The following is a 55,637-nucleotide window of genomic DNA, read 5'->3' as shown; positions in this document are numbered from 1 at the left end:
AAATGCAAAAACTATAAACTCCATACCTTTAAAGATAAATTATAAAGGACTTATTGAAATACGGGGGGAAGTTTTAATAAAAAAAGAAGATTTTGATAAATTAAATGAAGAGAGAGTTAAAAAAGGCGAAAGCACTTTTGCAAATCCGAGAAATGCGGCGGCAGGAAGTCTAAGACAGCTTGACCCTAAAATTACGGCAAGCAGACATCTGTTGTTTCAACCCTGGGGTGTGGGATATCCTGTTGAAATATTAAATTCCACGGAGGTGGAAAACGACAGATATGAAAAAGATAAAAAAATGTTTTTTGATAAATTTAAAACATATAAAAATTTAATGGATTTTGTTTATTCCCTCGGATTTAGGGAACCCCCTAAAAGAGGGGAGTGCAAAAAAGACGAAATTGAATGCATTCAGAAAAAATATAACGAATTTGTTAAAATCAGGGATGATTTGCCTGTAATGCTTGATGGTATGGTTGTTAAGATGAATGAGCTTAATTTACTTGAAAAATTAGGTTATACTCAAAAATATCCAAGATGGATGGTCGCGTATAAATTTCCTGCCGTTGAAAAAGAGACAATTTTAAAAGATGTTGTTATTCAGGTGGGAAGAACCGGCGTTTTAACTCCGGTTGCCGTTTTGGAACCTGTTGAAATAGGCGGGGTTATAGTAGAGAGGGCCACTCTTCATAATTTTGATGAAATTGAAAGAATGGATATCAGAATAGGTGATCATGTAATAGTAATCAGAAGCGGGGATGTTATCCCTAAAATTACTAAAGTTTTGGCATGGAAAAGAAGCGGAAATGAAAAGAAAATAAGTAGACCCACACATTGTCCCGTATGCGGAAGCGAGGTACTTGATGAAGGGGCTCTGATTAAATGTCAAAATCTTTCCTGCCCGGCAAGGGTCGTAAATACTATAATTTATTTTGCGAGTAAAAACTGTATGGACATAGAGGGTCTTGGTGAAAGCGTGGCAAAACTTTTATATGAAAAAGGGCTTGTAAAAGATATAAGGGATTTATATAAACTTAAAGTTGAAGAGCTTGAAAGGCTCCCCGGTTTTGCAAGAAAAAAAGCCGAGAATTTGATAAACGCAATTAAAAAAACAAAAGGAACTGAATGCTGGAGATTTGTAAATGCTCTCGGAATTGAACATATAGGAGAAGTCGCAAGCAAAAAAATTTGCGAAAAATTCGGGGTCGGTTTTTATAAACACGACCCTTTAGAATTTATGCACATAGAGGGTTTTGGGCCTGAGATGGTAAAATCTATTGAAGAATATGTAAAAGTAAATAAAGAAAAAATTGAAGAGCTTATAGAATTAATTCAGCCTAAAAGCCCTGAAGCTAAAGAGATTAAAGAATCTCCTTTTCTTGGCAAAACAGTAGTTTTAACAGGAGCTATGAAAAAACCGAGAGATGAGATAAAAGAACTTCTTGAATCTCTTGGGGCACATGTAAGCAGCAGTGTAAGCAAAAGAACAGATTATGTAATTTACGGGGAAGATGCGGGAAGCAAATTTGATAAAGCTAAAAAGCTTGGCGTTACCCTTCTTCCCGAAGATGAAATGTGGAAATTGATAGGAGAGCAAAATGCCGACTAAAGTTTTGGTAGAAGATGATTTGGAGATTATTACCCCAAAACTTTATAAAGTAATATTGCTTAATGACGATTACACAACTTTTGATTTTGTAATAGAAATATTACGTTCAGTTTTTAATAAAAGTGAAGACGAAGCTATAAACATTACGCTCAAAGTGGATAGGGAAGGCAGTGCTGTTGTGGGTATTTATCCTTATGAGATAGCCCAGATGAAAGTAGATAAAGTTCATACCCTTGCGCGTTCATCCGGCTATCCATTGAGGGCAAAAATAGAGGAGGTATAAATGCAAATAACTGAAAATTTAAAAAATATATTTAACGAAATAATAAATGAAGCTAAAAGAAGACAAAACGAATATATAACAATAGACCATGCTTTTTATATTTTATTGAAAGATAAAAACATAAGAAATTTACTTGAAGATGTCGGGGTTGATGTTGATTATATAAGAAGGGGGCTTGATTATTATCTTGACAGATATATTGAAAAAGCCCCTGTGGTTGTAACGCCTACAGAAACCCTTTCTTTTCACAAAGCAACCGAAAGAATGATAAAACATATTCAGGGAATTAAAAAAACCGTTGCCGATGAAATCGACTTTTTTATTGCACTTCTTGAAGATGAAACAAGTTATGCAAATCAGCTTTTAAAAGAATTTGGAATAGAAAGAGTCGAAATAGTCGAATATGTAACAGAAACAAAAGAGGAAAAGAATGAGCCGAAAGTATTGGGGGAATTCACAACCGAACTTGTAAAAGAAGCTAAAGAATTTGATGATGTAATAGGCAGGGAAAAAGAAATAAACAGGATTATGCAAATCTTGGTTAGACGTAAAAAAAATAATCCTGTTTTAGTAGGAGAGCCCGGAGTGGGTAAAACTGCAATTGTTGAGGGTCTCGCCAAAAAGATAGCTTTTAACCAGGTTCCAAAAGAGCTTAAAAATAAAAAAATTTATTCTCTCGATATGGGGAGTTTGATAGCGGGTACCAAATACAGAGGTGAATTTGAAAAAAGAATGAAACTTATTTTAAACGAACTTAAAAAAGAAAAAGAGCCTATTTTGTTTATAGATGAAATACATATGATTGTAGGTGCGGGTGCTGCTGGCGGCAGCAATATGGATGTTGCAAATCTTCTTAAACCGGCACTTGCAAGAGGTGAAATAAGATGCATTGGGGCTACTACTTACGAAGAATTTAAAAACCATTTTGAAAAAGATAGAGCCTTAAACAGAAGATTTCAAAAGATAGATATAAAAGAGCCGTCTGTTGAAGATACAATAAAAATACTTGAAGGTTTAAAATCAAGATATGAGGAGTTTCATAAAGTCAGATATTCAAAAGAAGCAATAAAAAGTGCAGCAATTTTAGCTAAAAAATATTTAAGAGAAAAATATCTGCCCGACAGTGCAATAGATTTAATAGATGAAGCCGGTGCAAAATATAAATTAAAAGGCAAAAAATTAATTACAAAAAACGATATCGAAACAATAATCGCCAGTATCGCCAATATTCCAAAAGAGAGTGCAACGAGTAATGAAATAGAAAAACTTAAAAATCTCGAAAACAGTTTAAAATCAAAAGTTTTCGGACAAGAGACGGCTATAAAAGAGCTTGTTAAGGTAATTAAAAGGAAAAAAGCAGGATTAACCCGTGAAGATAAACCGATAGGAAGCTTTCTGTTTGTAGGACCTACAGGTGTTGGTAAAACAGAAGTTGCAAAACAGCTTGCAAATATACTCGGTATTAATTTTATAAGATTTGATATGAGCGAATATCAGGAACAACATTCAGTTGCAAAACTAATCGGTTCACCTCCCGGATATGTAGGTTATGAAAAAGGAGGAATACTTACAGAAACCATAAGAAAACACCCTCACAGTGTATTACTTTTGGATGAAATAGAAAAAGCGCATCCTGATATAGTGCAGATTCTTTTGCAGGTTATGGATAATGCGACTTTGAGCGATAATGATGGCAGAAAAGCTGATTTTAGAAATGTTGTTTTGATAATGACAAGCAATTTGGGTGTTGGTGAGGGAAATAATCTTGGATTTATGCAGGAATTCAGTGAATTTAAAGAAGAGGCTGTGAACAGATTTTTTGCGCCTGAATTTTTAAACAGACTTGATGCCATAGTGAGATTTAAACCTTTAAGCAAAGAAAATGTATTAATGGTGGTAGATAAGTTTATTAATGAGCTTCAGGATAAATTAAATGCCAAAAAAGTAAAATTAACTCTTACAAAAAGGGCTAAAGCCGCACTTGCTAAAAAAGGATATTCCCCTAAAATGGGGGCAAGGCCTCTTGCAAGGGTGATTGAGGAAAATATAGTAGAGCCTTTGAGCGAAGAGATTTTATTTGGTGAGCTTAAAAGTGGAGGAGTGGCAAGATTTGATTATATAAAAGATAAATTCAGTTTAAAATTTAAAAAATAGTGAATTGTGAATTGTGAATTGTGAATTATAAATTATAAATTGTGAGTAGTGTAAAAAATGATAAAGGTTAAAAATATATGATTAAAGTTAGGAAATGTCCTCCTTTATATCTTCTTGATGATTTCACTTTTCCTTCCCCCTATGAAAAATTTGATGAAGGATTTGTAGGGGCAAGTTATGATTTACACCCCAAAAGACTGCTTGAAGGTTATTCAAGAGGTTTTTTCCCATGGTATCAGGATGAAGACGGGCTTTTTCACTGGTATGTATTAAATAAAAGGCTTATTTTAAAAGTCGATGAGGTAAAAATTACTAAAAAATTAGCTCAAAAACTCAGGAGCTCAAAATGGGAATTTAAAATAAATTCAAAATTTGAGGATGTAATCAGAAATTGTGCAAATGTAAAAAGAAAGCAAAGCGGAACCTGGATAAATGATCCATTTATAGAAGCTTATACCAAATTACACGAACTCGGATTTGCCCTTTCAGTTGAGAGTTATTATGAGGGGGAACTTGTAGGCGGGTTTTATGGAGTTGCAATAAACAAATATTTCAGCGGTGAGAGTATGTTTCATATAAAACCCGATGCAAGTAAGTTAGCTTTAATCTATTTTTGTAATGTTTTAAAAGATAACGGAATTGAATTTATTGACTGCCAGGTCCCAAGTGCCCATCTTCAACGAATGGGGGCAAAAATATATGAAAAAAAAGATTTTATCCCAATGATTCAAAAAGCAAGCGGGTTTTTAAATCTCTAATTTTCCTATCACTTTTCCTATTATATTTATTTCATTTGGGCTAACTATTTCTTTTGGATAGATTTTATTATCTGAAATTATTTCAATTTCCCCTGTGCTTTTTAAATTTATTCTTTTTACAAAAACTCCGGCATTTGTGGAAATTACGAAAATTCCCCCGTTTATGATGTTTTTGTCGTTTCTGTCTATAAATATTATGTTTCCGTCTTTTAAAGTAGGCTCCATTGAATCACCGATTACGTTTATTGCATCTAAATTTTTATTTAATATTTTTTTGTCAATATATAAAATTTCATAATTTTCATTAAAGTTTATTGCACCGCCGCCCGCACTTGCGTTTATATCTTTAAAATACCTGATTTGGGAGAATTTTTCAGTTTCAGTAGCTATTGAATCGATGCTCTGGTCAAACAAAAGCCAGTTTATTGAAATTTTTCTTTTAGCACAAAAAAGGGCTATTTCTTTAAAAGGGATTTTATTTCTTTTTTTAAGTATGGATAAATTTTCAGGTGTAATGCCAAGAGCCTTTGCCACATCTTTATTTAAAACTTTTCTCTCTCCCACTTCATTTGAAATTATATCTTTAATTTTTTCTATTATTTTTTCAAAATCCATTTCAGTCCTTAACAATTTGTTAATTTATTGAAGTATATTTTATCAAAATGTTAATATTTTGTAAATAAATTAAAGGATTAAAGATGAAAATTCACCTTGATTTAGACGCTTTTTTTGTATCGGCCCACAGAAGTGTTGATTCAACTTTATTGAATAAACCCTGCGTTGTAGTAAAAAGAAATGACAAAGAAATTTTCAGTGAAAAAGCAAATGTTTATAATTTAAATAAAGGTGCTTTTACATCAGAAATTATAGTAAGCGAAAAAAAACCTGATAAAAGCTATTTTTTAGAAAACGGAAAAATCAGGGGAATTGTGGTTACTGCAAGTTATGAAGCAAGAAAATTTGGTATAAAAACAGGTATGACCTTAATGGAAGCTTTAAATATTTATCCTGATTTAGAAGTTATATTGCCGAATTATAAACTTTATCATCTGCTTTCATATAAACTCAAACTTTTTTTAAAAAGAAAAATCCCGGTTGTTGAGCAGTACAGTATTGATGAATTTTTTGGAGATTTGGAAGGATGGGTTGATGAGGATAATTTAGAAAAATTTTTAAAAAGTCTTCAAAAAGAAGTTTATGAAAAATTTAAACTTCCGATTTCCATAGGTGCTGCTAAAAGCAAATGGATTGCAAAGCTCGCTACAAATTATGCAAAACCCTATGGTATAAAAACAGTAAAAAGCATTGATGAATTTATTAAAAATATTCCAATAGAAAAATTTCCGGGAATCGGCAAAAAAATAGAAAAAAGACTGAAAGAAAAAGGAATTATAACTTTAGGTGATGTAAAAAATAATAAAGAATATTTTTATTCGTGGGGAAAAAACGGGGTTGTTTTATATAACAGAGTATGTGGAACGGATAATGAGGAAGTAAAAGAAAGAGAAAAAAGAAAAAGTATCGGGATTTCAAGAAGGTTTGATCCTGTTTATGACAGAAATGAAATTGTAAGACGGGTAGAAATTTTATGCAGGTATCTTTCGTTTTTAATAACAAAAAGCAAATTAAATCCTACTTTTTATTATTTAAAAATAAAATATAAATATTCAAAGCCCCAAAAAGCCCATATGAATATTGAAAGGATTTTTAATGAACTTTTGCTAAAGGAAATTATGACTACTCTTTTTTATACGGCCGATAATAAAGAAGATTATATTGTTTCTATTGTCCTAAGTGTCGGAAAATTTAAAAAAACAAGCAATTTGTTTGATTATGAAGAAGATAAAAAAATGGAAAAATTAAACAGGGCGGTTTATAAATTAAGAAGTAAATTCGGGCTCTCAGCCGTTGTGACGGCGGGAGAAAAAATTATTTAAAAAATTAACGTTTGAGATTATTTACAGTCTGGAGCATTTCATCACTTGTGACGATTGCTTTACTTGCGGCGTCATAAGCTCTCTGCCCTGTAATTAAATCTGTCATTTCATCGACCAGCTGGACATTGCTCATTTCCAAAAATCCTTGTCTAATCTCACCCGTGCCGTCCTCCCCGGGAGTTGTAACAATAGGGTCTCCTGAAGCAGAGGTGTTTATATATAAATTGCTTCCCAGCGAATGAAGACCTGCAGGATTTATAAATTTTGCAAGTTGTATTTGTCCGATTTGCTGCATTTGCGTCTGTCCCGCTTCGAGTATGCTTACTGTTCCGTCTGTCCCCACAGAAACCTGAACGGTGTCGGCCGGCAGTGTAATACCGGGAATTAATTTATATCCGTCGCTTGTTACGATATTTCCGTCTTTGTCGAGTTTAAAAGCTCCGTCTCTTGTATATGCAATTCTTCCGTCAGGCAGTTGAATTTGGAAAAAACCGTCTCCCTGGATTGCCAAATCCAGATTATTTCCTGTTTCTTTAAAATTTCCCTGTGTAAAAATCTTACTGATGGCTGTAGGTCTGACCCCAAGGCCTACACTTATTCCGGTTGGTGACTGGGTGTCGGTTGAAGTTGCGGTGCCCGCGTATTCCATTGTCTGATAAAACAGATCTGCAAATTCGGCCCGTTGTTTTTTATATCCTATTGTATTAACATTTGAAATATTGTTTGAAACAACATCTATTTGTGTTTGTTGCGCCAACATCCCAGTAGCTGCCGAATAAAGACTTCTTAGCATATTAATTCCTTAAAGTTTTTTATTAAAAAGCAAAAATCATTCCATTTTCACTACTCACAACTCACTACTCACTATTCACAACTCACTATTCTTATGCTCTGACATTTGCAAGTTTTTCAATAGCATCACGGTTAAGGTCGTCCATAAATGTTGTCATTACTTTTTGATAGCTTTCAACCATTCTATTTGTATCAATTAAATCTGTCATTTCTTTAACCGGATTTACATTTGATTTTTCCAAAAATCCCTGTAAAACACTGTTTTTGGAATCTATTATTGCAGTATCAGGGATAAAATCGAATAAATTGTTTCCTATTTTTTTGAGTGTGTTTAAATTATCAATTTTTACTATTTTTAATGTTGCGATTAACTGTTTGTTTTGGTAAATATTGCCGTTTTGGCCTATTTTAATCGGATATGATGTATTAAGCTGTATAGGCTTATTTTTATTGTTTAATACTTTAAATCCGTCTTTTGTAACTAAATAGCCGTTATTATCAATAGAAAAATTTCCGGCACGGGTCAGTTTTTCCCTATCAGGCGTATTTACTGAAAAAAAAGCATTTTTTTCTTTGAGAGCCAAATCAAGAGGATTTCCCGTCTTTTGAAGATTGCCTATATTGAATTTGATATATTTTTCCACAACAACAGGAACTTTATTAAGCGCCCTGTTTAAAAATTTTGCCGCTTCTTTTGTATTATTTTCAAGGGGAAGATTGTCCCTTTTTTCATTAAATATTCTTTCATAATCGCCGATTATAATATCGTCTTGTTTAAAACCAGCAGTATTTACATTTGCCAGATTGTTTGATATTACATTAAGACGATTAAATTGTGTAACCATACCGCCGGTTGTGCCGTAATAACCGTTAATCATTGATTAACCTTTTTTTTGTATAATGAAAGCAAATAGCGTTCCGTTCAAATATTATATAATTACAGATTATTATTCAAGGAGAAAATTAATGGCATTACCTAAAGAGCTTGAAAAGTTATTTAAAGAAAACAAAAAAGGCATTATTACTTATGAAAAGATAGTCAGTATTTTACCAAAAACTCCTACAAAATCTCAAACTAAAGAAATTCTGACAAAAACGAAAGAAAACAATATTAAATTAATGACCGCTGCAGAAGTTGCCAAACTTAAAAATCTTGAAGATGTTGTAAAAAATGAAGAAGAGAGAGAAAGAAAAAAAGAAGAGCTGGCGGAGGATATCTTAAAAGATAAAGAGCTTCTCGAATGGAGCCGTTCCGATTCTCCCGTCAGGATGTATCTGAGAGAAATGGGTCATATTCCGCTTCTTGACAAAGATGAAGAAGTGGAAATTTTCAGAAGAATCCAGCTCGGGGAAGAGATAATTCTTGATGCGATATGTTCAATCCCTTTTTTGATTGATTTGGTGTTAAAATATAAAGAGCCTTTACTTAACAGGGAAAGAAGGGTAAAAGAACTTTTTAAAAATTTTGTTGACGAAGAAGAGGTTGAAGATGAAGATACAAAAGAGGGAAAAAGAAATAAAAAAATATCCATCAGGGAAAAAAGAATAAACGAACTTTTTAAAAATCTGGAAAAAGCAAAAAAAGAGTGGGAAAAAGTTTTAGACGAATACGACCAGGTAATAAACGCCACCAATATGGATGAGCTTGAAAGGCTTCATAAAATTTTGACGCTTACGTTTAAAAAGAAAAAAGTAAAACTCGCATTAAACGAACTTGGATATACTTCCAAACTTATTAATGAAATAGTAAAAACTGTTGAAACTGCCTTAAAAGGCGATAAAGATTTTGAAAAAGAACTTAAGAAAAAAGAATACAGACTTCCTCTTTTTAACGAGCAGCTGAGAAAACTCCATAGGGAAATATTAAGTAAAATCACTTCTCTTAGCAAAGAGGATATTGCGGCTATGGTTCCGGAACACACAATGGTTAATATTTATATGGATATAAAAAAATTAGTAGAAGCGAAAAAGGCAAGCGACAATACGTTCGGAATGGAACCTGAAAAACTTGAAGTAATACTTGAACAGTTAAAAAGAGGTAAAAAAATTGCCATAGAAGCAAAAGAAAAAATGGCCAGGGCTAATTTAAGATTAGTTGTCAGTATTGCTAAAAAATATACCAACAGAGGGCTTCCTTTTCTTGATTTAATCCAGGAAGGAAATATAGGGCTTATGAAAGCCATTGATAAATTTGAATTTGAAAAAGGGTATAAATTTTCGACATATGCAACCTGGTGGATAAGGCAGGCAATTTCACGTGCCATTGCCGATCAGGCCAGAACTGTGAGAATTCCTATCCATATGATAGAAAACATCAATCAAATTAATAAAATAATCAGAAAACATGTCCAGGAAAACGGAAAAGAGCCTACCCTTGAAATTATTTCTAAAGATATGAAAATGCCGATAGAAAAGGTAAAACAGATTCTAAAAATTTCAAAAGAACCGATTTCCCTTGAAGCTCCTGTGGGAGAAGAAGAAGACGGAAAGTTCGGAGATTTTATAGAAGACAAAACCTTTATTAACCCTTATGAAGAAGTGGTTCATGAAGATTTGAGGAAACATATTGATGAAATTCTTTCTCAGCTTAATGACAGGGAAAGGGAAGTTATAAAAATGAGGTTCGGTCTTATGCCCGATAAAAGTGAAAGAACGCTTGAAGAAATTGGAAAAGCGCTTAATGTAACCCGTGAAAGGGTAAGGCAGATTGAAAGCAGCGCTATTAAAAAACTGCGCCATCCAAATATTGGTAAACTTCTTAAAAATTATATTGAAAGCTAAATAAATGGTGAAAATGGTGAATAGTGAAAAATCTGCCCGGCCGCTTGCAAAGCGGCGGGGTGGTGAGTAGTGAGAATGGAGAATGTAAAATGGAAAACAGTAAATGGAAATTGATTGAAAAATTCTTAGTTAAATTTATTTATGAAGAAATAACGAAAACAGGACTGAAAAAAGGAATCTGCGGCATTAGCGGCGGGATTGATTCGGCAGTGGCGGCGGTGCTTGCAAAAAAAGCGTTAGGTAATAATTTCAAAGCTTTTATGCTTCCAAGCCAGTTTTCTTCCCCTTCAAGTATAGAAGATGCAAAAACATTATGTAAAAAATTTGATATAGAATATGAAATAATATCTATTGCTCCACTTCTTGATGCTTATCCTATAAATGATAAAATAAGACTTGGAAATTTTTCTGCAAGAATGAGAATGGCTGTTTTATATGACAAAAGTGCCGAACTTAAAGCATTAGTAATCGGTACAAGCAACAAAAGCGAAATAATGCTGGGTTATGGAACATTGTACGGAGATTTGGCTAGTGCACTTAACCCGATAGGGGATTTGTATAAAACGGAAATTTTTGAGTTTGCAAAATATTTAGGCGTACCTGAAGCTATTATAAATAAACCTCCGAGTGCGGATTTGTGGAAAGGCCAGAGCGACGAAAAAGAACTTGGGTATTCATATGCTGAAATTGACCCCGTTTTAATGGAGTTTGTGGATAACAGGGCTACGAAAGAAGAGCTTTTGGAAAAATTTGACAAAGATTTGGTGGAATTTGTAATAAATAAAATTTATAAAAACCAGTTTAAAAGAAAAATGCCTATTATTGCAAAACTTAAATCAAGAACTGTGGGCCATGATTTTTTATATGAAAGAGATGTCAGATTATAAATTTATGTTATAATTTGTAAAAAAGGTTAAAAATGGCATATAAATTGGAAAATGGCAAAATAAAAAGGGTTTCTCTTCCTAAAAAATTATCTAAAAAAAATGAAGAATTATTAGAAAAATATTGGGAAAAAACTCCAGCTTTTGAAAATAAAATTCTAAAAAAATTTAATATAAAAACAATAAATGGTAATTAAATTTATTAAATATCAAAAAATAAATAAATCTTTTATAAGTTTTTTTAAAGATGAAATTTTTAATAATAGGGAATATGAGTTTTTAAAAAAACTAATTAATGATACTAATAAAAATAAAAGTACAATTTATGTGTTAGAAATTGAAAATAAAAAAGTAGGTTTAATAGGTTTAACATTTGATAGGGTAGCTAATTCACCTGTTATAAGTATTGATTATATTTTTGTGGCAAAATCTTATAGAGGTAAAAAAATAAAGAAATTAAGTAATAAAAAAATATCTGAAATATTAATTTATTATGCTATTGAATTAGGTAAAAAAATTAAAGATTATGTTAGTGTAAGATATTTAGCCTTATATCCTGATATGCAAAATATTAATTTAACCAAATATTATTTATCTATTTTTCCAAATACTTTTAAATTAAAAGAAAATAAAGAAATATGGATTTTATTAAAAATATGAGGATTTTTACTTTTTTTGAAGAAATGTATTATGAACCAAAATGGTATCATTGGCCGGTAATCGTTTCTCTTTTACCAATTTCATTTTTTTGTATGATAATAGCGCATTTTAAATTTCCCAGAAAATATACAGATATGGGTATACCTGTTATTTCGGTGGGTAATATAATTGTGGGAGGCAGCGGAAAAACCCCGATAACGATAGCAATAGCAAATTATTTGAAAGAAAAAAAAGTCGCTGTGATTTTAAGGGGATATAAAAGACTCTCAAGCGGATTGGTTATAGTTAAAGATTTTAATGAAATACTTGTTCCTGTTGAAATTAGCGGAGATGAGGCAATGGAAATAGCCACTTCCACAAAAGCCGCCGTTATAGTGAGTGAAGAGAGGAAAAAGGCGATTGAAAAAGCCAAAAAAATAGGGGCCGAAGTTGTAATTCTGGATGACGGATTTGACAAACCTTTTGAAAAATTAAATATTGTAATAGATAAAAAATTAAAAAATCCTTTTGTTCTGCCGGCAGGAGGATACAGATATCCAAGAGTTGCACTTAAATTTGCGGATATTATTTTAAAAGAAAATATCGATTTTAAAAGAAATGTTGAAAAAGTGAACGGAGATGTTCTAATTTCAGCTATATCAAATCCAAAAAGACTTTTAAAATATGCTGATGTAAAAGAATACAAATTTTTTCCCGACCATTACTGTTTTAAGAAAAAAGATATAAACGAGTTTAAAGATAAAAAAATAGTTACTACAAAAAAAGATTATGTAAAATTGAAACAATTCGGTCTTAATCTGAAAGTTATTCAAATGAATTTGGAATTAAACCAAAATATTTTAAAGCAAATAGACGAATATTTGTTAAAATTTCATAAAAAAGGTAAATAATGGAAATAAAAGAGCAGTTAAAACAGGACGAGCAGTTATTGGTTCAGGTTTTTAAACTTGAAAAATTTATAAACAAATATAAAAAACATTTAATTATTGCTGCGGTAATTTTAATTGTTTATGTAATCTGGCAGGCTTCTTACAGTTATATCAAGACCCAGGAGCTTATTAAAACAAACAATGCTTTTGATGAACTTATTGTTAATCCTAATAATAAAAAAGCACTTGAAACATTGAAGGAAAATAAAAAACTCTATGAACTTTATCTTTTAAGGGAAAGTAAAAATCTTAATAAAATTTCAACTCCGGAACTTAAAGAATTTGCTGCATATAAAATGGCCATGCAAAAAGGGGATATTAAAACTTTGGAGAATTATTTGCTAAATCCGGATTATAAAGTTTTAAAAGATGCCGTAAGGGTTGCTTTAATCAGGGCATATATAGCAAAGGGAAACAGAAAAAGAGCGCTTGAAATAAGCAATGATATCAAACCAAATTCAAAATTTGCTGATATTGCAAAATATCTTTTACATTACGGGATAATAAAATGAAAAAATATTTACTGTTAGCGGCGTTAATTTTTGCAGGCTGTTCAACAAAACATTTTGAACCCGAAAAAGTATATAATAAAAATTTAAATATAAATACCCAGGATAAAAAATTAGCCGAATACACATATAAACATTTAACGTTTGTAAAAACAAAAGGTTTTTTTAAAGAAAAAAAAGAATATTTTGATGAAAATAATAAAAGTTTGGGACGTTTTGTAAAAATAAACGACGATTTGGCCGTAAACGGGGATAAACTGTTAATAATTTCTCAAAAAAGAGTAATTAAAATGCCTCAGCTTATATATTCAGCCACTAAAAAAGGCGCTCTAATAGCGGTAGTGTTTGAAGATAACGAATATGGTATTTATGATTTGTATAAAAAGGCTCTTGTATTTAAAAATTCTGATGATGGAATGATTGAAGCTAGATACATACATGCAAGTCCGATTTTTTATAATGATTTGGTTTTGTTCCCGCTTCTCAGCGGAAATGTGGCTGTTGTGGATTTGACTAAAAAACGTTTTATTAGAAACTTGATTGTTTCACAAAAAAATATTAACGATAATGTAATTTATCTTAAAATAGTAAATGACAAACTATTTATGGCTACCCCTCATAATTTAACTTTATTTAATCCAAATTTTTTAATTCATTACAACGACGATATAAAATATGTAATAAATTTGGGAAATTATCTATATGTTTTTACAATAGACGGCAGAATAGTAAAATTGGATTTAAATCTTAAAAAAATAAAAGAGATTAAACTGCCTTACGCTTCTTTTTCACTTCCAAGCGTATGTAGGAATAAAATATATACGGTTGAGCATGAAGATTATTTAATCGAAATAGATGAAAATTTAAATTATAAAGTGTATGAAGGTGATTTTGATACAGATTCTCCTTTAAAAATTCAAAATTGTAAGATTTATAATAAAAACAAGGTGTTTTTTATTGAGTAGATATCTTGAAGCTTTTTTGGAATATCTTTTGATAAATAAAGGTGTAAGTAAAAACACCTATGATGCTTATAAAAGAGATTTAATGCAGTTTGAAGAGTTTATTAAAAAGCCAATTATTGAGGCTGAAAGCGGCGATGTAATTAGATTTTTATCTGAAATTGAAAATAAAAGAAGTTTAAACAGAAAATTAAGTTCTATTAACTCTTTTTTTGATTTTGCCTATAAAAGAAATTTTGTTGATGAAAAATTTAAAATAAAACAGGCCAAACTCCCAAAAACCCTGCCTAAATTTTTGAATAAAGAAGAAATTTTAAATTCGATATCTCATATAAATTCCAAATCTTCATGGTTTGAACTCAGAGACAGGGCTTTGATTTTGTTTTTATACGCCACTGGGCTTAGAATAAGCGAAGCTTTAAATATAAAAACAGGTGACATAGAAGGCGGCTGGGTAAAAGTTGAAATGGCAAAAGGTGAAAAACAAAGAATAGTGCCAATAGCGGATGTTGCTTTAAATGCAATAAATGAATATTTACATAAAAGACCCTGCGTAAATGAATTTGTTTTTGTAAATAAAAACTGTGAAAAACTTAGCAGAATTTCAGCATTTAACATTACCAAAAAATATCTGAATGTATCTCCTCATGTACTCAGACATTCATTTGCTACAGCGCTTGTGTTGGGCGGGGCCGATTTAAGGGTTGTTCAGGAACTGCTCGGTCACGCCTCTCTTAATACCACCCAGATATACACACATATTCAAAAAGAAAATCTTAAAGATACAGTGTTAAAATATCATCCGTTGGAAGAAATTGAATAAATTGAGTTGTGAATGAAAAACATTGTGGATATTTTGAGAAAAAATGGTATTCTTTGTAAGAAACTTGAAAAATTAAATTTAAATACAAGAAAAAAAATTAATGCTTATTTCGGGGTCAATATAAAAAATGATTATTGTGTAATTTTTGAAATAATGAAAAAAAGCAGGTTTTTAAATAAAGATTATGAAGAGTTAATAAAATTTTTGCCGGAAATTAATTTTAGATATAAAAAAAAGATTTTAATTTTACATTCTCCGATTTGTTCTAAAGTAAAAGAAAGAATGGAAGAGTGGAAAATAATTAATAGTGAGTAGTGAGTTGTGAGTTGTGAAATGAATAATGGAAAATGGAAAATGAAAAATGATAAATTAGTTTTAGTAGATATTGGAAACACGCATTATCACATATGGGAAAATGGGAAAATATATGATTTAAAAGAGTCTAAAAAATTTGATGGTAAAATCTATTATATAAGTGTAAATGAGACAAAAGAAAAAGAATTTTTAAATTTAAATCCAAAAGCCGTAAATCTAAAAAATTATGTAAAATTTGACACTGATTATAAAAATCTGGGAATTGACAGGATAATGGCGTGTAAAACAGTTAAAACCGGAACTGTAATAGATGCCGGAAGTGCTGTAACAGTTGATTTTATGAAAAATGGCAGACACTTGGGGGGAGTGATTTTTCCGGGAATTTTTGCATATAAAAAAGCTTTTGTTACAATTTCAGATAAGTTAAATAAAAATTTGATAAAACCTGCGAATTTTCCTTCTTCCACCGAAGAAGCCTTATGGTGCGGGAGTGTGGGAAGTATTAAATGCATTGTGGAAAAATATAATATAAACCCGGTTTATTTAACAGGAGGAGACGGTAAATATTTATCCGAATTCATAAACGGAATTTATATTAAGGATTTGGTTTTTAGAGGAATGAAAAAAGTAATAATTGAAAATGGAAAAGAAAAATGAAAAATAAAGGTAATAAATGAAAATAGCATTGCCAAAAGGCAGAATTGCCGAGGAAGTTTTGGATATTTTTGAAAAAATTTTTAATGAAAAATTTGAATTTGAAAACAGAAAATTAGTTTTTGAAAAAAGCGGATTTAAATTTATGAATGTAAGAAACTGGGATGTTGCAACATATGTTGAAAAACAGGCCGCTGATATAGGAGTGGTCGGTTTTGATGTAATAACAGAATTAGATTCGGATGTATTGGAACTTTTTGATTTGGGGCTTGGAAAATGTAGGGTTTCAGTTGCCGGAATAAAAGGGGATGAGAGTTATAAAAATAAAACACAAATTATTGTGGCAAGTAAACTTGTAAATATTGCAAGAAATTATTTTAACCAAAAAGGAATTCCCGCAAAAATTATTAAACTTAACGGCTCAATCGAGCTTGCCCCTTTGGTGGGTCTTAGTGATGTAATAGTCGATATTGTCCAAACCGGTGGGACTTTAAGAGAAAACGGAATGGAGGAAAAAGAAATTATAATGCATTCATCCGCAAGACTTATTGCCAATAAAAATTCTTTTATCGAAAAGAAAAAAGAGATTTTGGATTTGGTTGAAAGAGTAAAGGAAATATATGGCGCTTGAACTTTATTCCAAAGTTGAAGAGCTGTTTTTAGATAAAGAAGCGGCACTGATTTTGTGGAATAAATTTATTGATATTTTTAAAGATCTCGGAATAAATGAAATTTTGGATATAGGATGCGGGGGAGGGGATTTTTGCTTATTGGCCAAAGAAAACGGCATTAATGCAAAAGGAATTGATTTAAGTAAAGCCCAGGTTAAAAAGGCGGTAAAAAAAGGGTGTGAGTGTGAGGCGGTTGATATCTGTAAATTAGATAAAACTTATCATTCAGCTTCAGCCGTTTTTGATGTTGTCAATTATTTAAAAGAAGATGAATTAAAAAGATTTTTTGAATGTGTCGAAAAAAAAATAGAAAAATATTTCATTTTTGATGTCAATACATTTTACGCCATGGAGGATTTGGCTGTCGGTACTTTAAAAGCTGAAAGTGATGATAAATTCGGTGTTTTATATTCTGAATTTGAAAAAAATAAATTAATTACAGAAATTACATTTTTTGAGAAAAAAGAAAACTGTTATAAAAAAGAACAAAATTATATAACCCAATATTATTACTGTGTGGAAGATTTGGAAAAAAATACAAATTTAAAATTAAAAGATATAATTCCGATTTCGCTTTACGGAAGCGAAGAGGCGGAAAAACTGATTTTGGTTTTTGAAAAATAGGCATTAACTAAATGCTAAAAATAACTACAAAGATAAAAATATTACAGCTCAGAGCTCCATTTTGCTAACGCACCGCTCAAATTTTGCTAAAAATTGCAAACAGCTACGCAGGCCCTAAGGGCTCGGTGCAATTTTTTTAACGTAAAATTTTTGCTAAATTCCACTACGCTGTCATATTTTTACTTTTCCGTTATTGAGTCAGTGCCCAAAAATAATCATCTTGCTTTAAAATTGTCTTTACTGACACAAAAATCTGTTACAAAACATTTTTCACATTTTGGGTTTTTTGCCGTGCATAAATACCTTCCGAATAATACAAAAGCCTGATGAAGTTCGTTTAAATCGGTTTTAAAAGCTTCGACTAAATCTTTTTCTGTCTCTTTTACCGTTTTTGCATCTGTAATTCCTAACCTGTGTACAACTCTGAAAACATGGGTATCCACCGCCATTCTGTTTTCATTGTCAAGTTCTATTAAAAAAACATTTGCCGTTTTGTTTCCGACTCCCGGTAGTTTTATCAATTTGGAGTGGTCATGCGGAATAACCCCTCCGTATTCTTCTTTTACTTTTTTTGCCATTGCTATTAAATTTTTGGCTTTGTTATTAAAAAACGAGCAGGATTTTATTATTTCTTTTACGTCTTCAAGTTTGGCATCGGCAAGGCTTTTTATATCGGGGTATTTTTTAAATAAAGCGGGTGTTATCATGTTGACTCTTTTATCTGTACATTGTGCGGAAAGGATAATGTCAACCAGCAGCTCGTAATCGTTATGATAAACAAGCTCTGTTTTGCTTCCTTTATATTTTTTTAAAAATCTTTTTTTTATCTCTTCAAGCTCTTCAGGTGTTCTCAGTACCATATAATCCCTTTTTTTTATAGTATAATAACAAATATTTTAGTAAAGGAGTATAATGGCTGGACATAACAAATGGTCAAAAGTAAAACATGTTAAAGCAAAAGAAGATGCTAAAAAAAGCAAAATTTTTACTAAACACGTAAGAGCGATTATGACAGCGGCAAGAAGCGGAGGAGGTAATCCTGAGCATAATCCCGCTTTAAGACTGGCGATAGACAGGGCGAGGGCGGACGCTATGCCTATGAGCAATATTCAAAGGGCTATTGACAAAGCCACAGGTAATCTTGACGGAGTAACTTTAAGCGAAGTTACTTATGAAGGTTACGGACCGGGCGGTGTGGCCATTATGGTTGAATGTCTTACAGATAATAAAAACAGAACCGTGGCTGCAATCAGACATGCTTTTAAAAAAGCCGGAGGAACGCTTGGAACCAGCGGAAGCGTTGCATGGATGTTTGAAAAAAAAGGTGTAATTGTGGTTAACAGAAGTGACAGGGATGATGAAGTTATGGAAAAGGCAATCGAATCAGGGGCAGAAGATATTAAAGAAATGGAAGATATTTTAGTTATAGAAACTGCTCCTGAAGATTTTAACGCTGTTTTGGAGGCAGTAAATGAAATAGACGGAATTGAAATACTTGAAAGTAATGTCCAACTTGTTGCAACAAATGAAAGCGATGTAGATGACGAAACAGCCGAAAAAGTGGAAAATCTTATTGATGCTTTGGAAGAACTTGATGATGTGCAGGATGTTATACACAATATGGCATAAGATAGTATAATAATTATAAATGTTAAATATTAAATAAAAAATTAAGGAGAATTTATTATGAAAAAATTAATTAGTATTGGTTTGGTTGCAGGTGCATTAATGGCATTTCCTGGAATGCAGGGTAAAGGTATGATGGGTGCAGGACTTCAAGGAGCTCCAATCAAAGGTCTTAAAGATTCAACCGTATTGGCAACTCTTAACGGTAAGAAAATAACAGTAAAAGATATAAACATTTATTTGCAGGGAATTACAGGGGATAAAAGAATAAGGCTTCAAGACCTTCCGGCTCAGCATGTTAAACAGTTTGTTAATCAGTATATTGAGACTCTTGAATTATATCCTAAAGCTAAAAAAGTTGAGAAACTGCCTCAGTTTAAAGCACTTGAAAAGAAAATGGCAATAGAATTCTGGCTAAAAAGTAAATTGGATGCTATAAAAATAAGTGATTCGGAAGCTAAAAATTTTTATGAAAAAAATAAAGATATTTATTTTAAAACGACACCAAAAGTTAAAGCAAGACATATTTTGGTAAAAGATGAAAAAACAGCAGAGAAACTTATAAATGAGCTAAAAGGACTAAAAGGAAAAGCTCTTGAAGAAAAATTTGCCAGCTTAGCCAAAAAATACTCAACCGGGCCTACCAAAGTAAACGGTGGTGAGCTTGGATGGTTTAATCCAAAACAGATGGTTGCTCCTTTTGCCGAAGCTGTAAAGAATATGAAACCAGGTCAAATCACTTTAAAACCGGTTCATACAAGATTTGGATGGCATGTGATTTTAGTGGAAGATAAAAATAATAATGCTTATATTCCTTTTGATAACGTTAAAGCCCAAATAATCGGCTATTTAAAAAGAGTTAAACTTCAAAAAGAACTTCAAAAATTAAAAGCAAGTTATAAAGTTAAATATTCAATTCCACAAAAATAAAGGAGGGATTATGTTTAGTGAATTTAAACCTGGTGTTTTAAGTGGAAGCGAAGCTGCAAAATTGCTTGATATATGCAAGGATAAAGGTTTTGCACTTCCAGCTATTAATGTTGTAGGGACAAATTCTGTTAATGCGGTAATGGAAGCGGCAAAAGACGTCAATATGCCTGTAATTATTCAGTTCAGTAACGGCGGTGCGCATTTTTTTGCAGGTAAAGGGCTTGATAACGAAGGGCAAAAAGCCGCAGTGCTTGGAGCAATAGCAGGTGCAAAACATATTCACACTCTTGCAGAAGCTTATGGAATCAGAGTAATTTTACATACAGACCACGCTGCAAGAAAGCTTCTTCCTTGGATTGACGGACTAATAGAAGCAAATGCTAAACATAAAGAAAAATACGGAAGAGCGCTTTTTAGTTCTCATATGCTAGATCTTAGCGAAGAACCACTTGAAGAAAATGTTGCAACATCTAAAGAATATCTAAAAAAATTAAGTGCACTTGATATTATGCTTGAAATTGAGCTCGGTGTGACAGGCGGGGAAGAAGACGGGGTTGATAATAGCGGAATTGAAAATTCCAGACTCTACACTCAGCCTGAAGATGTTGCCTATGCTTATAAAGAATTAAGTGAAGTAAGTAACCTGTTTACAATTGCGGCAAGTTTTGGAAATGTTCACGGGGTTTATAAACCTGGTCATGTTAAGTTAGAGCCGGTTATTCTTAAAAATTCTCAGAAATATGTAAAAGAAAAATTTAATCTTGATGCAGATAAACCAATCAGGTTTGTGTTTCACGGAGGAAGTGGAAGTGAGCTTTCTAAAATTCACGAAGCCATTGATTACGGTGTTGTTAAAATGAATATAGATACAGATACCCAATGGGCATTCTGGAGTGGTATAAAAGGATATATTGAAAAATATCATGATTATCTGCAGTCTCAAGTGGGTAATCCTGAAGGTGAAGATAAACCGAATAAAAAATATTATGACCCTAGAAAATGGCTAAGAGAAGGCGAAAAAAGTATGAAAGAAAGGGTAATTAAAGCTTATAAAGATTTAAGGGCTATTTAAGCCTTTACAATCTTTCTCCACTATATTTTTATACATTTCATCAAATATGTATTTATGCACAAAGAAGAAAAAATACCAGTAAATATATGAATAAATGCTTCTCGGCAGGAAATAAGCCGTAAGAGAAAAATTATAATACCTTTTATCTGTTTTTTTTATTTCCCCTTGAAGCCATCCGACTCCCGGCATTTTCATTGTTGATTTAAATCTTATCAGTTTATGGTTTGGAGTGTCTTTTAATGCAGTTACAACCCAAAAATCAAATTTATCACCTACTTTTAACCTCTCAGGTTTTATCATTCTGACACCAAGACCCCTTCCGCCAAGAAGTCTGTCAATAAAAGCCCTAACTTTCCACATCCACTGGGGAGAAAAATATCCGCAGTTTTTGTAACTGAGGCTTTTTAAATTATAAAAGACTTTTTCAACTTTTTCTTTAGAAATTATATTGCTTACAACTTCTGTTAGAAGTTTATGGTTTTTAAGTGCGGTTGAAAACTGTTTCATTTTGAATATGTTGAATACCGAATATTCATAAGGGGTGTTCCACATACATTCAAGCTCGCCTTTGTTTCTTCTTTCACTTGCAAGTCTTATTGCAGAAGAAAAGTCGGTAGGATTTGATATAATATCAGATTTTTCTTTTACCAAAGCATTTGAATAGAGACTTTCAACCAGGGGTTTTATAAAATGCTTTTCAATTCCGCTTATTCTTGAGAGAATAAATGAAATTAATTCAAAATTTTTAAGCAGTTTGTCTTCTAAGAATGTAGGAAGTTTTATTGTTTTTATATTTTTATTTAAAATCTCTTTGGCGTATCTTTTTACCATTTGTGAATAGGATAAAATTTCATCCGAAGCAACCTCTATTATTTTATTGTAATACTTGGAATTATCCAAAACTTTTATTAAAGCCTCAATTACGTCATCCGCAAATGTAATTTGACATTTTCCTTCGTTTTTAAAATATGGAATTACCGGTAAAATTTCGGCAGCGCTTCTTATAAGCTCAAAACTCATAGACCCCGCCCCTACAATAATTCCGGCTCTGATTTCCGTAACGTTTGGGTGATATTTTCTTAAAAAATCACCGGTATCCTGTCTTGAAATTAGATGTTTTGAAGTGTTTGGATTGTCTCTTTCTCCGAAGCCCCCGAGATATATAATCTGTTTTACACCTGCTTCTTTTGCCGCACATGCAACAATTGAAGCTAAATCATTATCTTTTTTTCTGTAATCCTGTTTTGTCTCACTCAAAGAGTGGATTAAATAATAGGCAATATCAACGCCTTTTAAATTTTCAACCAGTTCTTTGTAATAAGATGCCGAAATAATCTGTTCTACAATGCAGATATTTGGTTTATATTCGTTAAATACAGGGGAGTGGTTTATATATTCTAAATTTCTTTTGTTTCTTGAAAAAAGAACTAACTGATAATCAAGGTTATACAAAGCTCTTGTTAATTTTTTACCAATATATCCATTGCTTCCAAATATAGCTATTCTTGGTTTCATATTCATCTTTTTGTAAAATTGTATCAAAAAGGATATTTTATGCGAAACTCTCCAATTACCCCTTTTGAATTTAGAGGTAAATTTTTTCATATAAAAAGGGACGATTTACTTAGGCCGTTTGAAGGTAATAAGGCAAGAAAATTTTATTATTTTTATAAAAATGAGTTTCCTGAAATTAAAAGGGTAATATCTTTCGGTTCTAATCAGTCAAACGCTTTTGCCTCTCTTAGCCGTTTATGCAAAATCAAAGGCTGGGAATTTATCTATTTTACAAATCATATTCCAACATATTTAAAGCAAAATCCTGAAGGAAACTATTTGGAAAGTCTGAAAAACGACGCAAAAATAATTGAAATAAATTTAAGGGGTGATGCGTTAAGAGAATACGTTTTGAATTTAAAAGATAAAAACACGTTGATTATAGAAGAGGGCGGAAGAATCAGGGAAAGCGAAGAGGGTATTAAAATACTGGCTGATGAAATAAACGAATACGTAAAAAAAAATAATTTAAGAGTTTTTTTGCCAAGCGGTACAGGAACCACGGCATATTTTTTGGCAAAGCATCTGGATGTAGAAGTTTTAACTCTGCCGTGTGTCGGAGATGAAAAATATTTAAAAAAACAGTTTTGTATGCTGGGAGGAGGAAAAATACCTACAATTTTATCTCCGAGGAAAAAATACCATTTTGGAAAACTTTATAAAAACTTATTTGAAATATGGAATGAGCTTAAAAATGCGGGGATTGAATTTGATTTGTTATACGACCCGATAGGATGGGAGAGTGTTGAATATTATAATTTAAACAATATTTTATATATTCATCAGGGGGGATTAAAAGGAAATATAAGTATGCTTAGCCGTTACAAAAGGAAATATAAAATATAAAATTTTTTTATATTTCTTGTAAATGAGTATTCATTTAGATATAATTTATTTTAATTTAATTTCAAGGAGCTATAATGGGTTGGATAGTCTTTTTTAATATAGTTACTCCCTGGATTCTGGCGTTTTTTATTTTTTATGCCAAAAATGACAAAGTAACAAATTTTTTAACATTTCTGACATTACCTATGCTTATTATATTTGCATTTCTTGCTTATATCAACCATTCATATCCTCTGATTTCAACCCCCGAATTCCTGGATTATCTTATCGGTGTATATGATTTCGGACTTTTGGGATATTTTTTATACCAGGGGATTATTAAAAAATCTTTTTTGGTAACATCTTTGGCAATAATTCAAATTCTTTTTTTAATAATTGTATTATTAATGAAAAACTATTCAGACACTCCTGATATTTTTGTGGATAATTTAACAAAATTATTTTATTTTATTGTTGCTTTGGTCGGTGTTCCTATTGCTATATATGCCACAAAATATATGGAATATGACGAAAAAGAAAAACACAGATTTGTGGCTATTATAATATGGTTTTTGGGTGTTATGAATTTTGCTGTAAGCGTTAATAATATTGAATGGTTTTTTGCCCTGTTTGAAACAACCACCCTTGCTTCATTTATTTTAATAGGTTTCAGAAAAGATGAGGAAGCCACTAATAATGCTGTTTTGGCTTTATGGATGAACCAAATAGGGGGGGTTGCCATTTTAATTTCTTTGATGATTTTTATTCATGTAAACGGAATTTATCATTTTAGTGATTTGTTAAATCATCCTGCATCTGTCTCTTTGGCGGGTCTTGGATTCTTGTCTCTCAGTGCGCTTGTCAAAGGTGCCCAGATGCCGTTTCATAAATGGCTTCTCGGTGCAATGGTGGCGCCAACTCCTGTAAGTGCAATACTTCATTCCGCTACAATGGTAAAAATCGCCCCTTTTTTAATTTTAAGAATTTCTCCCATTATCAAAGGGACACTTTTGGCAAAACTGTTAATAATAGCCACAGGATATGTTTTTGTGGTGGCTGCGATAATTGCTCTGACACAGAATAATTTTAAGAGAATACTTGCTTATTCAACAATATCCCTGCTTGGTCTTATGATGCTCTCAGCTGCAGTAGGTACTCCGGTTGCAGTGGTTGCAAGTATCATTCTTATTATTTTTCATGCGTTTGCAAAAGGATTTTTATTCATTGAAGCCGGTATTCTTGAGAAAGCGTTTCAGATAAAATATATAGAACAGATGAAAAGACTGATTGAAAAAGCCCCCCTTACACTTATGTTTTTATTTTTCGGATTTTTAAATATGACATTTGTTCCGTTTGGTACTTTTATAGGTAAATGGTTAATGATTGAGGAAGCAAGTAATTTTTTAAGTCACGGGAGTTATATGATATTGATTTTATATGTAGGTGCAGGAAGTGCTTTTTTAAGCGTATTATATATGAAAGTTCTTGGAGTCAGCGTTAGAAAAACTCACGGAATTTCAAATATTAAATTTATTCCGCTTCCTAAAAGATTTAATTTTGTATCAATTTGGTATTATTTATGGCTTCTTGCCCTCGGACTTTTTATTGCGCCTTTTATAGCCGATTTTGTCGTTCCCGTGGCAAACAGCATAACAGGGGCGTATGCCGCTGTTACTTCCGATCATTTAACTTTATATGTGGGTAATTCCACGCTTTATTTTTGGCAGATTTTAGGAGCTATGGTAATACTTACACTGATTCACGCCCTGCCTTATCTTGTTAAATTTAAGGTAGACACAGTTCATCCTTATAACTGCGGTGAAGTTTTTCCAAAGTATATAGGTACATTTAATTTTGAATGTATTAAAAAATATGAAAATATTCTTATAGCATTTTCGATAGCTTTATTTATTTTAGTTGTAGTTCTCGGAGGAGGTTTGTTATGATTTGGTTAATATTTGCCATTTTGGCTCCTGTTATCGGAGGATTTGTTTTTGGAATTGAAAGGAAAGTTAAAGCCAGAATACAGGGAAGAATGGGGCCTCCGCTTATGCAGCCGTTTTATGATTTTGCAAAACTTATGGATAAAAGACCTATGATGATACATTCTCTTCACGCTTTAATGGGAATAATGTATTTTGTGGCGGAATGGTTTGCTTTATTTGTATTGTTTTTGGGAAATGATTTATTAATAGCTGTATTTTTCCATGTTTTGGCTGTTTTGGCTCTCGTAATAGGTGCAAGCAGTGTAAGAAGTTCTTATTCTGCATTGGGAGCGTTAAGGGAGCTTATGCATATGATAAGTTATGAGCCATTTATGGTGTTAATGGTGGTGGCTTTTTATTTAGTAAGCGGAAGTTTTAATTTTAAAGATATTTTAAATTCTCAAGCCCCTATTTATCAGTTGCCTCTTGTTTTTCTATCATTTTTATTAATTATTCCTATGATGCTTCAAAAATCACCGTTTGATATTGCGGAAGCCCATCAGGAAATTATAGGGGGTCCGGAAATAGAATATAGTGGCCCTTTTTACGAAGCAATATATACAGGTAAGTGGATAGAATATATTTATGTCTTTTTCTTTGTATTTTTATTTGGAGGAAGTAATTATATTTTAGGATCAATTTTGGTTATTTTTGCTTTTTTATTTGTAAATATACTTGATAATTCCACTGCAAGACTTGATTTTAGAAAAATGGTTAAATTTTCATGGGTTGTTTTAATTCCTCTTGCCGCACTCAATATTATATTACTCGCTTTATGGAGGTAGTTATGGGTTTATTTGGTAAATACAGAAAAAAATCACCGTGGATTTTGCATTACAATACCGGCGGATGTAATGGTTGCGATATAGAAATTTTGGCGGCACTTGCTCCAAAATATGATATTGAAAGATTTGGTGCATTGAATAAAGGAAATCCTAAACAGGCTGATATTTTACTGGTGACAGGTCCTGTTACAAAAAACTGCAAAGATGTTTTAAGAAGGCTGTATCTTGAAATGCCAGAACCCAAGGTAGTTGTGGCGATGGGCGCATGTGCGCACGGAGGCGGAATTTTTAGAAATTTTTACCATGTTGAAAACGGGGTGGATAATATTATTCCCGTTGATGTATGGATTCCTGGATGCGCACCGAGAGTTGAGGCATTAATAGATGGAATTGCAGAAGCTATTGAAATCTGGCAGACTAAATCAAAAGAAAAGGAATATATGAGAAATCATGGGGAAATTTATGAGAAATTAGGAGTTAATAATGACGATTAATCCACAAATTACAATAAAAGAAGTTACACTTGAAAATGTAACAGAAGAGATTAAAAATTTTTATGACGAAAATATCTGGCATTATATAACCGTAAATGCCACAGATTTAGGCGGAAAACTTCAAATCGACTGGCTTTTTTCAAAATATAAAGAAAAAAATATTATTCAAATTTTCAGAATTCCGGAAGTTAGTTATGATGCAAAAATACCAAGTATTGTAAATATTATTCCGTCAGCCTGGCTTAGCGAATGGGAACTTGCAGATTTATTCGGACTTGATGTGGAAAATGCGGCGAAGGGTGTATTTATTGCACCTGATGCGCCTAAAGCACCTCTTAGAAAGGACAGCTCATGGGAAAAATAGTAATTCCTTTTGGTTCTCAACATGTAGCTTTGCCAGAGCCGATTAGTTTTTTATTTGAAACCCAAAATGAAATTATTACGAAAGTAGAAGCCCATATAGGATATGTTCACAGAGGTATAGAAAAAGCCGCCATTACAAAATTTGAATATAATCAATTACCTTATCTTACGGCAAGGGTATGCGGTCTTTGTTCTATTACCCATGCAGGGGCGGTTGTTCATGGATTGGAAAAGTTGATGAATGTGGAAGTTAATAAAAGAATAGATTATTTAAGAATGCTTGTAGTTGAACTCGACAGAATTCATTCACATATGCTTGCAAACGGACATGTGGCCGAGGTAGTGGGTTATGAAAATCTCTTTATGCAGACATTTAGGGCAAGAGAAGATGTTATGGATATTCTCGAGAGAATCACCGGAAACAGGGTTCAGTACGATTATCAGGTAATAGGTGGCGTCAGCAGGGATATTGATTTAGAAATAGTTGAATTTGCAAAGAAAAAACTAAAAAAATTAAAAGAAAATGTTTTAAAAGTAATGGATTTTAACGACAGCGATTATACATTTGGTCTTAAAACAAAAGGGGTAGGGGTCATTTCCAAAGAAATGGCTGCCAAATATAATGTTGCGGGTCCTATTGCAAGGGCCAGCGGGCTTGAAACCGATGCAAGGGTTGAATTTGATTATCTTCCTTTTGAAGAAGTCGGGTATAAAATGCAGTTAAGAAGAGAGGGTGATGTGTGGGCCAGAAATATGGTGAGGTTTGATGAGGTTTTAAATTCAATTGAAATGTGTGAAAACATATTGGATAACCTACCTGAAGGTGAATATAAAGTCAAAGTAAAAGGCAGACCGAACGGAGAAACTGTGGTGAGGGTTGAGGCACCTAGGGGTGAGTGTTTTTATTATTTAAAAGGCAGCAATAAAAAAGTAATGGACAGGGTTAGAATAAGAGTGCCTACATATGCAAATATCCCGATTTTAAAAAAGCTGTTTTTAGGTGCCAAATATTCCGATGCCCAGGCAATTGTGCTCAGTTTTGATCCTTGTATGAGCTGTACGGCAAGATAAAGGAGCAATAATGGTAAAAATGTTTATTGAATCAATGAAAAACCTTGTCTCAAAACCAGAAACAATAAAATATCCGTTCGAGCCTTCCCCTGAACCTAAAGGATACAGAGGTTTAATTATTTACAATGAAGAGCACTGTATTTTTTGCGATAAATGTGAAAATATCTGTCCTCCCGGAGCAATTAAATTTGAAGTGGTAGATATTAAAAGCGGAAAAAAGCAATACAATTATAATCCTTATTTATGTATTTACTGCGGGGCCTGTGTAAGTGTATGTCCAAAAGTAAATGAGGCTCTTATGCAGTCTGAAAAAAGAATGCCTCCTTTAGGACGTGCAGTTTATAAAGAAGAAGGGCTTGGATATTTTATAAAAGAAATAGATAATCCTAAAGAGCTGGAAAGAAAATGGGGAGAGTTGGAAATCAGGGCTAAAGAATCAAGGGAAAAACTTTCAGTTTATAAAAAACAGCAAAGATTAAAAAAACAGGCTGCAAAAAAAGAAGCTTCTTCTTAATTTTCTTCTTTTTTATTAAATTCTTACAAGTTATTTAAGTGATTTTTTTATTGACACTAATTATTTTTAGAGTTATAATATGAATATCTGTTCAAAAAGGATGGGAAATGAAAATAGCTTTTTTTGAAATAAAGGAAGAAGAAAAAGAGTTTTTTAAGCAAAATTTAAAAAAGATTGATGTGGAACTGTTTTTTTACAAAGAAACTGTCAATGAGGCAAAAAGATATGATTTTGATGTGATAAGTGTTTTTGTCCATTCTAAAATTGATAAAAATATTTTGGATGAATTTCCTAATTTAAAATATATACAAACCCGCTCAACAGGATATGACCATATTGATTTGGTTGAATGTTATAAAAGGGGAATAAAAGTAAGTAATGTAAGAGGATATGCCGGTCCTGCCGTAGGGGAATTTGCTTACGGACTGTTGCTTGAAGCAAATAGAAAACTTTATATTGCAATAAACAGGCTGAAAAACGGCAATTTGAATTATAAAGATTTAAAAGGTACGGAAATTGAGGGTAAAAATATAGGTATTTTAGGATTAGGTACTATTGGTTTACAAATTGCAAAAATAGCAAGAGGGTTTTGTGCTGAAATATTCGGTTTTTCAAGAACAAAAAAAGAGATATATGATAAGTTTGGTATTAATTTTTGCACATTTGATGAAGTTTTGGAAAACAGTGATTTTTTATTTATTGCCCTTCCTTTGACTCCTAATACAAAAAATTTGATTAATAAAAACAATATTTCAAAATTTAAAGGCAGTGTAATTATAAATCCGGCAAGAGCCGAAATTATTGAAAAAGAAGTTTATGAAACTTTTGATGGTATTATTGCCGCAGATGTATTGCCAGATTGGAATTTGAGCAAAAAAGAAAATATTATTGCAACCCCTCATATGGCTTATTATACAAAAGAAGCTCTTTTTAGAATAATGCAGATAAGTCTTGATAATTTAATGGACTTTTTAACCGGAAAAATACCGAGATACTGCTTAAAAGAAGCCTGTAAAAAGGATTACAAGGAGTGTAAATGAAGAAATTAATTCTTTTTATAGGAGCTGTTTTATTTGCATGCAGCAGTGATTGTATAGAATGTCATCCAAAATTAAAGAAAATGGAAAATAATCCCCAAAACAGATATTACAAAGAACATCATTTTTTAAAAAGCTGTACAAAATGCCATCCAAACCATCCTCAAAAAGGAATGGATAAATGTGGGGCAGACTGTTTTGACTGTCACAGTAGGGAAAAACTTATTCATACGCCTATTCCGGAGCATCAAAAATTGAATACCTGTACGAAGTGTCACAAAGACAGTGTAAATGATATTTTAAATATTCCTAAAAACCCTATTATAAATAAATAATTTTATAAAAATATGAAAAATAAGCCAAATTCTATTGACATAAAGTATAATTTTTCTTATAATTTCAGTCCACAAAGGCAATTGACCCGTTAGCTCAGTCGGTAGAGCATCTGCCTTTTAAGCAGAGGGCCGTTGGTTCGAATCCAACACGGGTCACCATTGTCCCCATCGTCTAGAGGTCTAGGACACCGCCCTTTCACGGCGGCGACACGGGTTCGACTCCCGTTGGGGACGCCATGGGTCGCTTAGCTCAGTTGGGAGAGCACCAGCCTTACAAGCTGGGGGTCGCAGGTTCGAGCCCTGCAGCGACCACCATATATTTTATCATACGGAGCCGTAGTTTAGCTGGTTAGAATGCCGGCCTGTCACGCCGGAGGTCGCGGGTTCGAGTCCCGTCGGCTCCGCCACTATTTAATGGATAATGTAAAATGTAAAATTGTATTTAATAGTGACTGACACTTAAAATTTAATATTAAAGTATAATGTAAAAAATTTTATTAATAATATAATTTAAAATAATTAACTAATTATTTTTATCTTTGTAGTTATTTTAATTATCTATATTTAATTAGAGTCATTTTTTTCAGCAAAAAATATTTTCTCCTAAAATTTTATACGTGTCTATTTTATAAAAATTTTTCAATTCTTTATAAATATCAGGAAAATGTTTTTTTAAAATTGCCGGTCTTACAAAAAAATATTCACTCATAACTGCAAAAAATTCTGCTTTGTTTGTTGTGGCATATTTGTCAAGAATATGATATTTTCCCAAAAATCTTCCTTTAATGGTGTTTTCTTTAAATTTTTCATATTCTTTAAACATTGTTTTTGCAAATTCTTTTATTTTACTTTCTTCCAAAGGAGGTATTCCGTCCATAGCTCCGTTGTTATAATCTATTTCATGTGCGAATTCGTGTATTATTACGTTTCTGTGACATTTCTGAATTTCTTTTTTTGCTTTGTTCCATACTATTATTACGGCGTCTTTTGTCGCTTCTCCTTCTATTAATATTTCTTCATTGGAGATGATATTTTCAATTTCTTTTTTGTGTAAAATGATTGTATTGGGATATACAAAAATATAACTTAAATTTGGATAACAGAAATATTTATAAGCTACAGTGGGCAAGCATGCATAAAAAGCAATTTTTGTTTTTATTTCATCAGTTATATCTATATAAATACCGAAAAATTTTTTTTCTTTTAAAAAGCATTGAATTTTAAAATTTATAATTTTTTTTAGATTTTCAGGAAGTAATTCATAATATTTAATAGATTTTAAGATATCCAAAATTTTTTTGGGAGGAGGGCTTTTTTCAATTTTTTTTAACCATTTTTTGTATTTGATATATTCAATTATCTGAAAAAAAAGATAAATGAAAAAGAAAAACCATAAAAAAATTAGAAGATATTTAAAATTTTTCATCTAAGGATGGCTTCTATACCTTTAAATCCTGCGGCTGCCAACATTATACTTCCGATAACATTAAGTAAAATATATGAAAGTGATTCGAAAATAAGGCCGTTTTTTATAAGAAAAAAACTTTCAACCGCAAATGTTGAAAAGGTTGTAAACGCTCCCATCATCCCTGTGGTAAGCAATGATTTCAAATGGGCGTTTTGTATGACTCCGTATTGAATTAATGCTATAAATATTCCGAGTAAAAAACTTCCTATTAAGTTAACGCTCAGTGTTCCGAAAGGGATATCATGTTTAAAAGCGCTGTTTACAAGTCCTGCGGTATAGGCTCTTAAAATTGCACCTATAAATCCTCCTATTCCAATAGCTAACATTGTGTCAATTTTCATAACTCTCCTTTAATTTAAAATTCAACATCAATATTCATTATCTAAAATTTATCATTTATCATTCAACATTTTATTATTTTTTTTATTTAATATTTCCTGCATTTTTTCTCTCATATCTTCATACCAGTTTGGATTGTCTTTTGGATAAAAAGATGGTAAAAAGATAACTTTTATTGTCTGTTTTTTCACCCTAAAGGGATTTTTTTTAAAAGCAAACGATAAATTTATTATTACAAATGGCTGAACTTTTAAATTTAGTTTTTCAACCACTCCTTTGAGGCCTTTTTTAAAAGGCAATAATTTTTTAGGGTTTTTTTTATTTCTTGTCCCTTCCGGAAAAGCCGCTATTTTAAGATTTCTTTTAATTCTGTTTTTTATTTCCCTAATCATTTTGATTGTGGAAGCTTTATTGCTTCTGTCCACTAAAATCATATCTGTTTTTGTAAGCATATATTTAATAACAGGTATTTTGCCAAGTTCCGCTTTTGCAATCCATATTATTTTTTCATCAATTACTGATTCAAATAATGCTATATCTAAATTGTGAGTATGATTTCCCAAAAATATATTGGCATTTTTGTCAATTTCGCCTTCTATAATTACTTCTTTTGCAATCATATTTGTAAGAATGTGAGAACATTTTTTACGGTATTTAAGCTCATTTTTAGAATCAATTCCGCATAAAGCCCCTGTAATTAACAGGTAGATACCGGCTTTTATTAATTTTAAATAAGAGATAATACTATTTAAGATTTTCATTTTTTACCCATCCTGTTTTACCGTCGATTTTTATTTTTGTGTAATTTTTTTTGATATTTAAAATTTCAACTTTTGTATCCACTAAAGGCGAATAAAAAACCGTTGAATTTTGTGTCGGTAAAATTCTGACTTTGGAATCCTTTTTTAATACCTTTTCTCCTTTTGGAAAAATGGAGATAATCAGGTAAATTGATAAAATAATTGGAATTATCAATAATAAAATTTTTTGATAAATTAAGAAAATTAATATAAAAAATGCAATTATAACTAAAATAAGAATGTTTACAGGGGTAAAAAACGTTTTTTCTTCCGGATTAATGTCTGTTTGTGTACTTATTGTTTTTTCTTTTAAAATTATCGGTATAGATATTTTTTTGTAATTTTGAATATCGGTATTAAAATAATAAAAAATAAAATTTTTGGTGTTTTTTGGTAAATAGGTAAAATAGGCGGCTTCGTTTTTATTAATCATAGTAAGATTTTCATCATTTGTTAATTTAAAATCCTCTAAATTTGCATTTTTTGTTTTAATAGTAAATGATAATAAAATTTTATTGTTTATATTGGTAGAAATAGGATTTATTATCTTTAAATTTTGTGCTATTACATTACAAAATTTTGGAATATTTTCAACGACTTTTGTTTTATATAATGAACTTAGATTTATGCTTTTGTTAAAATCGCCAGATGTAATAAATAATGTATTGTTTCCATCGTTTTTATATCTTAAATTTAATAAATAAACATAAGGATTAGGCTTTGTGTAATTTATTTCCCCTTTATTTAAAGAAAAATTCAAATCATTTATATTTGAAGTGATGAGTTTGGCCTTTAAATTAATAATTTGGTTTTTATAATAAAATTTTTGTAAATTGGGGTACGTAATTATTAAATTGCCTGCATATAAAAATAAAAAAGAAAATAAAAAAAAGATTATTCTCATTTTAGAGCAATATTAATATTGTTTTCTTTTGTAAACTGTTTAATATAAGCAAAAAATCTTCTTCTCTTTTTTCCGTAAAGGGTGATTTTTACATTGTTTTTTAATTTTAAGGGGTTAACCCATTTTCCATTGTGCATAACGCCAAAATGTAAATGGGGACCGGTTGAGAGTCCGCTGTTTCCAAGATACCCTATAACTGTTCCCTGTTTGACCCATTTACCTACGTATATTCCCCTTGGCCATCCGTGAAGGTGCGCATACAAAGTCATATATCCGTTTTTATGTCTTATTTCAACGCTTCTGCCATATCCCCTGATCCATCCTTTGTAAATTATTTTACCGTCGGCTACAGAGTGGATTGGTGTTCCTATTTTATTTACAAAATCAACACCGTCATGCATTCTCCATTTATGTAAAATAGGATGAAACCTCATTCCAAAAGGTGAAGAAATTCTGGTATATCTTAAAGGGGCTTTTAAAAACATTCCCCTAAGACTTCTTCCTTTTTCATCATAATATCTGTTATCAATAGGATTTAAAAATGCGTTAACGCTGTAAAATCTGTTTTTAATCTGTGCAAAAACAATTTTTACATTCCTGATTTCGGAAAACCTTTTCTTTTCATCATAAATTATTGAAATTGTCGTTCCTTTTGGAAGTGTTCTAAAATTTACCCTGTCATTAAAAATATTAATTATTTTATTGGTTAAAATGCTTAAATGTGTGGCTTTATACAGATCATAACTTAAATAACTGTTTATTGTAACCTTGACTTCTTTTTCTTCTGTATTGTAAATTATAGGAATAATTTTGGTAAAGTATTTGTTGTTGTTTTTTATGATTTGCAGCTGCTTTTGTGAATTTATTGGAATTAGGGCTTCTTTAAAATTATTGTTTTCCCTTAATATAAAAATTGTTTCGTTTTTGGCAATATTTCTTACATATCTTTTAAGCTTGGCCGGTAAATTATAATAAATTGAATATGGAAGGCTGTTTTGTTTTAAAAATCCGTAAAATGTGGAAAATTTATTCCATTTTTGAATATCAATTCTATACGCTAAAATAAAAACCGGTATAAGTAAAAAAAGTAATAATTTTTTCATTTTAAGAATCCTTCAAGCATTTTTATACCGTCATTTCCTCCCAAAATGCTCTCCATTGCCCTTTCCGGATGGGGCATAAGCCCGAATACGTTTTTATTTTCGTTACATATACCGGCTATGGAGTCGTCGCTTCCGTTTGGATTTAATTCTTTTCCGTCTTTATCACAGTATTTTAATATTACCTGCCCTTTATCATACATTTTTTTTAGAGTCTCACTATCCACTTTATAATTGCCTTCCGCATGTGCTATAGGAATATTTATAATATCTCCGGCTTCAAAATTTTGTAAAAATTTATTTTCATTGTTTATTATTTTTAAATGGTGAAATTTGGAAATAAAATGCAAATTCTCATTTCTTGTCATGGCACCAGGGAGAAGATGTGATTCTAATAAAATTTGAAAACCGTTACAAATTCCAAGAACAAAGCCGCCTTTTTTTGCATACTCTGTTACATCATTCATTATTGGAGAAAATCTTGCAATTGCCCCGCTTCTTAAATAATCTCCATAGCTGAATCCCCCGGGGAGTATTACCAAATCATAATTTTTTAATTTATCGGTATGCCAGATGAATTCAGCCTTAGCTCCTATTTTTTCAAAAGCCCATTTGGTGTCTCTGTCACAATTGGTACCCGGAAATACAACGACCCCCACTAACATTATTTAACCTCTATTTCATAATTTTCAATTACAGGATTTGCAAGCAGTTCGTCTGCCATTTTTTTAGCATCCTCTATTGCTTTTTCTTTGTTATCTGTATTTATGTTTAGTAAAATCTGTTTTCCGACCCTTACGTCTTCCACATTATTAAAGCCGAGCGTTTCAAGAGCATGCTTTACAGCTTTTCCCTGAGGGTCAAGTACCCCTTTTTTTAAATGAACGTTCACTTCAATTTTCATTTTGCTTCCTTTAATCTTTTCAATATTTCACTGTATGCCTCTTTAATATCTCCCAAATCGAATCTAAATAAATCTTTATCCATTTTTTTACCTGTTTTTTTATCCCATAATCTGCAGCTGTCGGGTGTTATTTCATCAGCCAAAATAATATTTCCGTTTTTGTCTTTGCCGAATTCCACTTTAAAATCAACTAAAATAAGCCCGATTTTATCGAAAAATCCGGTTAAGAATTCATTTATTTTTCTGCCGTATTCTCTTAATATGTCAAGTTCTTTTCTATTATCTACCAAATTTAAAATTATTGCATGGTCGTCATTTATTAAAGGATCGTTTAATTCGTCATTTTTATAATAAAATTCTATTATGGTAAAAGGTAGTTTTTTACCTTCTTTAAGTCCAAGCCTTTTAGACAGGCTTCCTGCCGCAATGTTTCTGAGTACCACTTCTATTGGAATTATATCGACTTTTTTAACAAGCAGTTTAGTGTTGTCTATCTGTTTTATCAGATGTGTCGGTATTCCTTTTTTTTGTAAAGCTTCAAAAATCAGTGTGGTAATGGCACAGTTTAATTCTCCTTTTCCACTTTCGCTTGCCGCTTTTACACCGTTAAAAGCTGTCAGGGAGTCTTTAAATTCACATATTACTTCATCCGGATTTTGCGCTTTGTATATTCTTTTTGCTTTTCCTTCATATAAAAGTTGCATTTATTCTCCTTATTTTTGATTCGCAATTATCAGTGCTTTTAAAATATTTGCCCCTGTAATAAGCTGTAAATCATTGTCTGTTTTTTTAATTTTTTGATTATATTTTGTTTTTTTAGGTTTAGTTTTATTTAGTTCTGCTCTTAAATGATTTTTAAGTTCGGATTCTTTTATTAAGGCATCTTCATTTTCATTAACTTTTTCGATTTTCGCAGGATGAACTATAATATCTGGTGTTACACCTTTTGCTTGAATTGTTCTTCCGCTTGGCAAATAATATCTTGCAACAGTTAATCTTACAGCTTCATTTTTATTTACAGGTATTATTGCCTGAACGCTTCCTTTTCCAAAAGTGGTTTCTCCCACTATTACCGCTCTTTTTTTGTCTTGCAGTGCCCCGCTCACTATTTCACTTGCACTTGCGCTTCCCCCGTTAACGAGTACAACGATAGGAATGTTTTTGTATGTTCCGCTTGAATGTGCATAGAATACCTGATTTTCACTTGGAACCCTTCCTTTTTGTGAAACTAAAACGCCTTTGTCGATAAATAAATCGAGCGTGCCCACAGCCTGGTTCAAAAGTCCGCCCGGATTGTTTCTTAAATCAATTATAATACCTTTTTTATGGTATTTTTTAAGATTTACAAGGATTTTTTTAAGAGAACTTACAATATTTTTATCAAAGCTGCTGATTCTTATATATTCGATGGAAGGATAATTTTGCAGAGCATAAGCTTTAACCGATTTGATTTTAATAATTGCCCTTGTAATTGTTACATCAAATGTTTTTCCTTTTCTTACGACTGTAAGAGTTACTTTTGTACCAGGTTTTCCTCTTAATAAATTGACATCTTCGTCAAGTGTCAAATCAAGTGTTGCTTTGCCGTTTATTTTTAAAATAATGTCTCCGGCTTTTAGTCCCGCTTTATATGCCGGGGTGTCATCAATTGGTGAAATGACTGTTAAAACACCGTTTTTTATGCCTATTACAATTCCTAAGCCTCCGAATTCGCCTGTTGTCTGAACTTTTAATTCCTGATAAGCCTTTTTGTCAAGATAGCTCGAATGCGGGTCAAGATTTGGTAAAAGGCCTTTTAGTGCTTTATTAATTATAGTGGTTGTATTAAGTTCATCCACATAATATGCCTCTATAATATTTACCACTTTTACAAATTTTTCGTAAGCTGCGAGACGAGTTTCTTTGGTTTCTGCAAATAAAGAAACCACCATAAAAACGGCTAAGATTAATTTTTTCATTAAAAATTTCCTTTTTTATGAAATTCTATTATAATTGGAAATAAATTTCAATGGCATAAAATAGTTAGTAGTGAAAATAGTGAGTTGTGAAAATAGTGAGTAGTGAAAATAGTGAGTAGTGAGTTGTGAGTAGATTAAAAAATTTATAAAAAGCAATATTAAAAACTTGACATAAACACACTCAATTTGATATAATAACATTAACTAAAACTTTAAGGAGGAAGATAATGGAAAAATTATTTGAAAAATTAACAAATCAGATGATGGAATCAATTGAAAGCGGGCTAAGTCTGGCGCTTCATAATAAAAACCCTGAAGTGCATCCGCTGCATGTGGTATGGGGGCTTGTAACAAATACAAATACAGTACTTAACCAGGCATTTAATAAAATGGGGGTGGATAAAACTGCAATAGAACTTGAATTAAAAAGCGCTGTTGACAGACTTCCAAAGGTAGACAACATTACAAAAGAATCTATTAAAATAGGAAGAGAATTAATCCAAAGTCTGCAAAATGCCGAAGCGCTTGCCACAAGATTTGGGGATAAATATATAGCTGTTGACACATGGCTTATTGCAAATATTGATTCATTTAAAGATACACTGGGTAAATTTGTAGATTTAATGGAACTTAAAAAAACACTTGAAGCAATAAGGGGTGAGAAAAAAATAGAAACAAAAAGTGCGGATGAAAATCTTGATTCATTAAACAAATACGGAATTGACTTAACGGCAAAAGCAAGGGCAGGGGAACTTGACCCGGTAATCGGAAGAGACGAAGAAATAAACAGAATGATGCAGATTTTAATCAGAAAAACAAAAAATAATCCTATATTGCTCGGTGAACCTGGTGTCGGTAAAACAGCATTGGTTGAAGGTCTGGCCCAGAGAATTGTAAAAAAAGAGGTGCCTACAAGTCTTCAAAACAGAAGATTAATCGCTCTTGATATGACAGCATTAATCGCCGGGGCAAAATACAGGGGTGAATTTGAAGACAGACTTAAAGCGGTTGTCGATGAAGTAAAAGCAAATCCAGATGTAATTTTGTTTATAGATGAGATTCATACAATAGTAGGGGCAGGTGCAAGCGAAGGAAGTATGGACGCGGCAAATATTCTAAAACCGGCACTTGCAAGAGGTGAGCTAAGAACTATAGGTGCGACAACTTTAAAAGAATACAGGAAATATTTTGAAAAAGACGCTGCGCTTCAAAGAAGATTCCAGCCTGTAATGGTCGATGAGCCGAGTGTAAATGAGGCAATCAGAATTTTAAGAGGTCTTAAAGAAAGACTTGAAGCCCACCATCAGGTATTGATTAAAGACGAAGCTTTGGTTGCGGCTGCAAAACTTACCGACAGATATATAAGTGACAGGTTTTTACCCGATAAGGCAATTGACGCAATTGACGAAGCAGCGGCTGAGATTAGAATGCAGATAGAAAGCGAACCGTTTGAACTTGCCAAAATAAAAAGAGAAATTGAACAGATTATGGTTGAAAAAGAGGCTTTACAGCTTGAACTTGAAAGCAGCGCAAATAAAGAAAAAATAGAAAAAAGATTAAATGAAATAGAAAAAGAACTTGCAAACCTTGAAGAAGAAAAAAGAAAACTTGAAAGTAAATTTGAAGAAGAAAAAAGGGTATTGAAATCTATTGCCGAAACAAAAGAAGAAATTGAAAAACTAAAAACCCAGGCTGAAATTGCAAAAAGAGAAGGTGATTTTACCAAAGCTGCCGAAATTGAATACGGGAAAATTGTAGAACTCAGAAAAAAAGTGGAAGAACTTGAGAAAAAATGGGAAGAAATGCAAAAACACGGAACTCTTCTTAAAAATGCTGTTGATGAAGAAGCGGTTGCCGATGTTGTAAGCAAATGGACTGGAATTCCTGTAAATAAAATGCTTCAAAGCGAACTTGAAAAAATATTGCATATTGAAGATGAACTTAAAAAATGGGTTGTAGGACAGGATGAAGCCCTAAAAGCTGTTGCCAGAGCAATTAAGAGAAATAAAGCAGGACTTGGTGACCCAAACAGACCGATAGGCAGCTTTATGTTCTTAGGTCCTACAGGTGTTGGTAAAACAGAAACAGCAAAAACATTAGCAAGATTTTTGTTTGATGATGAAAAGGCAATGATAAGATTTGATATGAGTGAATATATGGATAAAATAAGTGTATCAAAACTAATCGGTGCCGCGCCTGGATATGTGGGATATGAAGAAGGCGGCCAGTTAACCGAAGCTGTGAGAAGAAAACCTTACAGTGTAGTTTTATTTGATGAGATTGAAAAAGCACATCCGGACGTGTTTAACATCTTATTGCAGGTGCTTGATGACGGAAGGCTTACAGATAATAAAGGTGTAACGGTAGATTTTAAAAACACAATAATTATTCTAACAAGTAATATTGCAAGCGATATTATTATGGAAATAAAAGATGCTCAGGGCAGAAAAGAAGCTGTATGGGCAGAACTTAAAAGAAGAATGAAACCTGAATTTTTAAACAGACTTGACGATGTGGTTGTATTTAATCCTTTAGGAAAAGAACAGGTTAAACAGATTGTTGAAATTCTTTTAAGAAAAATTACAACAAGACTTGCCAACAGGGATATTGAATTAATCTTAAGCGAAAGTGCAAAAGATTTTATTGCGGAAGTCGGATTTGACCCGGTATTTGGTGCAAGGCCTCTTAAAAGGGCAATGGCTGAAGTTATAGAAGATACATTGGCAGAACTTATTCTTGAAGGCAAAGTTAAAGACGGAGATAAAGTGGAATTTGATACAGACGGAGACTTTATAGTGGTTAAAGTAAACGGCGCAGAAGCCGGCAGATATCATAAATAATCCTCAGCCCTTTCGGGCTTTTGTTAATTAAAAGTTAGAAAAGTATCAGACACTAAATATTTAAGTTTTTTGTTTTAATTTTTGTTATAATTTCCATCAAAAAGGCTAAAAATGTATTTTTGGATTTATGGTATGCATATAATTTTGTTTTTTAGTTACGGAGTATTTTTTTTGCAGTTTATCAAATCTTTACAAAATGATTTAAAAGATAAATTATTTTTTGGTGTTTTGAGCCTTGTTTTTATGTTGCTGGTTTTATTTGACGGGACAAAACTGATTTTATTAAACCCGGCGGCGGCAAAAACCGGTGTTTGGCTGCATGTGAAACTTACATTTTTTATCGCAGTTATGATAGAAAATATAATTTTATTTTATTTTTTAATAAAAAAGAAAAAATTTACATATTATTTTTATAATGTTTTATACTGGATTAACTATTTAATGTTTATTATTATGATAGTTTTAGCCGTATTTAAATTTTTTTAAAGGAAATAAATGTTAAGATTTGCACCTAGTCCAACGGGGGATATGCATATTGGGAACCTAAGGGTTGCCATTTTTAATTATATAGTTGCAAAACAGAGAAATGAAAAATATTTAGTAAGAATTGAAGATACGGATAAAGAAAGAAATATCGAGGGAAAAGATAAAGAAATACTCGATATTCTAAATCTTTTTGGAATAAAATATGACCAGGTTGTTTATCAGTCCGGAAATTTTCATCTGCATGGGGAAATGGCAAACAGACTTTTAAAAGAAAAAAAAGCGTTTGCCTGTTTTTGCACAGAAGCTGATATTAATTTTGAAAGAGAAAAGGCAAAAATCGAAAAAAGACCTTACAGATATTCCGGTAAATGTGAATATTTAGACGAAAAAACATTCCAAAAATATATAAAAGAAAATAAAAAATATGTTGTAAGAATTAAAAAGCCTGATAAAAATATAAAATTTAAAGATTTAATAAAAGGAGAGATGGAATTTTCCCCGTTTGAAGTCGACAGTTTTATTATCCTCAGGGCCGATAAAACTCCTACATACAATTTCGCCTGTGCAATTGATGATATGATTTATGATATAACTCTCGTTATCAGGGGGGAAGACCATTTAAGCAATACACCAAAACAGATTCATATAAGAAATTTAATCGGATATGATAAAGAAATAGAATATGCGCATTTGCCTATTATTTTAAATACTGAGGGCAAAAAAATGAGCAAAAGGGATAATGCAAGCAGTGTAAAATGGCTGCTTGACGAAGGCTTTTTACCCGAAGCCATTGCCAATTACCTGATATTGCTTGGAAACAGCTTCGAAAAAGAAATATTTACCCTTGAAGAGGCTGTGGAATTTTTTGATTTAACCAAAATTTCCCGTGCGCCTGCCAAATTTGATATAGAAAAACTTAAATTTATAAATCAGCAGCATTTGAAAAAATTAACTGATTTATTTAAACTTTTTAAAGTAAATAAAATTTATGAAAATCTGCTTGAGATTTTAAGAGACGAAAGTTCTACTTTAAAAGAGATAAAAGAAAAATTTAATAAGATTTTTGAAAAAAGCGAAGATGAAGAGTTTAAAAATGAAAGAGAAATATTAAAAAAAGAGATTTTAGAAAATGAATTGGAAGAGAGTTATGATGATTTTAAAAAAAGAGTTATGAAAAACACATCTCTTAAAGGTAAAAAACTTTTTATGCCTTTGAGGGAACTTTTAATAAATGAAAAACACGGGGCGGAAATAAAAGATTTATATACAGCAATGTTGCCGTATCTTAAAGAAATAATAAAGAGGAGATAAAATGAACGCTATTTTAATATCAGTATTGCAGTTTATTAATTTAATAATAAGCATATATGTATGGGTTGTGATTATTGCCGCTTTGATAACCTGGGTGCAGCCAAATCCGTATAACCCGATTGTTCAATTTTTGTGGAATGTAACAGAACCTGTTTACAGATGGATTAGACGTTATATCCCTACTCGTTTCGGAGGATTTGATATTGCCCCGATTATTTTAATATTGGCTCTTGAATTTCTGCAGATACTTATTAATAATATAATTATGAGCTTATGATAATTATTTTATTTATTCCTCTTTTTCTTTTTTCGCTAAATTTATCAACCATACTTGCACATCCAAAAAGCTATGTACGGGATTTTTATCTTACGGAATTTATGAAAGAAACAAATTCCACTGTTTTGGCTTATAAAGCATATAATTCTCTTTATAAACCAAAGCCTTTTTTACATTTGAAAATTTTAGCCAAAAAAAATAAACTTTTCGAAAATATTTATAAATGTATAAATGTAAAAAAAGAATATTTAAATGATGTGGATGTTTCTTGTATTCAAGGCGGAGGGCTAACCCTAAAAACAATTTCAACGCTTGATAAAAAAACATTGATTGATTTATATACCAAACTTGCAAACGGCAAGGTAAAAGAAGCCATAAAATGCTTTATTGATAACGATTTTTCCAAAATTTTCAAAAACAGGGATTTGGGTTATTATTTTATTTTGAATTTTCCAGACAAAAGAATTGATCAGTATATAAATAATTTTTCTATTTTTGAAGACAGTTATTTTTATATGTTTGTAAAAAGTGTTGTTTTAAACAATTTACCGAAACTTTCCGATTCTCTTTTAAAAATCGATTATAAAAATTTGAGCAAAAAATCCAAATGGTGGCTTTTTTTAAATGCTATGAAATGCAATAAAGAGAAATTAGCACTAAATATCTTAAAAAGCATACCGAAAAATTCAAAAACAGATTTCTGGCTGTGGCGTTTAACAGATGAAAAAAAATATTTTAACGCTCTGCTTAAAAGGACAAGAATAGATTTTTATACACTTTTTGCATATGAAGAGGCGAATAAAAAATTTTTCATAAAAAATAAAATCATTTATAATTCTGTAAAATCACCTGAATACAATGAAAGCAACCCCTGGGATATTTTAAAATTTTTTAATGATTTTAAAAGGTCAAAAGATTTGTTTGCTTTTGCCAGAAAACTTGACAATAGTGCAACGCTTGCTTTAAAGGCCTTGGTTTTGGACAAGGCTTTTAATTATAAAATTAATATATTTATAACGCCCGATATTTATAAAGATAAAAACATAAGTTTTAAATCTTTTGTTTATGCAATAGCCAGGCAGGAGAGCAGGTTTATTCCTTCAAGTGTCAGCAGAAGCTACGCACTCGGGACTATGCAGATAATGCCGTTTTTGGTAAGAGCTATGAAAGGAGATGTTTTCAGGCAGTTTAATTACAGAGAAAATATAATATTGGGGGTAAAACATTTGAAATGGCTTTTTTCAAAACTTAAAGACCCTTTAACGGTTGCCTATGCTTATAACGGAGGAATAGGATTTGTAAAGAGAAAAATAATTCCAAATTTTAAATACAGGGGGAAATATGAGCCTTTTTTGAGTATGGAATTAATACCTTTAGATGAATCAAGAGAATATGGAAAAAAGGTAATAACAAATTATGTTATTTATTCCCATATTTTCGGAGATGAAAATATAACTCTCCATAAACTTTTTAAAAAATAAGTTTAGCTTCTCCCCAGTCTTTGCTTTTGTATTCTAAAATATAAGGTTTGTCTGTTTTTGGAAATTCAACAATATAATAACTCATCCAGGAATTGTAAAAAGGGAAATTTTTATATAAAATAAATTCAGGTATTTTGGAGGAAATTTTAACAGGCTTTTGTCCGTTTAAACAAATTGAAAATTCCTGGTTTGTTAACTGATTATCAAAATCATTATAAATTCCTATTAAAAAAGTGGGGTTTTCGAATTTATTTTTATTACAAGTTATTCAAATAAACCGCATCAATTAACGATTTTGTTTCTAGAGAATTTAATATTTGGGCTCTTTGGGTATATTTTAGTGTTTTTTCATAAAAAGGGTCGTGTTTTAATGCCTGTTTGATAGAACATCCGCTAAAAAAAATCAATAACAGTATGAATAACAATTTTTTCATTCTAAACTCCGTTTATTATTGTTAATTTGTATTATAACATATTGATTAAATAAAAAAAATTGTGTAAAATGGAAAAAAACCAAAAGAGACAAAAATGCGTTTTAATGTTATTGGAATAGGCGATTATAAAGGAAAATGTATTTATGACGAAGCGGAAGATGCTTTAATGGTGGATGAAGAAATAGTTCTTGATTTTAAAAAAAAATATAAAGATTATTTAAAATATACAAAATTTTTAATTAATTCAATCAGTGGGAGAGCGTGGCTTTCTTTTCAGTTTATTCCCGATGATTATGATGTCTTAAAAAGAAAATTTGCAATAATAACTGCTCATAATCCCAAAGGTCTTATTTTAAATGATTTTTTAAATTTTTTGAAAAATACCGAACTTGAAGTTATATTGAAAACATTTGGATATGAATATTTTTCGAGTGTGGGGGAGCTGTTTGACCACGGTGAATATTCTTTTATAGTTTATGATATAGAAAAAGACGACGCACTGAATATTGCAAAAGAGTTTGACCAGTATTCTTTTTTTTATAATTCGGGAGAATATATTTCAATTACAGAATGTGAAAGTAAAGAAGATTTGCTCAATTATAATTATATGATTCATTTTAAAGGAAATTAATGCATGATTTACAAAACAGAAAACTGACAACCGGAGAAAAAATGGGGGTAAGCGCAGCACTTATAATGTTTGTGGCTGTCGGTATGATTATGGGTGGAACCACGGCGGGCAATGACAATCTGGTTCTTGCAGGCGGTGGTGTTTTTAGTATAGGTGCAGCAATTGCTCTGTATTTGCTTTTTAAACACAAACCGAAGGACAAAGATTTTTAAATGTATAATCTGTAATAATTTCAGTTTTGAAATTATCTGCAAAGAATGCCAGAAAAAATATTTAAAGCCTGATATAAAAATAAAAAACAATACCGTAAGTTTTTACAGATATGACGAAATTGAATGGCTTGTCAAATATAAATATCACAGATTCGGAGACAGGGTTTTTAAAATTCTGGCCGAAAATTCATTTAAAATTTTTGCGCAAAACATTAATGAAAAATTTTTTGTAATTCCTGTTGATGACAGGATAAAAAAAGGTTTTTCCCATACGGCAATACTTGCAAAATCAATGAAAAATAAATTTTTAACTCCTTTGTTTAACTCTTTACATTCCGCAAATAATGTTAAATATGCTGGAGAGTCTCTTGAATTTAGATTAAAAAATCCAAGAAATTTTAAATATTCAGGGCCTAAAAATATAGATGTCATTTTGGTCGATGATATAAAAACAACCGGCACTACCCTGAATGAGGCAAAAGAGGTTTTATCCCAATATGGGGTGAATGTTTATTTGAGTATAGTACTGGCTGATTTGTCTTAAACTTTATAAAAATAATGATTTGCAAAAATAATTTTGTCAGTCTTTAAAGATTTTACTTTCCTTAATTTCTGCGTCTTTTTTGGTATAATATTAATTAAAAAAGGATTTAAATGCAGATAATTCCTGTAAGTATTGAAGAAACCCTTGCAAAAAGTTATTTAGAATATTCAATGAGTGTGATTGTTGGAAGGGCTTTGCCTGATGTAAGGGACGGTCTAAAGCCGGTTCACAGAAGAATACTGTATGCAATGTATAAAATGGGTATCAGTGCCAGTTCTCCATATAAAAAATCTGCAAGAATAGTCGGGGATGTAATAGGTAAATATCATCCCCACGGCGATAGTGCCGTATATGAAGCGCTTGTAAGAATGGCCCAGCCTTTTTCTATGAGAATGCCTTTGATTGACGGGCAGGGTAACTTCGGTAGTATTGACGGTGACAACGCCGCCGCTATGAGATATACAGAAGCGAGGCTTACCAAAATAGCCGAAGAGCTTCTTAAAGATATAGATAAAGATACCGTTGATTTTATTCCGAATTATGACGGCAGCGAAAAAGAACCTGTTGTTTTACCCGCCAGGTTTCCAAATCTTTTGGTAAACGGAAGCAGCGGTATTGCCGTCGGTATGGCTACAAATATTCCTCCGCATAATTTAAGTGAATTAATTGACGCACTTATTTATATGATAGATAATAAAGAAGCTAAACTTGAGGATATTTTAAAATTTGTAAAAGGGCCTGATTTTCCAACTGGTGGAATTATTTTTGGAAAAAGCGGAATAATAGAAGCTTATAAAACTGGAAGAGGAAGTATTAAAATTAGGGCAAAACACCATATTGAGCATAAAGGAAATAAAGAAGTAATAGTAATTGACGAACTCCCTTATCAGGTGAATAAGGCAAAACTGATAGAAAAAATCAGTGATTTGGTTAAAGATAAGGTGCTTGACGGAATAAGTGAAGTAAGAGATGAAAGCGACAGGGAGGGAATCAGGGTTGTAATAGAGCTTAAAAAAGATGCAATGAGCGAAATTATTTTAAACAATCTTTACAAGCATACACAAATGCAGGTCAGTTTTGGCGTGAATATGCTTGGAATTTATGACAAACAGCCAAAACTGTTTAACCTGTTTGAACTTCTTGATATTTTTATTAAACACAGAAAAACTGTTGTTATCAGAAGAACAATTTATGAACTTGAAGAAGCCAAAAGAAGGGCTCATATATTAGAAGGGCTTAGAATCGCACTCGCTAATATAGATGAAGTTGTAGAATTAATTAAAAAATCTGCCGATACAAAAGAAGCAAAAGCCAATTTAATAGACAGATTCGAACTCAGTGAAATCCAGGCCCAGGCGATTCTTGATATGAAACTCTCCCGCCTGACTTCTCTTGAAATTGAAAAACTTGAAAAAGAGTATAAAGAGTTAATGGAAAAAATTGAATATTTAAATTCGATTTTAAAAAGCGAAGAAGTTTTAAACGGTGTCATTAAAGACGAACTTCTTGAAATTAAGAAAAAATATCCTACCCCAAGACTAACCGATATTGTAGACGATTATGATGAAATAGATATAGAAGATTTGATTCCAAATAAAGAAATGGTGTTAACTATAACTCACAGAGGTTATGTAAAAAGGGTTCCTCTTAAAATATATGAAAGACAAAACAGAGGCGGTAAAGGCAAAAAAGCGCTTACAACATACGAGGATGATTTTATAGAGGATTTTTATGTTGCCAATGCGCATGATACATTGATGATTATTACCAACAAAGGTCAGCTTCACTGGCTGAAAGTTTATAAAATTCCTGAAGGAAGCAGAACCAGCAAAGGTAAAGCAATAGTTAATTTAATTAACCTTGACAAAGACGAACAGATTCAGACTATTATCAGAACGAGTGATTTTGATGAAAACAGATCTTTGGCATTTTTTACAAAAAACGGAATTGTTAAAAGAACAAATTTAAATGAATTTAAAAATGTAAGAAGTACAGGAGTCAGGGCTATTACAATAGATGAAAATGACGAACTTGTAACAGCCGAAATTGTAGAGCCTGAGGATAAAGAGCTCTTTATTGTTACAAAAAAAGGACAGGCCATAAGATTTCCTGTAGATACTGTAAGGGAAATGGGAAGAGAGGCCAGAGGGGTTAAAGGTATTACATTTAAAATTCAAGGCGATGAGGTGGTAGGCGCCCTTGCTCTTAAAGATGAGAATCAGGAAATTTTAAGCGTAAGTGAAAAAGGTTTTGGTAAAAGAAGCGAAGCCAACCTTTACAGATTAACAAACAGAGGCGGAAAAGGCGTAATTGCTATGAAGCTTACCAATAAAACAGGCGATTTGGTGGGTGTGGTGGCCACAGAAGAAAATCATGATTTGATGGTTTTGACAAGCAGCGGTAAAATGATTAGGGTTAGTATAGATTCAATATCTAAAACAGGTAAAAATACACAGGGCGTTAGAATAGTAAAACTCGACAGCGGGGATAAAGTAGTCAGTATTGCAAAAACTCCAAGTGAAACTGATGAAATAGAAGAAGAAAATAATTAAAGTTTTTTCTTTTTTTTCCGATTTTGAAAACAAAAAGGTTAAAAATGATTAAAAAAATCATTCTTGCGGTGTCATTATTGTTTATAGGATGTGCAGGTACACAGGTGACAAATAAAAGCACAGAGCCGGTTTCTAAAAAAGTTGCAGTAAGTAAAGAATATAATGAAAATATTATTCTGAATAAACCCGAATCAAAAAAAAGTGACATACTCACTCTGTATGTAACAGGTGAAGGTGTTGCCCCAGTTGATGCCCTAAATGCCGCCCAGGCTAAAATACTTGCAAGAAGAGCTGCAATTGCGGATGCATACAGACAGCTTGCAGAAAAAATGTATGGTGTAAAAGTAAATGCAAAAGAAACTGTAAAAGATTTAATGCTTAAAAATTCAGATGTCAATACTTACGTTGAAGGTGTAATTAGAGGAGCCGATATTCAGGCGGAAAAATTTGAAGACGGGATTTATTATGTCACAATGAATCTGAAACTTGATGTAAGGATGTGGAATAAATTTATTAATAATAATTAGTTTCCCCCTTTTTCTTTTTGCCGATTATTATCTTTCTTTCCAGTTAGTTTCAAATAATGCAACTGTAAAAAAGTATACTCTTAACTGTTCAAAAGCTTTAACTTTTTCAAATTCGCCCAAAAAACTGATTTTTTCCATTAAATCAGATAAAACAGATGTTTTAAAATTATGTAAAAAAGAAAAAGATAAAATAATTTTAAATCTAAGTTATATATATTCAAAAAATAATTATCTAAAACTGACTTTTCCCCCTAAAAGATTTGATATTATTATAAATAACGGAATTGCCTATTTTTATTTGAAAGAAGAATAATGAAATTTTTTGAGTTAAAAATAAATGTAGATTTAAAAATTCCCATACACTTTCAAAAATCACCCGAGGCTGTTTCAAAACTTATTGCCACTTCTTTGATTAGTTCAGGTTTTGAAAGACATAAAAATAATGAGCCTAAAAATTATGTTTTTTCAAATCTCGGAAAAGCTGACGCTAAAGGATTTTTTGAAAAAGGAAATATTTATTTCCGCTCTTTCGATGAAAACTTGGCTAAAAAGGTTTTAAATTCGCTGTTTTTATATGAAGACAATATTTTTAAAGTTAAAGGTGTGGATTTTAAAAAAATAAAATATAAAAAAATAAATTATATGCTCTCACTTAATCCTGTTTTTGTTGTTATGAAAAACGGAGACTTTTGGACTTTTCAAAAAAACGGGGATTTAATAAATTTGATGAGCGCCCTTCAGGACAATTTAATAAGAAAATACGAAATGTTTTTTAATGAAAAATTAAAACCCGAAAATAATTTTATGGAACTGATTCAGATAAAAAACAATAAACCCCAGACTTATTATTATAAAGGCATTAAATTTTTCGGCTGGAAATTTTATATAGCCCCAAGAAACGATGAAGTCTCTCAAAAATTGGCTTTCACGGCTCTTGGGACAGGACTTGGGCATAAACAGTGCAGTCGGAGGAGGTTTTATGAAATGGGGATAAAAGTTTATGATAAACTTTTAAAGTTATTTTGTAAAGGTGTATTATGATTAAAGAAATAATAGATATTGGAAGAGTATCTAATAGACTAGGCTCAGTATGGAATGGTAAAGATTTTAAATATAATGATGAAAAAAGCAAAATTAGACATTTATCTGAAGATAAAGATTATGATAAATTGGGAAATGATTTACATTGAAAATATGGTGTTCATAGAGGTAAAAAAAGCAATATTTTATATATTTTTCCAAGCTCGTTTATATACGAGAATAAGGAAAAAACATTAGAACAAAGTATATGAAGAAATCAAAAAAAATTACTTTAAAGGGAAAAAAGTTTTTAATAAAGATGATGAGAGTAAAATTTATCCAGAAATTATAAAAATGTTAATTGATTATCCAAGAATAACAAAATATTTTAAGGCTATTTTGTCTAATATTGATAAAATAGATGAATTAGCCAATTTAGCGAAATCAAAAATAAAATCAGAATTAAAAGGCAATAAACGAGCTATGTAAAAAAATTCCTATTATAAACATAGCCTTTTATTTAAAGTTTTTGAAAATATTGAATTTAACAATTCTGCAAAACTTAATAAAAAAGAAAAATTCTTCAAATTGCAACATATATACAAATATAAAAGCAAAGGCTTATCCAAGTGGGGGGTTTTATTATCCATTTTCTACTGATAAAAATAATGTGAAATACAATCTTAAAGATGACGAAAATCTCTTTTTGTTGTCAAAAGAAGCTTATATGAAGAACTTTTTTAGAAACACATAACAACTTTTATTTTATGGGGTTATATAGTTATATTACTGCTACTAGTTTAAATGATAATGTATTAAAAAGTTTTCAAAATGATATAAAAGAGTCTAAATCAAATTTAGATGGATTAATAAATTTAATAGATAAAAATATTTCAAATCCAAATCGTTTTGATATTTTATTGAATTTTTATTTCTGGGAACCTGCAAAAACTGGGGGTGGTAAGGAAACTAAGAGAATTTTTAAAAGAAAAATTATTTGAAAAATTAAAAGATTCGATATAAATAGATTAATGATTGTTATGAATGAAAATATGCAATATAGCATTAGCAAATCTGAGGACAGTAAAGACAAATACTATTATGGCACAGTAATTAAACATTTGTTGTTTTTGAACTGGATTAATGAAATAAATAAAGGATTCACCATCTATGAAACTTGGAGTTTGTGTTGGGCTAAGTTTACAAATACTTAGTTGGATGCAAATGATTCATTTAACTAATGTAACTTTTAATAAAGATGAATTTATATTTGGGCTATTTTTAGGAAATGAGTTATATAATAATGTAAAATCAAATAAAAGAGAATTTTTGTTTTTAGATTGTATTCCAAATGGAGATCCATTTACAGGTGAACAGTATCTGATGTAAGGTTAAAAAGATATATTCGATTATCATCTGAAAAAATGGAAGTTGTAAAGAAAAGTAAAAAAACAGAAGAATTTGATATCGTAAAAAATTTAGAACAACTAAAAGAAAAATGTATAGATGTAAGATTGTTTGGTGTTTGCTGAAAAAAATAATGAATTTAAAATGTTTAACAGAACTCTAAATAAAGTTTACCTGCCAATAACTCAAAACACATCAATAATGGTAAGTAGTGAAGGAAATGCACAAGGAGCAATAGCAACATATAGTTATCTTCCTTATGGGCTTTTTTCTTGTGTAGGCTATTTTAACCCAACTACTGGTATAGAAAATAAAGTCAAAGAAGAAGATTTGAAAAAGATGAAAATCTGATATTGAGTATTCTATAAAGTTAAAAAATGAAAAAAAATTTAAATATAGAGAATTTGACGATATGAAAGATGCTTTAAATCTTGATGAACTTATCAAAATTATGCACTTTTTAAAAAGCCTTTTGCAAACTCTCAGCCTATAATGGGGTGGGGTAAAAATGAATATATAGAAAAATTACCATTTGAAAAATTTTTGTATTCAGTAAAATTATTGACGATCTGATTGGAATTAATTTAATGCAAGGGAAAAGTGCAAAATTTACTTTTAATGAAAATCCATTAAGAAATCCTCCCCAAAGAGGACAGAGGAGTCCAACAAGATTTGAATTTTTATGGAATGGAAAATATTTTTAATTATTGATGATGATAAAATAAAAAAGGAATTAATTGATAGGTTAAAAAATGAATATATTGTTTATAAACCACATCAAATTTTGATGGTGATTATATACTTCATTTGAAAAGGATTTTATCAAGTTTAAAATTAACAAACCGGTAACATTTTATAATGAATTTATTGCTGATTATTTTAACCAAGATAGAAGGAACAAAAGAGATAATAAGTTTTGTTGGTGATTATGCAATAGAAATTACAAATAAAGATAAATTAAAAGGAAAATTGTATAAAGATGAAAAAGATAGACTCTATCAATTCTTTTAGTTTGATTTCTCATACTGAACCAGATAGAAAATTGATAGTTCACTTAGAAGTTTATAAAAAAGCTAAAAAAGAATTTGCTGAACTTGATATTAATTTTAAACTATTAAATATTTCAAAAGATGAGTTTAAACAATTGTTAAAAATAGCATGAAAGATTAGCTTCATTTGTATTTATGGCTATTAGGTATCATCATCTTAATTTAGATAATTCAGAAGAGATGCAAAAAGTTGATAAATTAGAAAAAATTTTAGAAATTTTTAAAGGTATAAAGAAGTTTGAAAAATTTCTAAATGAATATAAAAATAGAGTTTTTATGGAAGATATTGATTATATAGACCCATATTTTTTTAGGTTTAAGGATTATAAAGATACTCATTTATGCAGACAAAGAAGATGCAATTTTTAGAGATAACATTTTAAAAACTTTTGATGAATTGAGAATAGATTCTAATAAAGTTGAAAAATTTAAAAACAATTATTTCAAAGATACAAAAAAACATAAAAAAGTTTGAAAATAAACTCTAATAAAATATTTTTTATAAAACTTCCAACAGGAGCAGGAAAAACACTTTTGCTTTATAAGCTTGCTATGATGATACAAGAAAAAGATAAAAGTAAAAGATTTTTTTATTTACTCCCATTTATCACATTGATAGAGCAGAATGCTTCTATCTCATCTTTTCACCAGCTATTTTATGGAATTTTTAAAAGAAAAAATGCTCTCTTAAAAAGATTTCACCAATTTATCAATAGTGTTATTCAATATTAAAAAAGAGATTTTAAAAGATAGCGATATATTTCAAAGAAATAAAAGAGATAGTTGAAGCAAAAAATATAGATATTTCAAAAACATATTCACAAGATAGCTTATATGAAAAAATAGATCAAAAACTTAAAACAAATAAAGAGTTACTTTTTAGGGTAAATACTGTAAATATTGCAAAAACCTATTATTAAAGAAATAAATTAATTCAAGCAGGTGTTGATATATCTTTAGAAGATGGCTTTGAAGAATTAGCACCACTTGATTTGATTATTCAATCAATGGGAAGAAGAAATAGAAGTGGAGAGAAACAAGAGATTGGAAAAGCTGATATAATCAAAATTGCAAGATTTTTTAATAATAAAGAGTTTGAAGGTTATAAAAAATAATAAAATAATAGAAATGATATTAATATTTTTAATAATATTGATGAAAATTTTAAATTTAGTTTTAGTTTTTTCATACCTTTAGCTGATAAAGCTAAAAACTTATGGGAAAAATTAGTGGAATTAGATAAACGAAAAAGAGAAATAAAAAAAAACACATGAAAGAGATTGAAAGAAAAAAAAATTAAGAAAAATGTAAGTTTATATACGGTCAATCAAAATTTTTACTATTGGAAAGATAGTGATAAAGATATAGTTATTTCAACGATAAAAGAAAATTTTGAAAACGCACTTGGTATTTATCTATCCACAAATGAATTTTTTGACAAAGATACTGGTAGTTTAAAAATAGTTGAGTTTGTTAAAGATAGGGTTGAAGTCTCATACTACTTTATCTGCAAAACTAAACTTTGGCTTTTTTATCATAAAATTAATCTTGAAGATAACAGCGAAGATGTTAGAATTGGTAAAGTGTTGCACGAAATAGATGAAACAAAAGTAAATGAAGTTAGTTTCGAAAATATAAAAGTGGATAAAATAACAAAAGATTATGTAATTGAAGTAAAAAAGAGTGATTCTGATATAGAAGCGGTAAAATGGCAATTACTTTTTTATTTGTGGAGGCTTAAACAAAAAGGAATTATAAGAAAAGGAAGATTAGAAGTATTTGAAAAAAGAAAACAAAATAAAAAAAGAATTGAAATAGGACTTAATGAAGAAAATGAAACGAAACTTTTAGAAATAATAAGTGATATTGAAAAACTTTTTAATTCTCCTATGCCTGAGCCTGTTTTTGATAGTAAATGCAAAAAATGTGCTTATTATGAATTTTGTTTTTTGTAAGGATAGATGAAAACTAAATATATTTTTTCAATGGGTGAAATTAAAAGAAAAGATAATTCTATTGCTTTTAGAAACGAAAAAGGGTGGAAATATATACCGATTGAGGCGGTAAGAGAGATATATTTTATGAATGAAGTCAGTATTAATTCTAAATTTTTAGATTTTTGTGCAAGGGCTGGAATAATTTTACATTTTTTTAATTATTTTGGAAATTATAGTGGTAGTTTTTATCCAAAAGAAAAATATATAAGTGGAAATTTAACAATAAAACAGGCAATTACATTTCAAAATGAGAGATTATCAATAGCAAAAGCGATAGTTTTAGGTATTAGTGAGAATATTTATGAAGTTTTATATCACTATTTTAGACACGGTAAAAGTGAACTTCAGGAATTTTTAAGATATTTAAGGGAAGATATTCCAAGGTTTATTGAAAAAACAGATAATATAAATAAACTTTTATTTATTGAGGGCAATATATGGGCTGGATTTTATGATAGTTTTAAATATTTTTTACCGGAGGAATTTTTGTTTAATAAAAGAGTGAAAAGACCTCCTGATAATCCTTTAAATGCTTTAATTTCATTTGGAAATACTTTGCTTTATACTAAAACAATAAGCGCAATTTATCAGACACACTTAGACCAGTCAATAAGTTTTTTACATTCACCAAGTGAAAGCAGATTTAGCTTGAGTCTTGATTTAAGCGAAGTATTTAAGCCTGTAATTGTATTTAGAAGTATTTTTGATTTGGTAAATAGAAAAAAACTCAAAGTTGAGAGACATTTTGAAAAGAAATTTAATTATGCTCTTTTAAATGAAGAGGGCAAGAAAATTTTTATAAGTGCTTTTGAAGAAAGACTCAATGAAAAATTTAAACATAAAACTTTAAAAAGAATGGTCAGTTTTCATACTGCTATAAAGCTTGATGGATATAAACTTATAAAATATTTGATACAAAAAGAAGAATTTAAGCCTTTTAGTTTGAAGGAAAAGAGATGAAAAAAGATTATAAAATTAATTATGCCTTTTTAATGTATGATATTGCAGATGAGGAGAGTGAGGCTGGAAAAAGAAGGGTGAATAAAGTTTTTAAAATTTGCAAAAAATATCTAAATCATCATCAAAAATCTGTTTTTAGAGGTGAAATAACTCCAAGTAATTTAATTAAACTTCAAAAAGAACTCAAAAATGCAATTGATGAAAATCTTGATTTTATAACTGTAATAAAACTTAAAAATAAAGAGAGCTTTTTAGAAGACACAATCGGTAAAAAAGGGAATGGTCTTTTTATCTGATTTCCAACCTCTTTTTCTTGACAATCTTTTAAGATATCGCTAAAATCGTAATTGTAAAAAGATTTTTGAAAATTTATTGTTTTTTTTGAATTTGGTTGGAAAAAGCCCATATTTTGGAGTGGCGGGTTTTTAAAAAGCCCGAAATTTGATGTATTAAACCGATACAGCTGGAGTATTGAAATCTATTTAAATATTAAACCGATA

Annotated in this window: 68 protein-coding genes, 4 tRNA genes and 1 CRISPR repeat array (2 of these 73 cut by a window edge); of the genes, 57 read left to right on the top strand and 15 right to left on the bottom strand. The window is 30.9% G+C overall.

What is annotated here, in order from left to right; genetic code table 11:
* The 4 genes from ligA to aat all read left to right on the top strand — a co-directional run.
* A protein-coding gene (ligA, locus tag DZ64_RS0101880; protein ID WP_024789208.1) for an NAD-dependent DNA ligase LigA crosses the window boundary here: on the top strand, positions 1-1,609 show its 3' portion. Its footprint begins 434 nt before the window's first position; 1,609 of the gene's 2,043 nt are visible here — the last part of the coding sequence; the start codon falls outside the window, past its left edge; it ends in the stop codon at positions 1,607-1,609.
* A complete protein-coding gene (locus DZ64_RS0101875; RefSeq protein ID WP_024786976.1) occupies positions 1,599-1,892 on the top strand; it encodes an ATP-dependent Clp protease adaptor ClpS in 294 nt (97 codons plus the stop codon). Before ligA ends, DZ64_RS0101875 begins: the two co-directional genes overlap by 11 nt.
* Positions 1,893-4,046, top strand: coding sequence for an AAA family ATPase (locus DZ64_RS0101870; RefSeq protein ID WP_024789207.1), 2,154 nt, complete (start codon positions 1,893-1,895; stop codon positions 4,044-4,046).
* A gap of 77 nt (positions 4,047-4,123) precedes the next feature.
* Positions 4,124-4,804, top strand: coding sequence for a leucyl/phenylalanyl-tRNA--protein transferase (gene aat, locus DZ64_RS0101865; protein WP_024789206.1), 681 nt, complete (start codon positions 4,124-4,126; stop codon positions 4,802-4,804).
* On the opposite strand, the gene DZ64_RS0101860 is transcribed toward aat, so the two are convergent.
* Positions 4,793-5,419, bottom strand: a complete 627-nt coding sequence (locus DZ64_RS0101860) for a S24 family peptidase (RefSeq protein WP_024789205.1) — start codon at positions 5,417-5,419, stop codon at positions 4,793-4,795. The two genes, aat and DZ64_RS0101860, sit on opposite strands and share 12 nt — an antisense overlap.
* An 83-nt stretch (positions 5,420-5,502) precedes the next feature.
* Here DZ64_RS0101860 and DZ64_RS0101855 point away from each other — a divergent pair, with 83 nt between their 5' ends.
* The gene (locus DZ64_RS0101855; RefSeq protein WP_024789204.1) at positions 5,503-6,741 is read left to right on the top strand and encodes a DNA polymerase IV; all 1,239 of its coding nucleotides are present in this window, start codon (positions 5,503-5,505) and stop codon (positions 6,739-6,741) included.
* A gap of 4 nt (positions 6,742-6,745) precedes the next feature.
* Here DZ64_RS0101855 and flgG read toward each other — a convergent pair whose 3' ends face one another.
* Together flgG and flgF are read right to left on the bottom strand one after the other, a co-directional pair.
* Positions 6,746-7,534 carry a flagellar basal-body rod protein FlgG gene (gene flgG / locus DZ64_RS0101850; protein ID WP_024786971.1) on the bottom strand — a complete coding sequence of 263 codons (789 nt, stop codon included), beginning with the start codon at positions 7,532-7,534 and terminating at the stop codon, positions 6,746-6,748.
* Between the two features lie 91 nt (positions 7,535-7,625).
* Positions 7,626-8,411 carry a flagellar basal-body rod protein FlgF gene (flgF, locus tag DZ64_RS0101845; protein ID WP_024789203.1) on the bottom strand — a complete coding sequence of 262 codons (786 nt, stop codon included), beginning with the start codon at positions 8,409-8,411 and terminating at the stop codon, positions 7,626-7,628.
* 88 nt (positions 8,412-8,499) lie between these two features.
* On the opposite strand from flgF, the gene rpoD reads away from it, so the two are divergent.
* From rpoD to DZ64_RS0101785, 12 genes are all read left to right on the top strand, one after another.
* Positions 8,500-10,314 carry an RNA polymerase sigma factor RpoD gene (gene rpoD, locus DZ64_RS0101840; protein ID WP_024789202.1) on the top strand — a complete coding sequence of 605 codons (1,815 nt, stop codon included), beginning with the start codon at positions 8,500-8,502 and terminating at the stop codon, positions 10,312-10,314.
* 89 nt (positions 10,315-10,403) lie between these two features.
* Positions 10,404-11,201 carry an NAD+ synthase gene (locus DZ64_RS0101835; protein ID WP_035003292.1) on the top strand — a complete coding sequence of 266 codons (798 nt, stop codon included), beginning with the start codon at positions 10,404-10,406 and terminating at the stop codon, positions 11,199-11,201.
* A gap of 32 nt (positions 11,202-11,233) precedes the next feature.
* Positions 11,234-11,395, top strand: a complete 162-nt coding sequence (locus tag DZ64_RS12210) for a hypothetical protein (protein ID WP_156919559.1) — start codon at positions 11,234-11,236, stop codon at positions 11,393-11,395.
* Positions 11,385-11,858: a GNAT family N-acetyltransferase gene (locus DZ64_RS0101825; protein ID WP_024789200.1), complete on the top strand. Its 474-nt coding sequence runs from the start codon at positions 11,385-11,387 to the stop codon at positions 11,856-11,858. The genes DZ64_RS12210 and DZ64_RS0101825 overlap by 11 nt, the downstream gene beginning before the upstream one ends.
* Positions 11,837-12,748: a tetraacyldisaccharide 4'-kinase gene (locus DZ64_RS0101820; protein WP_084029299.1), complete on the top strand. Its 912-nt coding sequence runs from the start codon at positions 11,837-11,839 to the stop codon at positions 12,746-12,748. The genes DZ64_RS0101825 and DZ64_RS0101820 overlap by 22 nt, the downstream gene beginning before the upstream one ends.
* The gene (locus tag DZ64_RS0101815) at positions 12,748-13,299 is read left to right on the top strand and encodes a hypothetical protein (RefSeq protein WP_024789198.1); all 552 of its coding nucleotides are present in this window, start codon (positions 12,748-12,750) and stop codon (positions 13,297-13,299) included. Before DZ64_RS0101820 ends, DZ64_RS0101815 begins: the two co-directional genes overlap by 1 nt.
* Positions 13,296-14,261, top strand: coding sequence for a hypothetical protein (locus tag DZ64_RS0101810; RefSeq protein ID WP_024789197.1), 966 nt, complete (start codon positions 13,296-13,298; stop codon positions 14,259-14,261). Before DZ64_RS0101815 ends, DZ64_RS0101810 begins: the two co-directional genes overlap by 4 nt.
* Complete coding sequence (locus DZ64_RS0101805; protein ID WP_024789196.1) at positions 14,254-15,081, top strand: tyrosine-type recombinase/integrase; 828 nt, start codon at positions 14,254-14,256, stop codon at positions 15,079-15,081. Before DZ64_RS0101810 ends, DZ64_RS0101805 begins: the two co-directional genes overlap by 8 nt.
* Positions 15,082-15,093: 12 nt before the next feature.
* A complete protein-coding gene (locus DZ64_RS0101800; protein WP_024789195.1) occupies positions 15,094-15,396 on the top strand; it encodes a hypothetical protein in 303 nt (100 codons plus the stop codon).
* Between the two features lie 39 nt (positions 15,397-15,435).
* Complete coding sequence (locus DZ64_RS0101795; protein ID WP_035003286.1) at positions 15,436-16,053, top strand: type III pantothenate kinase; 618 nt, start codon at positions 15,436-15,438, stop codon at positions 16,051-16,053.
* A 16-nt stretch (positions 16,054-16,069) separates the two neighbouring features.
* Positions 16,070-16,681 (top strand): ATP phosphoribosyltransferase, encoded by a 612-nt coding sequence (hisG, locus tag DZ64_RS0101790; RefSeq protein ID WP_024789193.1) that lies wholly within the window; start codon positions 16,070-16,072, stop codon positions 16,679-16,681.
* On the top strand, positions 16,671-17,345 hold the full coding sequence (locus DZ64_RS0101785; protein WP_024789192.1) for a class I SAM-dependent methyltransferase: 675 nt from the start codon (positions 16,671-16,673) through the stop codon (positions 17,343-17,345). The genes hisG and DZ64_RS0101785 overlap by 11 nt, the downstream gene beginning before the upstream one ends.
* 215 nt (positions 17,346-17,560) lie before the next feature.
* On the opposite strand, the gene nth is transcribed toward DZ64_RS0101785, so the two are convergent.
* Positions 17,561-18,205 (bottom strand): endonuclease III, encoded by a 645-nt coding sequence (nth, locus tag DZ64_RS0101780; protein ID WP_024789191.1) that lies wholly within the window; start codon positions 18,203-18,205, stop codon positions 17,561-17,563.
* 52 nt (positions 18,206-18,257) lie between these two features.
* Between nth and DZ64_RS0101775 the strand changes: the two genes are divergently transcribed.
* Genes DZ64_RS0101775 through fbaA form a run of 3 tightly spaced genes read left to right on the top strand, consistent with a single transcriptional unit; the run spans position 18,258 to position 20,973 of the window.
* On the top strand, positions 18,258-18,974 hold the full coding sequence (locus DZ64_RS0101775) for a YebC/PmpR family DNA-binding transcriptional regulator (RefSeq protein ID WP_024789190.1): 717 nt from the start codon (positions 18,258-18,260) through the stop codon (positions 18,972-18,974).
* A 57-nt stretch (positions 18,975-19,031) separates the two neighbouring features.
* A complete protein-coding gene (locus DZ64_RS0101770) occupies positions 19,032-19,901 on the top strand; it encodes a peptidylprolyl isomerase (protein WP_024789189.1) in 870 nt (289 codons plus the stop codon).
* Positions 19,902-19,911: 10 nt separating this feature from the next.
* Positions 19,912-20,973 carry a class II fructose-bisphosphate aldolase gene (fbaA, locus tag DZ64_RS0101765; RefSeq protein ID WP_035003034.1) on the top strand — a complete coding sequence of 354 codons (1,062 nt, stop codon included), beginning with the start codon at positions 19,912-19,914 and terminating at the stop codon, positions 20,971-20,973.
* Here the strand turns inward: fbaA and DZ64_RS0101760 are convergent.
* Positions 20,959-22,488 carry a DUF2867 domain-containing protein gene (locus tag DZ64_RS0101760; protein WP_024789187.1) on the bottom strand — a complete coding sequence of 510 codons (1,530 nt, stop codon included), beginning with the start codon at positions 22,486-22,488 and terminating at the stop codon, positions 20,959-20,961. The genes fbaA and DZ64_RS0101760 overlap by 15 nt on opposite strands.
* A 39-nt stretch (positions 22,489-22,527) precedes the next feature.
* Here DZ64_RS0101760 and DZ64_RS0101755 point away from each other — a divergent pair, with 39 nt between their 5' ends.
* From DZ64_RS0101755 to DZ64_RS0101695, 13 genes are all read left to right on the top strand, one after another.
* A complete protein-coding gene (locus DZ64_RS0101755; RefSeq protein ID WP_024789186.1) occupies positions 22,528-23,373 on the top strand; it encodes a 1-aminocyclopropane-1-carboxylate deaminase in 846 nt (281 codons plus the stop codon).
* 74 nt (positions 23,374-23,447) lie between these two features.
* Entirely contained in the window at positions 23,448-25,298 is a 1,851-nt protein-coding gene (locus DZ64_RS0101750) for a proton-conducting transporter membrane subunit (RefSeq protein ID WP_024789185.1), read from the top strand.
* Positions 25,295-26,122: a complex I subunit 1 family protein gene (locus DZ64_RS0101745; RefSeq protein WP_024789184.1), complete on the top strand. Its 828-nt coding sequence runs from the start codon at positions 25,295-25,297 to the stop codon at positions 26,120-26,122. Before DZ64_RS0101750 ends, DZ64_RS0101745 begins: the two co-directional genes overlap by 4 nt.
* A gap of 2 nt (positions 26,123-26,124) precedes the next feature.
* Positions 26,125-26,616: an NADH-quinone oxidoreductase subunit B family protein gene (locus DZ64_RS0101740; protein WP_024789183.1), complete on the top strand. Its 492-nt coding sequence runs from the start codon at positions 26,125-26,127 to the stop codon at positions 26,614-26,616.
* A complete protein-coding gene (locus DZ64_RS0101735) occupies positions 26,606-26,980 on the top strand; it encodes an NADH-quinone oxidoreductase subunit C (RefSeq protein ID WP_035003032.1) in 375 nt (124 codons plus the stop codon). Before DZ64_RS0101740 ends, DZ64_RS0101735 begins: the two co-directional genes overlap by 11 nt.
* A complete protein-coding gene (locus DZ64_RS0101730) occupies positions 26,968-28,050 on the top strand; it encodes a nickel-dependent hydrogenase large subunit (protein ID WP_024789181.1) in 1,083 nt (360 codons plus the stop codon). Before DZ64_RS0101735 ends, DZ64_RS0101730 begins: the two co-directional genes overlap by 13 nt.
* 10 nt (positions 28,051-28,060) lie before the next feature.
* Positions 28,061-28,564 (top strand): 4Fe-4S dicluster domain-containing protein, encoded by a 504-nt coding sequence (locus tag DZ64_RS0101725; RefSeq protein ID WP_024789180.1) that lies wholly within the window; start codon positions 28,061-28,063, stop codon positions 28,562-28,564.
* Positions 28,565-28,671: 107 nt separating this feature from the next.
* Positions 28,672-29,604: an NAD(P)-dependent oxidoreductase gene (locus DZ64_RS0101720; RefSeq protein WP_024789179.1), complete on the top strand. Its 933-nt coding sequence runs from the start codon at positions 28,672-28,674 to the stop codon at positions 29,602-29,604.
* Entirely contained in the window at positions 29,601-29,936 is a 336-nt protein-coding gene (locus DZ64_RS0101715) for a hypothetical protein (protein WP_024789178.1), read from the top strand. Before DZ64_RS0101720 ends, DZ64_RS0101715 begins: the two co-directional genes overlap by 4 nt.
* Positions 29,937-30,019: 83 nt before the next feature.
* Positions 30,020-30,095: transfer RNA gene (locus tag DZ64_RS0101710), tRNA-Lys, on the top strand.
* A 2-nt stretch (positions 30,096-30,097) separates the two neighbouring features.
* Positions 30,098-30,173, top strand: a tRNA-Glu gene (locus tag DZ64_RS0101705).
* A 2-nt stretch (positions 30,174-30,175) separates the two neighbouring features.
* Positions 30,176-30,251: transfer RNA gene (locus DZ64_RS0101700), tRNA-Val, on the top strand.
* A 15-nt stretch (positions 30,252-30,266) separates the two neighbouring features.
* Positions 30,267-30,343 (top strand) — tRNA-Asp (locus DZ64_RS0101695).
* Positions 30,344-30,519: 176 nt separating this feature from the next.
* Here the strand turns inward: DZ64_RS0101695 and DZ64_RS0101690 are convergent.
* Genes DZ64_RS0101690 through DZ64_RS0101650 form a run of 9 tightly spaced genes read right to left on the bottom strand, consistent with a single transcriptional unit; the run spans position 30,520 to position 37,409 of the window.
* Entirely contained in the window at positions 30,520-31,362 is an 843-nt protein-coding gene (locus tag DZ64_RS0101690; protein WP_024789177.1) for a zinc-dependent peptidase, read from the bottom strand.
* Entirely contained in the window at positions 31,359-31,745 is a 387-nt protein-coding gene (gene crcB, locus DZ64_RS0101685; RefSeq protein ID WP_024789176.1) for a fluoride efflux transporter CrcB, read from the bottom strand. Before crcB ends, DZ64_RS0101690 begins: the two co-directional genes overlap by 4 nt.
* Positions 31,746-31,796: 51 nt before the next feature.
* The gene (locus DZ64_RS0101680) at positions 31,797-32,504 is read right to left on the bottom strand and encodes a lysophospholipid acyltransferase family protein (RefSeq protein WP_024789175.1); all 708 of its coding nucleotides are present in this window, start codon (positions 32,502-32,504) and stop codon (positions 31,797-31,799) included.
* Positions 32,488-33,447, bottom strand: coding sequence for a hypothetical protein (locus DZ64_RS0101675; RefSeq protein ID WP_024789174.1), 960 nt, complete (start codon positions 33,445-33,447; stop codon positions 32,488-32,490). Before DZ64_RS0101675 ends, DZ64_RS0101680 begins: the two co-directional genes overlap by 17 nt.
* Complete coding sequence (locus DZ64_RS11325; protein WP_024789173.1) at positions 33,444-34,550, bottom strand: peptidoglycan DD-metalloendopeptidase family protein; 1,107 nt, start codon at positions 34,548-34,550, stop codon at positions 33,444-33,446. Before DZ64_RS11325 ends, DZ64_RS0101675 begins: the two co-directional genes overlap by 4 nt.
* Positions 34,547-35,212: a phosphoribosylformylglycinamidine synthase subunit PurQ gene (gene purQ / locus DZ64_RS0101665; RefSeq protein WP_024789172.1), complete on the bottom strand. Its 666-nt coding sequence runs from the start codon at positions 35,210-35,212 to the stop codon at positions 34,547-34,549. The genes DZ64_RS11325 and purQ overlap by 4 nt, the downstream gene beginning before the upstream one ends.
* Positions 35,212-35,451, bottom strand: coding sequence for a phosphoribosylformylglycinamidine synthase subunit PurS (purS, locus tag DZ64_RS0101660; RefSeq protein WP_024789171.1), 240 nt, complete (start codon positions 35,449-35,451; stop codon positions 35,212-35,214). The genes purQ and purS overlap by 1 nt, the downstream gene beginning before the upstream one ends.
* On the bottom strand, positions 35,448-36,155 hold the full coding sequence (gene purC, locus DZ64_RS0101655) for a phosphoribosylaminoimidazolesuccinocarboxamide synthase (protein WP_024789170.1): 708 nt from the start codon (positions 36,153-36,155) through the stop codon (positions 35,448-35,450). Before purC ends, purS begins: the two co-directional genes overlap by 4 nt.
* Before the next feature lie 9 nt (positions 36,156-36,164).
* Entirely contained in the window at positions 36,165-37,409 is a 1,245-nt protein-coding gene (locus DZ64_RS0101650) for a S41 family peptidase (RefSeq protein WP_024789169.1), read from the bottom strand.
* Positions 37,410-37,636: 227 nt separating this feature from the next.
* Between DZ64_RS0101650 and DZ64_RS13675 the strand changes: the two genes are divergently transcribed.
* From DZ64_RS13675 to DZ64_RS0101625, 5 genes are all read left to right on the top strand, one after another.
* Entirely contained in the window at positions 37,637-40,249 is a 2,613-nt protein-coding gene (locus DZ64_RS13675; protein WP_024789168.1) for an ATP-dependent Clp protease ATP-binding subunit, read from the top strand.
* A 111-nt stretch (positions 40,250-40,360) separates the two neighbouring features.
* Positions 40,361-40,735, top strand: a complete 375-nt coding sequence (locus DZ64_RS0101640) for a hypothetical protein (RefSeq protein WP_024789167.1) — start codon at positions 40,361-40,363, stop codon at positions 40,733-40,735.
* 9 nt (positions 40,736-40,744) lie between these two features.
* Positions 40,745-42,046 (top strand): glutamate--tRNA ligase, encoded by a 1,302-nt coding sequence (gene gltX, locus DZ64_RS0101635; RefSeq protein ID WP_024789166.1) that lies wholly within the window; start codon positions 40,745-40,747, stop codon positions 42,044-42,046.
* Between the two features lies 1 nt (position 42,047).
* Positions 42,048-42,323 carry a YggT family protein gene (locus DZ64_RS0101630; RefSeq protein WP_024789165.1) on the top strand — a complete coding sequence of 92 codons (276 nt, stop codon included), beginning with the start codon at positions 42,048-42,050 and terminating at the stop codon, positions 42,321-42,323.
* Positions 42,320-43,804 (top strand): transglycosylase SLT domain-containing protein, encoded by a 1,485-nt coding sequence (locus DZ64_RS0101625; RefSeq protein ID WP_024789164.1) that lies wholly within the window; start codon positions 42,320-42,322, stop codon positions 43,802-43,804. The genes DZ64_RS0101630 and DZ64_RS0101625 overlap by 4 nt, the downstream gene beginning before the upstream one ends.
* A 257-nt stretch (positions 43,805-44,061) precedes the next feature.
* Here DZ64_RS0101625 and DZ64_RS12205 read toward each other — a convergent pair whose 3' ends face one another.
* Positions 44,062-44,238 carry a hypothetical protein gene (locus DZ64_RS12205; RefSeq protein ID WP_156922596.1) on the bottom strand — a complete coding sequence of 59 codons (177 nt, stop codon included), beginning with the start codon at positions 44,236-44,238 and terminating at the stop codon, positions 44,062-44,064.
* A 94-nt stretch (positions 44,239-44,332) separates the two neighbouring features.
* Between DZ64_RS12205 and DZ64_RS0101615 the strand changes: the two genes are divergently transcribed.
* The 19 genes from DZ64_RS0101615 (at position 44,333) to cas2 (ending at position 55,433) form a co-directional block, all read left to right on the top strand.
* Complete coding sequence (locus tag DZ64_RS0101615) at positions 44,333-44,869, top strand: DUF3293 domain-containing protein (RefSeq protein WP_024789163.1); 537 nt, start codon at positions 44,333-44,335, stop codon at positions 44,867-44,869.
* A complete protein-coding gene (locus tag DZ64_RS0101610) occupies positions 44,869-45,081 on the top strand; it encodes a hypothetical protein (RefSeq protein WP_024789162.1) in 213 nt (70 codons plus the stop codon). Before DZ64_RS0101615 ends, DZ64_RS0101610 begins: the two co-directional genes overlap by 1 nt.
* Positions 45,032-45,625 (top strand): ComF family protein, encoded by a 594-nt coding sequence (locus DZ64_RS0101605; RefSeq protein ID WP_236618626.1) that lies wholly within the window; start codon positions 45,032-45,034, stop codon positions 45,623-45,625. Before DZ64_RS0101610 ends, DZ64_RS0101605 begins: the two co-directional genes overlap by 50 nt.
* 110 nt (positions 45,626-45,735) lie before the next feature.
* The gene (gene gyrA / locus DZ64_RS0101600; RefSeq protein WP_024789160.1) at positions 45,736-48,177 is read left to right on the top strand and encodes a DNA gyrase subunit A; all 2,442 of its coding nucleotides are present in this window, start codon (positions 45,736-45,738) and stop codon (positions 48,175-48,177) included.
* A 44-nt stretch (positions 48,178-48,221) separates the two neighbouring features.
* Positions 48,222-48,704: an LPP20 family lipoprotein gene (locus DZ64_RS0101595; RefSeq protein ID WP_051429981.1), complete on the top strand. Its 483-nt coding sequence runs from the start codon at positions 48,222-48,224 to the stop codon at positions 48,702-48,704.
* A gap of 312 nt (positions 48,705-49,016) precedes the next feature.
* Positions 49,017-49,745 (top strand): CRISPR-associated endoribonuclease Cas6, encoded by a 729-nt coding sequence (locus DZ64_RS0101585; RefSeq protein WP_024789158.1) that lies wholly within the window; start codon positions 49,017-49,019, stop codon positions 49,743-49,745.
* Positions 49,742-49,894, top strand: a complete 153-nt coding sequence (locus tag DZ64_RS12200; RefSeq protein WP_156922595.1) for a hypothetical protein — start codon at positions 49,742-49,744, stop codon at positions 49,892-49,894. Before DZ64_RS0101585 ends, DZ64_RS12200 begins: the two co-directional genes overlap by 4 nt.
* A 184-nt stretch (positions 49,895-50,078) precedes the next feature.
* Positions 50,079-50,213, top strand: a complete 135-nt coding sequence (locus DZ64_RS13670) for a hypothetical protein (protein ID WP_255327506.1) — start codon at positions 50,079-50,081, stop codon at positions 50,211-50,213.
* A gap of 278 nt (positions 50,214-50,491) precedes the next feature.
* On the top strand, positions 50,492-50,725 hold the full coding sequence (locus tag DZ64_RS0101570; RefSeq protein ID WP_024789157.1) for a hypothetical protein: 234 nt from the start codon (positions 50,492-50,494) through the stop codon (positions 50,723-50,725).
* Positions 50,726-50,894: 169 nt separating this feature from the next.
* Complete coding sequence (locus DZ64_RS0101565) at positions 50,895-51,113, top strand: hypothetical protein (protein ID WP_024789156.1); 219 nt, start codon at positions 50,895-50,897, stop codon at positions 51,111-51,113.
* 132 nt (positions 51,114-51,245) lie between these two features.
* On the top strand, positions 51,246-51,482 hold the full coding sequence (locus tag DZ64_RS0101555) for a hypothetical protein (protein WP_024789155.1): 237 nt from the start codon (positions 51,246-51,248) through the stop codon (positions 51,480-51,482).
* Between the two features lie 507 nt (positions 51,483-51,989).
* A complete protein-coding gene (locus tag DZ64_RS12195) occupies positions 51,990-52,142 on the top strand; it encodes a hypothetical protein (protein ID WP_156922593.1) in 153 nt (50 codons plus the stop codon).
* The gene (locus tag DZ64_RS0101540) at positions 52,111-52,293 is read left to right on the top strand and encodes a hypothetical protein (RefSeq protein ID WP_024789154.1); all 183 of its coding nucleotides are present in this window, start codon (positions 52,111-52,113) and stop codon (positions 52,291-52,293) included. Before DZ64_RS12195 ends, DZ64_RS0101540 begins: the two co-directional genes overlap by 32 nt.
* 22 nt (positions 52,294-52,315) lie before the next feature.
* Positions 52,316-52,549, top strand: a complete 234-nt coding sequence (locus DZ64_RS0101535) for a hypothetical protein (protein ID WP_024789153.1) — start codon at positions 52,316-52,318, stop codon at positions 52,547-52,549.
* Between the two features lie 102 nt (positions 52,550-52,651).
* A complete protein-coding gene (locus tag DZ64_RS13965) occupies positions 52,652-52,912 on the top strand; it encodes a DEAD/DEAH box helicase family protein (protein ID WP_024789152.1) in 261 nt (86 codons plus the stop codon).
* Positions 52,913-53,172: 260 nt separating this feature from the next.
* Complete coding sequence (locus DZ64_RS13665) at positions 53,173-53,295, top strand: hypothetical protein (protein ID WP_255327505.1); 123 nt, start codon at positions 53,173-53,175, stop codon at positions 53,293-53,295.
* A 165-nt stretch (positions 53,296-53,460) separates the two neighbouring features.
* The gene (cas4, locus tag DZ64_RS10420) at positions 53,461-54,135 is read left to right on the top strand and encodes a CRISPR-associated protein Cas4 (protein WP_024789151.1); all 675 of its coding nucleotides are present in this window, start codon (positions 53,461-53,463) and stop codon (positions 54,133-54,135) included.
* Positions 54,136-54,141: 6 nt separating this feature from the next.
* Positions 54,142-55,137 (top strand): type I-B CRISPR-associated endonuclease Cas1b, encoded by a 996-nt coding sequence (gene cas1b, locus DZ64_RS0101515; RefSeq protein WP_024789150.1) that lies wholly within the window; start codon positions 54,142-54,144, stop codon positions 55,135-55,137.
* Positions 55,134-55,433, top strand: coding sequence for a CRISPR-associated endonuclease Cas2 (cas2, locus tag DZ64_RS0101510; RefSeq protein WP_024789149.1), 300 nt, complete (start codon positions 55,134-55,136; stop codon positions 55,431-55,433). The genes cas1b and cas2 overlap by 4 nt, the downstream gene beginning before the upstream one ends.
* A gap of 152 nt (positions 55,434-55,585) precedes the next feature.
* A CRISPR array of direct repeats spans positions 55,586-55,637; the repeat unit is 30 nt; unit sequence ATTAAACCGATACAGCTGGAGTATTGAAAT; it runs 1,886 nt beyond the window's last position.

It is taken from the genome of Lebetimonas sp. JH292 (assembly GCF_000523275.1).
In the GTDB taxonomy this organism is placed as follows: Bacteria; Campylobacterota; Campylobacteria; order Campylobacterales; family Nautiliaceae; genus Lebetimonas.
This window is presented reverse-complemented; position numbering and strand designations above follow the sequence as displayed.

Coding starts and splice junctions, on each gene's coding strand:
- DZ64_RS0101875 (WP_024786976.1), top strand. CDS start 1,599: ATGCCGACTAAAGTTTTGGTAGAAGATGATTTGGAGATTATTACCCCA.
- DZ64_RS0101870 (WP_024789207.1), top strand. CDS start 1,893: ATGCAAATAACTGAAAATTTAAAAAATATATTTAACGAAATAATAAAT.
- aat (WP_024789206.1), top strand. CDS start 4,124: ATGATTAAAGTTAGGAAATGTCCTCCTTTATATCTTCTTGATGATTTC.
- DZ64_RS0101860 (WP_024789205.1), bottom strand. CDS start 5,419: ATGGATTTTGAAAAAATAATAGAAAAAATTAAAGATATAATTTCAAAT.
- DZ64_RS0101855 (WP_024789204.1), top strand. CDS start 5,503: ATGAAAATTCACCTTGATTTAGACGCTTTTTTTGTATCGGCCCACAGA.
- flgG (WP_024786971.1), bottom strand. CDS start 7,534: ATGCTAAGAAGTCTTTATTCGGCAGCTACTGGGATGTTGGCGCAACAA.
- flgF (WP_024789203.1), bottom strand. CDS start 8,411: ATGATTAACGGTTATTACGGCACAACCGGCGGTATGGTTACACAATTT.
- rpoD (WP_024789202.1), top strand. CDS start 8,500: ATGGCATTACCTAAAGAGCTTGAAAAGTTATTTAAAGAAAACAAAAAA.
- DZ64_RS0101835 (WP_035003292.1), top strand. CDS start 10,404: ATGGAAAACAGTAAATGGAAATTGATTGAAAAATTCTTAGTTAAATTT.
- DZ64_RS12210 (WP_156919559.1), top strand. CDS start 11,234: ATGGCATATAAATTGGAAAATGGCAAAATAAAAAGGGTTTCTCTTCCT.
- DZ64_RS0101825 (WP_024789200.1), top strand. CDS start 11,385: ATGGTAATTAAATTTATTAAATATCAAAAAATAAATAAATCTTTTATA.
- DZ64_RS0101820 (WP_084029299.1), top strand. CDS start 11,837: ATGGATTTTATTAAAAATATGAGGATTTTTACTTTTTTTGAAGAAATG.
- DZ64_RS0101815 (WP_024789198.1), top strand. CDS start 12,748: ATGGAAATAAAAGAGCAGTTAAAACAGGACGAGCAGTTATTGGTTCAG.
- DZ64_RS0101810 (WP_024789197.1), top strand. CDS start 13,296: ATGAAAAAATATTTACTGTTAGCGGCGTTAATTTTTGCAGGCTGTTCA.
- DZ64_RS0101800 (WP_024789195.1), top strand. CDS start 15,094: ATGAAAAACATTGTGGATATTTTGAGAAAAAATGGTATTCTTTGTAAG.
- DZ64_RS0101795 (WP_035003286.1), top strand. CDS start 15,436: ATGAAAAATGATAAATTAGTTTTAGTAGATATTGGAAACACGCATTAT.
- hisG (WP_024789193.1), top strand. CDS start 16,070: ATGAAAATAGCATTGCCAAAAGGCAGAATTGCCGAGGAAGTTTTGGAT.
- DZ64_RS0101785 (WP_024789192.1), top strand. CDS start 16,671: ATGGCGCTTGAACTTTATTCCAAAGTTGAAGAGCTGTTTTTAGATAAA.
- nth (WP_024789191.1), bottom strand. CDS start 18,205: ATGGTACTGAGAACACCTGAAGAGCTTGAAGAGATAAAAAAAAGATTT.
- DZ64_RS0101775 (WP_024789190.1), top strand. CDS start 18,258: ATGGCTGGACATAACAAATGGTCAAAAGTAAAACATGTTAAAGCAAAA.
- DZ64_RS0101770 (WP_024789189.1), top strand. CDS start 19,032: ATGAAAAAATTAATTAGTATTGGTTTGGTTGCAGGTGCATTAATGGCA.
- fbaA (WP_035003034.1), top strand. CDS start 19,912: ATGTTTAGTGAATTTAAACCTGGTGTTTTAAGTGGAAGCGAAGCTGCA.
- DZ64_RS0101760 (WP_024789187.1), bottom strand. CDS start 22,488: ATGAAACCAAGAATAGCTATATTTGGAAGCAATGGATATATTGGTAAA.
- DZ64_RS0101755 (WP_024789186.1), top strand. CDS start 22,528: ATGCGAAACTCTCCAATTACCCCTTTTGAATTTAGAGGTAAATTTTTT.
- DZ64_RS0101750 (WP_024789185.1), top strand. CDS start 23,448: ATGGGTTGGATAGTCTTTTTTAATATAGTTACTCCCTGGATTCTGGCG.
- DZ64_RS0101745 (WP_024789184.1), top strand. CDS start 25,295: ATGATTTGGTTAATATTTGCCATTTTGGCTCCTGTTATCGGAGGATTT.
- DZ64_RS0101740 (WP_024789183.1), top strand. CDS start 26,125: ATGGGTTTATTTGGTAAATACAGAAAAAAATCACCGTGGATTTTGCAT.
- DZ64_RS0101735 (WP_035003032.1), top strand. CDS start 26,606: ATGACGATTAATCCACAAATTACAATAAAAGAAGTTACACTTGAAAAT.
- DZ64_RS0101730 (WP_024789181.1), top strand. CDS start 26,968: ATGGGAAAAATAGTAATTCCTTTTGGTTCTCAACATGTAGCTTTGCCA.
- DZ64_RS0101725 (WP_024789180.1), top strand. CDS start 28,061: ATGGTAAAAATGTTTATTGAATCAATGAAAAACCTTGTCTCAAAACCA.
- DZ64_RS0101720 (WP_024789179.1), top strand. CDS start 28,672: ATGAAAATAGCTTTTTTTGAAATAAAGGAAGAAGAAAAAGAGTTTTTT.
- DZ64_RS0101715 (WP_024789178.1), top strand. CDS start 29,601: ATGAAGAAATTAATTCTTTTTATAGGAGCTGTTTTATTTGCATGCAGC.
- DZ64_RS0101690 (WP_024789177.1), bottom strand. CDS start 31,362: ATGAAAAATTTTAAATATCTTCTAATTTTTTTATGGTTTTTCTTTTTC.
- crcB (WP_024789176.1), bottom strand. CDS start 31,745: ATGAAAATTGACACAATGTTAGCTATTGGAATAGGAGGATTTATAGGT.
- DZ64_RS0101680 (WP_024789175.1), bottom strand. CDS start 32,504: ATGAAAATCTTAAATAGTATTATCTCTTATTTAAAATTAATAAAAGCC.
- DZ64_RS0101675 (WP_024789174.1), bottom strand. CDS start 33,447: ATGAGAATAATCTTTTTTTTATTTTCTTTTTTATTTTTATATGCAGGC.
- DZ64_RS11325 (WP_024789173.1), bottom strand. CDS start 34,550: ATGAAAAAATTATTACTTTTTTTACTTATACCGGTTTTTATTTTAGCG.
- purQ (WP_024789172.1), bottom strand. CDS start 35,212: ATGTTAGTGGGGGTCGTTGTATTTCCGGGTACCAATTGTGACAGAGAC.
- purS (WP_024789171.1), bottom strand. CDS start 35,451: ATGAAAATTGAAGTGAACGTTCATTTAAAAAAAGGGGTACTTGACCCT.
- purC (WP_024789170.1), bottom strand. CDS start 36,155: ATGCAACTTTTATATGAAGGAAAAGCAAAAAGAATATACAAAGCGCAA.
- DZ64_RS0101650 (WP_024789169.1), bottom strand. CDS start 37,409: ATGAAAAAATTAATCTTAGCCGTTTTTATGGTGGTTTCTTTATTTGCA.
- DZ64_RS13675 (WP_024789168.1), top strand. CDS start 37,637: ATGGAAAAATTATTTGAAAAATTAACAAATCAGATGATGGAATCAATT.
- DZ64_RS0101640 (WP_024789167.1), top strand. CDS start 40,361: ATGTATTTTTGGATTTATGGTATGCATATAATTTTGTTTTTTAGTTAC.
- gltX (WP_024789166.1), top strand. CDS start 40,745: ATGTTAAGATTTGCACCTAGTCCAACGGGGGATATGCATATTGGGAAC.
- DZ64_RS0101630 (WP_024789165.1), top strand. CDS start 42,048: ATGAACGCTATTTTAATATCAGTATTGCAGTTTATTAATTTAATAATA.
- DZ64_RS0101625 (WP_024789164.1), top strand. CDS start 42,320: ATGATAATTATTTTATTTATTCCTCTTTTTCTTTTTTCGCTAAATTTA.
- DZ64_RS12205 (WP_156922596.1), bottom strand. CDS start 44,238: ATGAAAAAATTGTTATTCATACTGTTATTGATTTTTTTTAGCGGATGT.
- DZ64_RS0101615 (WP_024789163.1), top strand. CDS start 44,333: ATGCGTTTTAATGTTATTGGAATAGGCGATTATAAAGGAAAATGTATT.
- DZ64_RS0101610 (WP_024789162.1), top strand. CDS start 44,869: ATGCATGATTTACAAAACAGAAAACTGACAACCGGAGAAAAAATGGGG.
- gyrA (WP_024789160.1), top strand. CDS start 45,736: ATGCAGATAATTCCTGTAAGTATTGAAGAAACCCTTGCAAAAAGTTAT.
- DZ64_RS0101595 (WP_051429981.1), top strand. CDS start 48,222: ATGATTAAAAAAATCATTCTTGCGGTGTCATTATTGTTTATAGGATGT.
- DZ64_RS0101585 (WP_024789158.1), top strand. CDS start 49,017: ATGAAATTTTTTGAGTTAAAAATAAATGTAGATTTAAAAATTCCCATA.
- DZ64_RS12200 (WP_156922595.1), top strand. CDS start 49,742: ATGATTAAAGAAATAATAGATATTGGAAGAGTATCTAATAGACTAGGC.
- DZ64_RS13670 (WP_255327506.1), top strand. CDS start 50,079: ATGTTAATTGATTATCCAAGAATAACAAAATATTTTAAGGCTATTTTG.
- DZ64_RS0101570 (WP_024789157.1), top strand. CDS start 50,492: ATGGGGTTATATAGTTATATTACTGCTACTAGTTTAAATGATAATGTA.
- DZ64_RS0101565 (WP_024789156.1), top strand. CDS start 50,895: ATGAAACTTGGAGTTTGTGTTGGGCTAAGTTTACAAATACTTAGTTGG.
- DZ64_RS12195 (WP_156922593.1), top strand. CDS start 51,990: ATGAATTTATTGCTGATTATTTTAACCAAGATAGAAGGAACAAAAGAG.
- DZ64_RS0101540 (WP_024789154.1), top strand. CDS start 52,111: ATGAAAAAGATAGACTCTATCAATTCTTTTAGTTTGATTTCTCATACT.
- DZ64_RS0101535 (WP_024789153.1), top strand. CDS start 52,316: ATGGCTATTAGGTATCATCATCTTAATTTAGATAATTCAGAAGAGATG.
- cas1b (WP_024789150.1), top strand. CDS start 54,142: ATGAAAACTAAATATATTTTTTCAATGGGTGAAATTAAAAGAAAAGAT.
- cas2 (WP_024789149.1), top strand. CDS start 55,134: ATGAAAAAAGATTATAAAATTAATTATGCCTTTTTAATGTATGATATT.